The organism is Flavobacterium sp. ZT3R18 (genome assembly GCF_007097385.1).
Lineage (GTDB): Bacteria > Bacteroidota > Bacteroidia > Flavobacteriales > Flavobacteriaceae > Flavobacterium.
The window spans coordinates 1-57,671 of the sequence record NZ_VJZS01000025.1; the positions used below are offsets into that span (position 1 = coordinate 1).

Genomic DNA, 57,671 nt, shown 5'->3' on the forward strand with positions numbered 1-57,671 from the left:
GCTTACGACCATATCGCTGTTCCGTTTGAAAAAGTAGTCGATCGTGTAGAGAAAACAAGAGACAAAAGCAGAAGTTCTTTATTTCAGGTATTGTTTGTTTTAAACAATAATCCAGACGCCAAAGTTGCAGAATTCAGCGGTATTACCATTGAATCTATGCCAATGGATCATGATATTTCGAAATTTGATTTGACCATTTTTGCAGAAGACAGCCCGGAAGGAATCTCATTCTCGTTTAACTATTGCAGTGATTTGTTTAATGCTTCTACAGTGTCAGGCTTGAGATCACATTATGAGAATTTGTTGGATACTATTTTAGTAAACAGCGATTCATCAATAGGAAACCTGGCCATGCTTAGCGCAGAAGAGGAAGAAATATTAATCGTAGATTATAATGCGGTTGGTTACGCCTTATCAGGTGAAGGAACTGTATTATCACTGTTTGAAGAACAAGTTTCCAAAACTCCTGATGCCATTGCCTATGTATATAATGATAGCCGTATGACGTACAAAGAGCTTGATGAAGCTTCTACGAAATTGGCGTATTATTATCAACAGACTTATGGTTTGGAACAGAATGATTTAATTGGTATCATGATGGATACTTCAAACTGGTCGTTCCTTGGTGTTTTATCCATCTTAAAATCAGGAGCAGGTTATGTTCCAATTGATCCAGCTTTGCCAAAAGAGCGTCAGTTATACATGCTCGAAGAGGCAAAAGTAAAAGGTTTGCTTATAGAATCCAGCAGTTTATTTGATGTAATTGAATTTTCGGTTCCGGTGTTTTCTATCGATATTCAGTATGCAGATATAGAAGCAATTCCGGAAAGCGTGAGCTTTTCATCATTGGCGACACCGGAAACAACAGCTTATGTGGTGTATACTTCGGGAACAACAGGTCAGCCAAAAGGAGTTCAGATCAGCCATAAAAACCTGGTTGATTATTATCAGGGATTGGAAGCCAGAATTGCTATTAGCAATAATAAAAGTTTTGGATTAATGTCTTCGCTTTCAGCAGATTTAGGAAATACCGTATTATATGGTTCTTTATTGAGTGGCGGAACTTTACATTTATTCAGCAAAGAAACCTTAATGGACGGGGTTAAATTACAATCGTATTTTAAATCTCATCAAATAGATTGTATCAAAATTGTGCCGAGTCACTGGCAGGCTTTACGTGTTGATAGTGAATTGTTATTGCCAATCCGTACCATAATATTTGGAGGTGATGTATTGCCAATCTCGTTTGTAAAAGATATTGCGGCTCAAGATGCCAATGTAGAAATCGTGAACCATTACGGTCCTACCGAGAGTACGATTGGGAAGCTATTACATCAGGTAGATCCTAATTTTGATTGTGTGAGGATCCCCGTTGGAAGATTGTTTTCAGACAGTGAAGCCTTTATTGTAAGCAGCGATATGTCGTTATGCCCAATCGGAGTTTCGGGAGAATTATTATTGGGAGGTTCAGGAATTTCAAAAGGATATTTAAACCGTGAGGATTTAACTCAGGAAAAGTTTATTGCTAATCCATTTGCAAATAGCAAGAGTTCAACCTTATATAGAACGGGAGATTTAGTACGCAGAAACTCCCTTGGAGAAATCGAATTTCTGGGACGTGTAGACGATCAGGTTAAAATACGCGGTTATCGTGTAGAACTAAAAGAAATCAGCCGAGTAATACAAGGTTATGAGGGTATTGTACAAATTGAAGTTTTGTTCAAAGAAGACTCAACAGGCATCAAAAGATTAGTGAGTTATCTGGTTGTAGAAGACGGCTATTCCGAGTCTGGTTTGAAATCTTACCTTTCCGGACTTGTTCCTGATTATATGGTTCCTCAGCTTTATATTGTTCTGGATCAGATGCCATTAACATCAAATGGAAAAATAGACAGAAAAGCATTGCCGGATCCTGAAATTACAAACCAGCGTACTTATGTTGCTCCGAGTACAAAAGTAGAAGAGGCATTAGTTACCATCTGGCAAAATTTACTGAATGTAGAACAAATTGGAGTTACCGATAATTTCTTTGAACTGGGAGGTGATTCTATTATTGTGATTCAGGTAGTAAGCAGAGCGAAGAAAAAAGGATATCAAATTCAGGTACAAGACCTGTTTGATTATCAAACTATTGCAGAATTAGCTGTAGCTGTAGAACAAAATAGTAAAAGACTTAATACTGCAGAACAAGGATTTTTAGAAGGCGAAGTGCCTTTATCTCCAATTCAGCATTGGTTTTTTGATCGAGGAGAAGCGCTATCATATTTCAATCAGGCAGTTCTTTTAAGTATGGACAAAGGGATCACCAAAGAGCAATTAGAAAAAACAGTAGACTTAATTGCTAAACGTCACGATGCGTTAAGATTTAGATATACAAAAGAGATCGTTCAGCAAGAAGAAGAATGGAAACAGTTTTATGGAGAATCTACCAATCTGTATCGCACGGAAACTATTGAAAAAGGAAAAGATGTTGCAGAAGCTATTACAGCAATTTGCGTAAAATACCAGGAATCTTTTGATATAGAAAAAGGAGATTTAGCGCGATTTATTCTTATTGAAACACCGGATTCTGAAGCGTATAACAGATTCTTTATGGTGGCGCATCACTTAGCGGTAGATGGTGTTTCGTGGAGATTTATCATCGATGATTTAGAAACCTTATTAGGAGAAGAAACCGTAGATGAAACGTTGTATTTAGCAAATAAAAACAATTCGTTCAGAGATTGGATCAATAAGCTGAAAAACTTTGCAGAGACCGAAGAAATAGAATCTCAATTAGAGTATTGGCAGCAAATTAATTATGATTATACGCTGCTTCCAACAGATTTTTCTGCAAATAAACCAACAAGGGAAACTAAGAAAACCTATGAAGCAATTCTGAATCAGGAGTATACAAAATATTTATTAAAAGAGGCAAACGCTGCTTATAGTACAGAAATTAATGATTTGATGTTAAGTGCACTACAAATGACTTTTGAAGATGTTTTTGATACACAACGATTAGCATTGGGTTTTGAAGGGCATGGAAGAGAAAATATATTCACAGACATTGATCTTGCCGGTACTACAGGATGGTTTACCAATAAATATCCTGTGATCTTATCAAGAAACGGTGCAAAGACTGAAGGCGATAGTATTAAATCTGTAAAAGAAGCATTACGTAAAATCCCGACTAAGGGAATGGGATATGGATGCTTACGTTATTTACACTCCTCAAAAGAAATACGCAATTCATTAAAAGATTGCGGATGGGATGTGGTCTTTAATTATTTAGGACAGATAGATAATGTATTGAACAAAAATGCCATTTTTTCATCAGCGCCGGAAAATTCAGGAGATCACATAAGTCCAACTTCATTATTAGAAGAAAAGTTTATTGTAAAAGCAATTATTGTCAACAATGAACTTAGAATTTCCTGGGATTATTCGGAAGAGCGATATCGTCCGGAAACAGTCAAAAAGCTGGCGAATAAATTCATAGAAAATTTAACTCAACTTGTAGAACACTGTATTAATAAAGAAGAAAGAGAAGTAACTCCTTCAGATTTTGGATTAAGTGATGCATTAGATTTTAAAGAATTTGACGCCTTATTTGAAACAGAAAATTCTCAGGATGAAAGTGTACTGAGATTTTAAAATACGCTTTTTCGATAGTGTAACTAACCCTTAAACCTATTATTTACTTAATATAATAACATATGAAATTACCAGTGTCTTATCACCAGCAAAGGATGTGGTTTATAGATCATTTTGAAAGAGATTACCTCTATGAAGGAGGGCCTGTTTATCACAATATACCATTGAGTTTAACGATAGAAAAAGAGGTGAGTACCGAGGAGATTTATCGTGCCTTTACACAATTGATCAACCGTCATGATATCCTGAGAACCAAAATAATCAGAGAAGGAGATCAGATTTTTCAATTGATCACAAGTCCTGATGATGCCGAAATAAAAGAACTGCTTAATGAAAGCTCTGATCTTAAAGAAAATCAGGAAGAACTTCGTAAAGTATCTTTTGATTTTGAAAACGAATTACTGGTAAAAGCTTTTTTTGAACGTCTGGACAATTATACCAGAATACTATTTGTATTTCATCACGCTATTGTAGATCGATACAGTCTTAACATTCTGGAGGAAGATTTTCTAAGTTTTATAGCGCATCCGGAACAATCATTAGGATTTACAATGCAATATAAAGATTTTTCAGAATGGGAACAGACCGTTGATCCTTATGAAACGGAGTTATTGGTTAACTATTGGAGAAAAAAGCTGGACAACATACAAGTATTATATGTTCCTACAGATTCAGAAAGAATACCGGTTCATGTTTATGAAGCCGCAACGAGCGCTTTTTCTTTTAGCAAAGACAGTTTGCAATCTTTTGTCGCGATTAATGGCACTACATCACAAATTGTCACTTTAGCAGCTTATAAAATGGCTTTGGCTAAATTTTCAGGACTTTCTGATATTGTAATAGGAACACTTATGAATATGCGTAGTGATCTTACAGAGTCAACCGTTGGCGCGATAGAAAACTTAGTGGTCTTACAATCTGTTCTCGAAGAAAATACAACACTTTCTGATGCTTGCCTGGTGGTATCTAAAACCTGGGAAACAGCTTATAATAATAAGGAAATTCCTTTTGATAAACTGGTTGTCGAAATCAATCCTAAAAAGGATATGAGCAGAACAGCATTGTTTGATGTTTTATATCTGTACGATAAATATGATGCTGTTACAGAAGAGCAAGATGAGCCTTTTAGCTATAAAAATCAAGGATTAGGAAAATACGACCTCAACCTTTTGGTACAGGAAAGAGAAACCACATTCGATTTTATACTCACCTATAATAACCTCTATTTTAAACCTGAAACCATAACCACTTTTTTAGAAAGTATAGAGGATATTCTCAAAACGGCTACAGAACATGAAGATACATTAAGAGGTATCGCCGTATTCTAATTCCAAATTACAGAGCGCATAGCATTAGTACATATTAACATTAAGGAGTGATTACACTACTACCAGAAAATATATTTTAAAATCATGGAAAAATTCATAAAAAATCTAAAAAGTCTTGGATTTCAACTTAAAATTAATGGGCAGGATTTAATCTTATTAGGAAAAGAAGGAAAACTTACTCCTTCTGACATTAAGACCATTACAGATCGTCCTGACTTAACTTCTTTTATTAAAGAAAATAAAGCAGATATTATTACCTATTTAAAGAAAGAAGATTTTAAACTAGACAGAAAAAATATTTCTTCTATGTACGGTTTAAGTCCAGTGCAGGAAGGGATCTTGTTTCATAGTACTTATTTATATAATACAGAATCAAAAGAAAATACAACATACCATACTCAGTTTGACGTTAGTTTTTCTTCTAAGCTGGATGTGCCAATGTTTAAAAAAGCCTGGCAACATGTTATAAATAATCATACTATACTTAGAACCGGATTTATCTATGATAAAGTAAATATTCCTATTCAATTTGTAAATAAAGAAGTAGAAGTTCCATTGCGATTTATTGATTTGACAAACAGTACAGATCAGGAAAAAGAAACAACATTCAAAACACTTAAAGACGAAGACAGATTTGAAGATTTCAGTTTTACAAATCCGCCATTAATGCGCATCACTATTGTTAAGTTTGGTGAAGATGCTTTTAAAATGATCTGGACAAAACACCACGTATTATGGGATGGCTGGTCCGGACAGGTAATTATTCAGGAAGTGATAAGAGCGTATACTAATTTAATGTACGGTAACACGCTTGATGCACAAGAAGAAGACAAATATGAAGATTTTATCAATTATATTAAATCTATAGATGCTTTTGAAGAAAAAGCATTCTGGCAATCCTATATGCAGGATTTTAGTGAGCCTTCATTATTGCCTTTCTGTAAAGCAGCGCATGAGCGTAATAAAGGAAAAGGAAAATACGAACGTATTACTATTGATTTTGATGCACAATACACACAAAAAATTAGTGATTTTTCTAAATCCAATCACGTTACGCCAAATACATTAACACAAGCAATATGGGCTATTTTATTGGCAAAATATACAGGTTTTAAAGATATTGTATACGGTGTAACGGTTTCCGGACGCCCATCAGAATTAAATTATGACAGCAAAGTAGGATTATATATTAATACGATTCCTTTAAGAGCTAAAATAGACAACAGCCAAACAATTTCGGATTTTTTAGCGATGCTTCAAAAAACATCTGTAGCGGCACGAAATTTCCAACATACATCTCTTAGTAAAATCCAGCAATGGAATGAAATTAAAGGAGATTGTTTTGACTCTTTGCTATCGTTTACAAACTACCCATCTAAAAGCAGTGATAGCAATCAAAAACCTGTTTTAGAAATAGAGAGTGTTAATGTAAAAGAAAACAATAACTATTTACTTTCTATCCAGCCGATGTTAAAAGATAAACTTGTTATAGATTTTACTTTTAATAGTTCTATTATGGATGCTGCATTTGTTCAAATGATTATAGAACATTTTAGAACAGCAATATATGAGATTGTAGACGAGAAATTTACGACTATAGGCGATTTCAAAATGCTTGGCTCAGATGAAATTATAGCGCTTACAAAAACATACAATTCTTCTGAAGTTGCGTATCCGGCAGATAAAAATATTGTTGATATTTTTGAAGAGAAAGTATTAAAAACTCCAAACGCAATTGCATTGTCTATTGATGGAGAAGAAATGACTTATGAGCTTTTAAATAAAAAAGCAAACCAATTATCGGGATATTTAAAAGACCAGGGCGTAGGTCCGGAAAGCATGGTGGGAATGTGTATCAACCGTTCTTTCGAAATGATTATCGGAATACTTGGAATCTTAAAAGCAGGAGGCGCTTATGTTCCTGTAGACCCGGAATATCCTGCTGATCGTATTAATTTTATTCTTAATGACATCGATTCAAAAATCGTATTGGTTAGTACAAAAAGCAGTAAAGTAATAAAACTGGAAGATCATATTCAACAAGTAAATTTAGATCAGGCAGATACATTTTCTAATTATCCTACGACAAACTTAGAATTAGATTTACCACTTTCAAATCTGGCGTATGTAATCTATACTTCAGGAACTACAGGAGTTCCTAAAGGAGTAATGATCGAACATGGCAATGTGGTTAGACTTTTCTTTACAGAACAACCTTTGTTTGATTTTAGTGAAAAAGATGTATGGTGTTTATTCCATTCGTATTCTTTTGATTTTTCGGTTTGGGAAATTTTTGGAGCATTGTTATACGGAGGTAAACTTGTAATTGTTCCGGAACTTGTAGCAAAAGATACCAAAGCTTTTGCAGAATTATTAGCACAACAAAAAGTGACCGTTCTGAATCAGACACCTTCTGCATTTAATGCATTACAGGAAGAAGTTACAGATAAAAAGCAACATTTGGATGTGCGCTATGTAATATTTGGTGGTGAAGCACTTACGCCCGGAGTCCTTAAACCATGGGCAGCTCAATATCCGGATTGTGCTCTAATCAACATGTACGGAATTACAGAAACAACGGTACATGTAACGTTTAAAAAGATAGGTGCCCGCGAAATCAGTCTTAATATTAGTGATATCGGAAGACCTATTCCAACAATGAGTTGCTATATACTGGATGAAAATTTTGATTTGGTACCTATGGGAGTTACCGGAGAGTTATTTGTTTCCGGTGCCGGAGTTGCAAGAGGATATTTAAATCGTCCGGAACTTTCGAAAGAGCGTTTTCTGATCAATCCATTTAATACTCAAGAACGTCTTTATAAAACCGGAGATGTTGCAAAAAGACTTTCAACCGGAGATATTGAGTATTTAGGAAGAAATGATAAACAAATCAAAATCAGAGGATTTAGAATTGAACTTGGAGAAGTTGAGGCTGCTTTAAATATATGTCCATACGCAAATCAGGCGACTGTAATTGTACACGAAGATCAATTTTATACCAAAGAATTGGTAGCATATGTAGTTCTTAAAGACGATTATACGCTAGATAATTTTAAAGAATACCTGGCAGAAAGTCTGCCTCAGTATATGGTGCCAACGATATGTATTGCGCTGGATCAAATGCCGCTTACTTCTAATGGGAAAATAAACAAAAAAGCCTTACCAAAAGTAGCAACGCAAGGAACAGATTCTACCGGATACGTAGCTCCTCGTAATTCTAACGAAGAACAATTAGTAACGATCTGGAAAGAAATTCTGGACAGGGAACGTATCGGGGTTTTAGATAACTTTTTTGAATATGGCGGACACAGTCTTAAACTTACCAGATTAATTACCAGATATCATAAAGAATATGGAGTAAAATTAGAGTTAAGAGATTTGTTTATTAATAAAACAATTGAAGAGCATTGTACTTTATTATTTGATGCTGCTGCCGAAACTAAAATAGAAAAAATAGAGCCTGTTGCGAAACAAGAAAATTACGCACTTTCAAGCGGACAATATCGTATGTGGATTTTAAGTCAGTCTGAAGAAAGTAATATTTCATACAATATGCCTGCGCATTTGGTTTTAGAAGGATATGATATTCCGCTTTTAAAGAAAGCTATTGATGCCGTTATCGACCGTCATGAAACACTAAGAACCGTATTTAAAGAAGGACAAAATTCTGAAATAAGACAATGGATTCGTACACCTTCAGAAATCGATTTTAAAATTCAGGAACTGGATTTTAGAACAGAAGAAAACGTCGAGAATGCAGTAGCAAATTATATGGCAAAAGATGCTTTACAGCCATTTCAGCTTGATAAAGGACCGTTATTACGAATTTCATTATTACAAATTTCAGATAGTAAATATATCTTCTATTATAATATGCATCATATTATTGGAGACGGTGTTTCGAAAAATATCTTAAAACAAGATGTTTTAGCTTTCTATAATGCTTACAAAAACAATAGTGTTCCTTCACTTCCGGTTTTAGCGATTCAATACAAAGATTTTGCTGCGTGGCAAAAAGAGCAATTAGACAATAATGCTTTTGATCATCATAAACAATATTGGCTGCAAACCTTATCAGGAGACAGAGCTTTATTAGACTTACCTAGTCAGAAATTGAGACCAAAAGTAAAGACAAGCAATGGTCAGACTTTAAGAACATTGATTTCGGATACAGAAACTAGCAAACTTGCAGCGTATTGCAAAGCAAATAAAGGAACCTTATTTACAGGCGTATTAACGGTTTGGAATATTTTATTTCACAGATATACCAACCAAAAAGATATTCTGATAGGATCTCCAATTGCCGGAAGAGATCATGTGGATCTGGAAAGCCAAATTGGACTTTATTTTAATAATATGGTGATCCGTAATCAAATGAATTCTGAAGAGAATTTTGATCAGACTTTTGAAAAAGTAAGAGATGGTATGTATGAAAACACAAAACATCAAATGTATCCATTCGACAACTTACTGGATGACTTAAAGATAAAAGGTGATACTAGCCGTAATCCTCTTTATGATGTGATGCTTTCCTACCATAATACAGGAGAAAATAACAGCAAATTACAATTTACCCAGGAAGAGACAGATCAAATTGTAGTTCAGGATGAAAGAGGAGCGAAACTGGATATGCTTATCAATTTTAAAGAGATTGGAAACTATTTATACTTTGATATTAACTACAATACAGATATATATAATGACACGTGTATTAAAGGTTTGATGCATAATTTTAAAAATCTGTTATCACAGTTATTAGGCAATAGTCAGGAAAAAATTGGTGATATCGATTTCCAAAAAGAGACCAAACAAAACTTACGAAATCTGAATGTCAACAAATTTAAACTGGTAAAAAAATAAAAGTACTCCAGACATTTTATTGCATTTAAAATATTTCTAACAACAGTTATAAAGCTGTATTTAAAAAATAAGATTATGATAAATAGCATACAAAAATTAAAAGGAATTAAAGCTCAAAAAGTAACAGAAGCTGCAAGTGTAGAATATTCGTTACTGCCTGACAATGCCATATTTCCTCTAGTAATTAAACCTGCAACAGTAGGAATGCAATTGAATGATTGGATTACTGAAAACAGACCGGTTTTTGAAGAAAAAGTGAATAAATATGGTGCTATACTTTTTAGAGGATTTCATATTAATACGGTTGAAAAATTTGAAAACTTCACGACTTTATACGCAGATACACCACTTGAATATAACCTGAGATCATCGCCTCGATATGCCGTTGGTAAAAATGTATATCATACTACGACTTATCCTAAAGAATACCATATTGAGATGCATAGCGAAAGTTCTTATGCGCCTGTTCATCCCAACAATATTGTTTTTTGCTGCATAGATCCGGCAGACAAACAAGGCGAAACTCCAATTGCAGATAATAAAATCGTACTAGAATCCTTAAGCGAAAAAACAAGAAACAAGTTTTTTGAAAAAGGTGTTAAATACGTGAGAAACCTAAACGAAGCTTATGGTTTATCCTGGAAAGAAGTTTTCCAGACAGAAGATAAAAAAGAGGTAGAAGCAACCTGCGACCAACAAGGAATTTCGTATGAGTGGAAAAGCGACACCAACTTAGTATTAACATGGAATAAAAAAGCCATCTGGGAGCATCCGGCAACGGGAGATGAAATTTGGTTTAATCACGCCTACTTTTTTAACAAATATGCATTAGAGGCTTCCTTTTTTGACATGGTAAAATCAGAAGATGAACTTCCAAATAATACTTTTTATGGAGATGGCAGCGAGATTTCTAAACAGGAAATAGAAGAAATAAGAGCCGCATATAAAAAAGCAACTGTTTTATTTCCATGGGAAAAAGGAGATGTATTATTCTTAGACAATATGCGAATTTCTCACGGAAGAAGTCCTTATGAAGGAAGCCGACAAATCATAGCATCATTGTTTTAATAACAATCTATACAATTCAAAACGAGAGAGCTGTTCAGCCGATGTTCGAATAGTTAAAACCAAATTAATCAGATACTAACATAATGGAAAAAGAAGTCATAAATAACGTTGAAGCATATCAACTTTCTATCAATCAAATGAACTTATGGAGTGTGGCCAGAAATAACATGCAGGATTATTACAATCAGGTTGTTATTGAACTGGGAAATGATGTAACAACAGAAAAGTTACAACGTGGACTGGCACAGGTAATAAGCAAAAATGAAACATTATTGTTCAAAATGAACATAGCGTCAAATGCGGTTTTTCCAGTTCAGACAGTATCTGAAATTTCAGCAACAACAATAGTTGAGCGAACTGTTCAAACACTGGATCAAACTACTATTTCGGCAATAGCTCAGGAATCTTTAGGATACGATTATGATCCTTTAAACAATGATGCTATACGTTTTTGTTTGCTTAGAGATTTAAACGGAAATCAAGTTTTGGCAGTACGTTTATTTTCGCTTTGGGCAGACAGTTACAGCACTGCATTTTTCTGTAATGAATTATCAAAAGCTATAAGTGATGAAACTTCATACGAAAAAGAAGAGAGAGAAGTAGTAGAATATCAGGATTTTTCGGCCTGGCAACAACAATTGTTTAGCGAGCCGGAAGAAGAAGGAGTTAATTTCTGGAAAAATTATACAAGAGATTTAACCAAAGATATTGTGCCATTTAAACATAAAACAAATGATGTTTTTGCACCTCAAAGAAAACCGGTTTGCATAATTGAAGGCGATGCTTATAACCAATTAAAAGCAAAATCTATTCAGGAAGGTTCTTCGGCAGAGCATGTAGTTTTATCTCAATTTGCAACTTATTTGTCACGATTTGAAGCTGATTCTTTTACACTTGGATATCTTCCGTACAACAGATATTATAAAGAATTAGAAAACACATTTGGTTTAGTGTCAAAAACGCTTCCTGTTCATGTCAAAGAATTATCAGCATTACCAGAAAAAGAAGCCGGTGCATTTTTTAAGAAATCGGTAGAAGAAATCGGAATGTGGTCTGACTATTTTTATGTAAACAGAATTCATGATAAAGAAGTAAGCGATGCAACGATCTTTAAATATGTGTTTGAGTTTTTAGAAGTAAATAAAAATACTTCATCTACTGATTTAAAAATTAGAGATGTTTATAGTGTTACAGATGTTTTTGAACTTAAGCTAAGCGCGGTTGATTATGGAGATAAACTGGTGTTGGATTTATATTATGATTCAGCTTCTTATTCTGATGCCGTAACAACCCTAATAGTAGCTCAGCTTAAAGCGACGTTTACAAATCAGAATACTATTTTGGTAGGTCAGGATATTATTGATGCTTCAAATAACACCGTAAAATTCTATGAACTTTTTAATTCCGTTACAGCAATTTTTGAGCAACAAGTATTATTACAAGCAAATAATACAGCTTTATATTACAATGATTTATCGATCTCGTATAAAGAATTAAAGGAAAAATCAAATCAATTTGCACATTATTTAATTCATGAATGTGGAATTAAAAAAGGAAATCCTGTAGCTGTTTTACTGGATCGTTCACCAGATTTTGTCATTAGTGTTTTAGGAATTCTTAAAGCTGGAGCCTACTATATCCCAATGGATACTGCTTATCCAAAAGATCGCATACAATTCATTCTGGAAGATGCTGCTTGTACTATTTTAGTAAGTACTACAGATGAAGAATTTTTGAATGTAACCATTCTTAATCCTTCAAAAGAAGAGATATTTCAATCGGATGCTGACACTTTAAAGTTTGCTGAAATAGATCGTGAAGATATCGCGTATTGTATTTATACCTCAGGATCTACAGGAAACCCTAAAGGATGTTTGATTACTCATGCTAATCTTTTAAACTACATTCAATGGTCTAATGCGTATTATTTTGGTGATGCCGAAACAGGAAATTGGGCATTAATTACTTCTATTTCTTTTGATCTTACCATAACTTCTCTTTTTACAAGTTTAACAAGAGGTAAAAAATTATGGATTGGTTCTGATGCAAAAGCAATCAATGAATTACTTACGGAGAGTTTTACAAACCCTGAAATTGATACCGTAAAATTAACACCGTCGCACCTTTCTTTATTGAAAGAACTGAATATCGAAAAAACAAACATCAAAATTATTATTGTTGGAGGCGAACAGCTTACTCAAAATCAATTGCAAAATGTGTGGAATATTGATTCTAATATCCGCATAATTAATGAATACGGACCAACAGAAACAACCGTAGGATGTATTGTTCAGGAAATGACTGCAGCGCAATCTGAAGTACGTATTGGTAAACCTATTGCAAATACAGTAATAACGATTGTAGATTCTCAGGGAAATCCTTGCGATATCGGAATGTATGGTGAAATTATAATTTCAGGCGCCGGAGTTGCAAAAGGATATTTAAATCGTCCTGAACTTAATAATGAACGATTTGTTACCACAAAAAATGGCCCATCTTATAAAACCGGAGATATTGCAAGATGGATGGACAATGGAGAAATAATCTACAAACAAAGAAGAGACGATCAGGTTAAAATAAGAGGTTACAGAATAGAATTAAGTGAAATCGAACAACAACTTCTTCTTCACAATAACATTAATCAGGCCGTTGCGATAGTTGATGCCAGAAACGAGGATAAAAAAGAGCTTATTGCGTATATCGTATGTTCTCAAAAAGAAGACGTAAAAGATATCAAGAAATACCTGGCGCATAAACTGCCGGAATACATGATACCTTCTGTTATTATAGCAGTCGATACAATTCCGTTAACGGTAAATGGGAAAGTTGATAAAAACTATTTACTTACGTTAAATACAGGAACATTATCACGCGTTGCATATGTTGCTCCTGCAGATGATTTTGAAAAACAAATTGCCGCAATTTGGGAAGAAGTTCTGCAAATAGAAAACATTGGAACACAGGAAGATTTTCTGGAATTAGGAGGTCATAGTTTAAAAGCAATACAGTTGATTAATCAATATCATAAAATTTTTGATGTAAAATTAGGATTGAAAGAAGTATTTGCCAATACGACCATAAAAGCGCATGCCACTTTGATTAAAAATTCAGAAGTAACGAAACATACTTCCATACAAAAAATTGCCAATTCAGCAGATTATCCAGCTTCTGCAGGACAACGCAGATTATGGGTTTTAAGCGAAATTACAGGAAATACTGCCATATACAATATGCCTTCTCAACTAACCTTGAAAGGCACGTATGATGTAGCGTATTTTTCAAAAGCAATAGAAGCTACTTTGGACAGACATGAAGCTTTACGAACCACTTTTAAAGTAAATAAGGAGGGAGAAGTAAGACAGGTTGTAAAAACAACAGAAGAATTGGGCTTCACCGTAGATTATATCGATTACAGATCTGATCTGCATCAGGACACGAATGTAGATTTGTATATAAAAGAAGATGCCTATGCACCATTTGATTTAACTAACGGACCATTGGTAAGAGCCAGCATATTACAGCTTTCAGATGATGAATATGTATTTTATTACAATATACATCATATTATTTCTGATGGCTGGTCGATGGATGTTCTCGCGAAAGATGTATTTGCTTTTTACGAGCAATATTCAGAAGGAAAACAAAACGAATTGACAACATTAAAAATTCAATATAGAGATTATGCTGCATGGCAACAAAATCAACTGCAGCAAGAACAAAATAACAGCCATAAAGACTATTGGTTAAAAAGTTTAGCAGGGGAACTTCCTACTTTAGATTTACCGTATCAAAAAGCAAGACCTCCCATTAAAACTTATGCTGGTAATAATCTTAAAACCTATATTTCACCAGATCTTACTAATCGTCTTAGAAAATATGGGCAAAATCAGGGAGGAAGTTTATTTATAGGATTGTTAGCTGTCTGGAATGTTTTATTTCATAAATACACGGCTGGGAAGGATGTAATAATAGGAACACCTGTTGCCGGGAGAGATCATGCTGATTTAAACGATCAGATCGGATTTTATATCAATATGCTCCCGTTAAGAAATACGATAGATGTAGAAGAAAGTTTTGAATCTTTTTATAATACCGTAAAAGAGAAGACAATCCAGTCCTACGAACATCAAATGTATCCTTTTGATTCTTTGGTAGACGATCTTGATATACGAAACGATACTAGCAAAAGTGCCATATTTGATGTTATGCTGGTGTTGCAAAACATAAGAGATGCTGTCGAAAGTACAAATCTTAATCCAGGCGCTTTTACTACCATAGAAGATAAAGGGTATAAAGTTGCTAAGTTCGATATGGATATTGCTTTTCAGGAACAGGGAGATTATCTGTCGTTTAATATTACTTACAATACCGATATCTATGCACAAGAATCAGTATGTCGTATCATAAAACACTACAAGCAATTACTGGAAATAATTTTAGAAAATCCAGATAAAAAAATAAAAGATATAGCGTATATCCCTAAGGCAGAAATAGAGGAACTTATTTTCGATTTTAATGACACTGCAATTTCATATCCTACGGATAAAACATTAATTGATTTATTTGTTTCTCAAGTAATGAAAACTCCTGAAAATAAAGCATTATTCTTTAAAGATCTAAACTATACCTATCAGGAACTGGATACTCTTTCGAGTCAATTTGCTAATTGCCTGAGAGTAGATTTCAAGGTAGCTAAAGGAGATTTTATAGGCGTTCAATTAGAAAGAGATGCTGCAGTAATTATAGCTGTTTTAGGAATTATGAAAGCTGGTGCTGTATATATTCCAATAGATACCGCCTTTCCGGAATCTCGTAAATCCTATATTTATGAAGACACCAAAATTAAATTACTCATTACAGATCAATGTACTGTAACTGTTCAGGATGATTACAATGGAGTTGTATTGGATATTGTGAATGATTTTAAAGCGGCAAATTATAAAGAAGCATTAGAAGATGTAAATCTAACGCCAAATGATTTAGCTTATATCATATATACTTCTGGTTCGACGGGAAATCCAAAAGGGGTTAAAATTGGACATCAATCGTTGCTAAATTTTCTGTGCAGTATTCAAGAAAAACCAGGAGTTAGTGCAAATGATGTATTATTTTCAGTTACAACTTATTCTTTTGATATTTCAATTTTAGAGTTTTTTGTACCGCTATTATCAGGAGCTGCTTTATATATGGTAAGTAAAGATGTTTTATCAGATCCTAATTTAATTATTAAAAAAATAGAAGAGATACAACCTACTATAATTCAGGCTACTCCTAGTTTTTATCAAATGTTGTTTAACGCCGATTGGAAGGGCAATAAAGGACTAAAAGTACTTTGTGGAGGGGATTTACTAAGTGAATCATTAGCAGAAAAATTAATCAGCAATAATTTAGAAGTTTGGAACATGTATGGACCAACAGAAACTACTATTTGGTCTAGTATAAAAAAAATAGAACATCCAAGAGAAGCATCCAACGTAGGAAAGCCGATAAATAATACACAGTTTTATATTCTGGATGATTTCTTAAGCCTTAAACCAATAGGCATACCTGGAGCCCTTTATATTTCAGGCGATGGATTGTCAAAAGGATATTTAAACAGATCAGAACTTACAGCACAAAAATTTATAGAACATCCTTATAAAAAAGGGGAACTTCTTTACGAAACAGGTGACTTCGGAAAATGGCTCCCTGATGGCAGTATTGAATTTCTGGGCAGAAAAGATGACCAGGTAAAAATTTCCGGATATCGAATAGAACTTGGGGAAATAGGGCAAGCCTTGATGTCACATGATCAAATTAATGAAGCGGTTGTAGTTGTAGATATAGATGAGTTTAATGTTAAAAGCTTAAAAGCTTATATCATTATAACAGATTCATTGTCGTTAGAGCAGTTAAGAGCATTTCTTAAAAATAGAATACCGTATTACAGTATTCCTTCAGAGTTTATAGCTTTAAAACAATTACCGATTACCATAAACGGAAAAATTGATAAAAAGAAGTTAGCAAATGCATTAGGAATTAAGATCATCAGTGAAAAGGAATACGTAGCGCCGGAAACTCAAAAAGAAAAAGTAATCATACAGATTATAGCAAATGAGTTAAGGAGAGAAGCAAGTACAATAAGTATACTCGATAATTTCTTTGATATGGGAGCAAACTCAATAAAAATTTTTAAAATATTGAATGAAATCAATAAAGAATTAGGCGTAGATGTCAGGATAGTTTCCCTATTCGAAAACCCGAACGTTGAGGAGTTTGTTCAATATTTAAACACAGTTGAATCTTCGGGGGAAAATAATATAGAAGAACTAGAAGATATCTCTGAGGCACTAGATGAATTTATAAACTTAATTTAAAATATATAATACAATTACGATGGAAAATAATAATAGAAAAAAAGATATTGCTATTGTTGGAATTTCAGGTAGGTATCCTAAATCAGCTACCATTAATGAATTCTGGGAACATTTAAAAAATGGTAAAGAACTAGTTCATTTTTATACTGATGAGGAATTAAAAGCCGTAGGGATGAGCGAACAAGAGCTGGCAAACCCGGATCTAATAAAAGCACAAGCCTTTCTGGAAGATCCTAATAGTTTTGATTATTCTTTTTTTGGATATACCAAACAAGAAGCCATGTCTATGGATCCTCAAATTCGCATGATGCACGAACAAGTTTGGCTTGGTCTGGAAGATGCCGGATATAACCCAAAAACATATAAAGACAAAATTGGATTGTACTTATCTGCATCGGATAATTTGAATTGGAGAGCTTATACCATGATTTCAAATAATGCTAATGTAAATTCATTTTATCTAAATCAAATCTCTAACGAAAATTTTATAAGTACACTCATCTCTTATAACCTAAACTTGAGAGGTCCTAGTTATTATGTAGATACAGCTTGTTCAAGTTCATTAGTAGCTGTTCATCAGGCTTGCCGTTCCTTATTGATGAGAGAATGTTCGATAGCAGTTGCAGGTGGCGTAAGAGTCTATTCTAAACCATACAAAGGACATTTATATCAGGAAGGAATGACAAATTCTAAAGATGGTCATTGTAAAGCTTTTGATGAAGATTCGTCTGGAATTGTATCAGGAGAAGGAGCGGGAGTAGTGGTTTTAAAAAGATTTGAAGATGCTATAAAAGATAATGATCAAATTTATGCGGTAATTCGATCATCGGTTGTTAATAATGACGGAAACAGAAAAGTAGGTTATACAGCGCCAAGTATAAACGGGCAATATGAGTGCATCAGACAAGCACATCAAATTGCAGATGTAACCCCTGAATCTATCACGTATATAGAAGCGCATGGTACAGGAACAAAATTAGGAGATTCTATAGAAGTAGAAGCACTTAATAAATCTTTTGGGTATAATACAAATCATCATTGTGCTATAGGTTCTGTAAAAACAAATATAGGACATCTTGATGTAGCAGCTGGGATTACAGGATTTATCAAGACAACATTAGCATTAAAAAATAAAATGCTTCCACCGTCCTTACATTTTAAAAACCCAAATCCGGAAATCAATTTTAAATCCGGTCCTTTCAAAGTGCAAACAGAATTGTCAAATTGGAATTCGGTTAATAATCAACCTTTAAGAGCAGGTGTAAGTAGTTTTGGAATTGGCGGAAATAATGCTCACGTAGTGTTAGAAGAAGCTCCGATAAAAAATAAAACGACAGAAGATAATACCTATAAACTACTGCGTTTTTCTGCACAATCTGTAGGATCATTAAATGCTTATCAGGAAAAACTAGTTTCATTTCTTGAAAAAAATGAAAGCGATAGTTTCCGTGACATGACATATACGCTTCAGGCAGGTAGAAATCAATTTAAGTACAATAGATTTTTAGTGAGTAATTCTAAAGAAAACGCATTAGAAATTTTAAAAGATCCTTTAAGTACCACTTTATATTCGGCAAAACTGGATCAAAAGCGAAAAATAGTCTTTATGTGCACTGGTTCTGGCGCACAGTATTTTAACATGGGAAGAGATCTTTATGATACTGAGCTGTATTTTAAACAACTTATGGACGAAGGATTCTCGATCATTAAAGAATTGACTGGGATTGATGTTTCAAAAATCTTGTATAAAGAAAATACAGATCAGGAAAAAGGTTTTGATATCAATAAAAATGAGTTTACCCAACCCATTGTATTTGTCTTTGAATATGCTTTAGCGAAATTAATGATGCATTGGGGTATTCATCCAGATAAATTGATCGGGCATAGTACAGGAGAATATGTTGCTGCATGTTTAAGTGACGTTTTTTCGTTTGAAACAGGAGTAAGGTTAGTTGCTAAACGTGCTTTATTAATGAATAAGTCTCGCAAAGGAAGCATGTTGAGCGTTTCTCTTTCTGAAGAAAAAATAAAAGCATATTTAAATGATAACGTCGCTTTAGCAGTAGTTAATTCTCCGGAGTCTTGTGTATTATCAGGAACAGAAGAGGCGATAGAGTCGCTTATGGAAATATTTGAAACAGAAGAAATTTTACACTCAAAATTAAAAATTTCATTGGGAGGACATTCTTTTTTAATGGATTCAGTTTTGGAAGAATTCAGACAAGAATTAGAAAATGTTGAATTCTCTGCATTAAAAATTCCTTTTGTATCAAACCTAACCGGACAATTAATAACTGTTGACGAAGCAAAATCATCACAATACTGGATAGATCATTTACGCCATACCGTACGATTTTCTGATGGTTTAACGACCTTATTAAAAGAACCCAACAGCATTTTTATAGAGGTAGGTCCCGGAAATACATTAACGACTTTGTTCCAGCAACAAAATCACAATCCGGCCGCTAATAATACAGCTATAAACCTGATCAGACATCCAAAACAGGAAATTAATGATCAGGAACATCTTCTGATAAAAATGGGAGAATTATGGATTAATGGTCTGGATATCGATTGGGAAACGTATTATGGAGCACAAAAACCGCATCGTGTTTCTATGCCGGGTTATGTATTTAATAAAACAAAACTTCCTGTAAAAGTAAATCCTTTTGAACTCTTGAATCTTTCAGGAGCAGAAAAAATCGCCACAGTAACACCTTTTGCTTTAGAGCACTTTGATGATAATGAAGCATTTCAGGAAGATCTGGATAAAAATGTTGTGTCCTTTGTTAATTATGTAACGCCAACAAATGAAACGGAAGAAAAACTGGTCGAAATGTGGAAAATCTTTTTTAGTAAAGATGAGGTTGGAATTTTAGATGATTTTTTTGCTCTGGGAGGCAATTCCTTAAAAGGAGTTACGATGCTTAAATTGATTCAGAAAACATTTGATACAGACATAAAAATTAAAGATTTCTATCAAAAATCTACGATAAAGGACCTGGCTTCCGAGATCGATATGAGATTAAAATTTGTTGTAAATCTGGAAGAAGAAAGTAGTTATAAATCAGTAATGACGATCTAGAAAGGATCGTCTTCTTTTTCTTTATCCTCAAAGCGACAAAAAATAACAACACAATTTATTAATTATAGACAAGCTATTATATAAACCAAAAACGAAATACAATGGTCAATTTATTAAATGAAATCTACGAGAATAATATTACGATAACACTGGATGGTACAGATCTTAAACTTGGTTTTAGAGATGAGGTAATAGATGAGGCACTTATTACAAGAATAAAAGAAAATAAGCAAGAAATTGTTTCATACCTAACTAAGTATTTATCTTCAGTTAGTTATAATAATATACCTAAAGTTGAGACTCAAAAGAGTTATGAAGTATCCTCAAGTCAACTTAGAATGTTATCCTCACTATTTGTAGAGACAGATGAGAAAGGATTCAATTATGCGGTACCTAATTCTATTCGCATAAAACAAGATATTAATGTTGTAAATTTTAAACGTGCTGTATATAGTACCATAGAGAGACATGAGTCATTGCGTACTGTTTTTAAAATCAATGAAGAAGGGCAAATAAGACAATATATTTTAGAAAAAGAAGATTTAGATTTTACAATAGATTTTTTTGACCTTAGAACTTTAGATAAAAGAGAAGAACAGGTAAAAGCTATTACCAGAGATGATGTAGAAAAACCATTTGATATAGGCCGGGGACCATTAATTAGAATAAGTTTATTTCAGGTAAAGGATAGTGAATTTATTTTTTACTGCAATATCCATCACGTAATAAGCGATTCCTGGTCTCTTGATATATTATTCAAAGACATTTTTGCATTTTACTCTTCTTTTGAATCGGGTGTTCCGGTCGAACTTCCAGAACTAAATATTCAATATAAAGATTATGCAGCCTGGCAAAATGAGCAACTTTCTAAGGGACTTTTTAAAAGCGAGGAAGCCTATTTTAAAGATACATTTTCAGGAGAATTACCTGTACTTAATTTTACAAATAACAAGAAGAGACCAGCTATCAGAACGTTTAATGGATTTGCACTTAAATCCTATCTTTCTAAAGAGACTACTGCGCTCTTTAAGAATTTTTGTTCCGAGAAAAAAGGAAGTCTTTTTATGGGATTACTAGCTGTCTGGAATGTACTCCTTTATAAGTATACCAATAGTACCGATATTATTATTGGTACTCCAATTGGTGGGCGTGATCACGCAGATTTAAAGGATCAAATAGGGTGTTATATCAACTCATTGCCATTACGAAATCAACTCAATCCTGAAGAAACATTCAATACATTTTTTGATACTGTAAAAGAAAACACGTTATCTGCCTTAGATTGTCAGTTTTATCCTTTTGATCATTTATTAAAATTGATCAATTATAACAAAGACATGTCAAGGTCTCCTTTGTTTGATGTTATGCTCCTACTGCAAAATGCGATATACGATATCCAACAATCTAATGTAGATGAAACTCAAATAGAAGATATAAAACTATTGGGGGAAAACTCAGCATTAGCAGATTTAGATATCAACTTTATCGAAGAAGGAGATTATTTATGCTGTCATTTAGTATACAATACAGACGTTTTTGAATCCGAGTATGTGATAGGGTTATTAACACATTTTAAACAATTAATTGAAAAAATTGTTTTGCAGCCTAATACTCCTATTCAGGAAATTGATTATTTGTCTGTAAAAGAAAAAGAAGAGTTAGTATTGGATTTTAATAATATAACATTTCCATATTCTCCAGAAGAAACATTATTATCCTTGTTTGAAAAACAAGTAAAGCAAAATCCGAATAAAATTGGTCTTTTTGCTGGTAATAAAGAATTTACTTATGCAGCGTTAGATGTGGCTTCAAGTGACTTGGCTCGTTATATAAATAAACAGTATCAAATTAAAAAAGGGAAACTTATAGGGATACAATTAGAACGTAATGAGTGGAATATTATATCCATACTTGCGATTTTAAAATTGGGATGCGCTTATGTTCCTATTGCTGCTGAGATGCCTAATCAGATAAAGGAACATATTATTGCTGATACTCAGTTAGAATTGCTGATCACAACAACGTCTTATATGTTTGATCTTGAGTTTTATACCGGAGCACTAATGGCAGTAGATATTGTTTTTGATGCCAGTAACTGTGATGCGGTAACAACTGTTGTTACTCCTAGTGATTTAGCCTATGTTATTTATACTTCCGGATCAACAGGTCTTCCTAAAGGAGTTATGATAGAACACAGTCAGATTGTAAATACAATCCTTACTCAAATTGATTACTTTAAATTAGATCAAAACTGTAGAGGATTACAATTTGCTCCTTTTTCTTTTGATGTCTCTGCATGGGAGACCTTTTTGAGTCTTCTATCAGGAGGAACTCTTTACATGGCAAGCGAAGAACAACGAAAGGATGCAAATACACTGACAACCTTTATAAAAAACAACAAAATCAACATTGCTGCATTGACGCCTTCGTATCTTGCCCTGGTAGATATTGACGATTTAAAAACAGTAGAGATATTAATTACTGGTGGAGAAGTGCCGGACTATGAAATTATAAAACCATACTTTAAATATGGTACTTATTATAATACATACGGGCCAACTGAGGCTAGTGTTTGTTGTACTATTTTTAAGATGCCGGAAGACAATACACTGGCGTATCGCAATATTCCTATTGGGAAACCAATATCAAATGCCAAAATTTATATTCTGGATAAACATCACAATCTGGTTCCAACAGGCGTGGTAGGAGAAATATGTATAGGAGGTAAAGGAGTTGCCAGAGGATATCTGAACAGAGAAGAATTAACCAATCAAAAGTTTATTAAAAACCCATTTGAAGCAAATGGGAGATTATACAAAACAGGAGATTTAGGAAAATGGACTACGGAGGGTAATATTATTTATGAAGGACGTAATGATGAACAAGTAAAGATAAGAGGACATCGTATAGAATTAAGTGCTATTGAACATCAATTATTGTCTAATGAAAAAATAGACGAAGCTGTAGTGACTGCACAAAATGACGAGAAAGGAAATAAAGAGCTTGTTGCCTACATCGTAATGACAGCTCCGGTCAGTATAGAAGAACTAAGATCTTTTTTATCAAAAATTATTCCTGACTATATGATCCCGACAAGTTTTATCTTTTTAGATAAAATACCGTTGAACGTAAATGGTAAAGTAGATAAAAAAGCACTCGTAAAAACAGTTGGTGTAGAATTGTATAGTGAAGTACAATATGTAGCACCAGTCACCACCGAAGAAAAAATTCTTGTTGAGTTTTGCGAACGGGTTTTGGATAAAAAGAACATCGGTATAAAAGACAATTTCTTTAGTTTGGGAGGAGAATCCATAAAAGCAATAATGTTAATTTCAAGATTAAAACAAAAAGGATTATCACTAAAAGTAGATCATATTCTTAGAAATCCAATATTAGAAGATCTTGCTAAATTAATTACTGTAAATACGAGAAATATTGATCAGTCAGAAGTTACGGGTGAAATTCTACTAACACCGATTCAACATTATTTCTTTGCTACTTCGGCCATAAAAGAAAAACATCATTATAATCAGTCTGTCCTTCTAAAAGCAAAGGAATCAATTAATTCTGTAAATCTAATAAAGGCACTGAAACAGGTTATCAATCATCATGATGCCCTGCGTACTCAGTTTGAAAAAGAAAATGGAGTTTGGAAACAGCGTAATCTTATCAATGATGCTTTTAATTTTGATATTGAATTATATGATTTACGAGACGAGGATGATGCGCTTTCTGCCATGAAAACGATAAGTGAGGAGTTTCAGTCCAGTTTTAATCTGGAAAAAGGAAGGCTTATAAAAGCTGTTGTTTTTAAATTAAAGGACGGTGATAGACTGGCTTTATTCGTGCATCATTTGATCATTGACGGAGTATCATGGCGCATATTTTTACAGGACTTGTCTGAAGCATACGCACACAATCAAAGAGGAGAACAACATCAGTTACCACTAAAAACAGATTCTTATCAATATTGGGCTAAAGGGCTGCATCAATATGCCTCTAGTCTGGAATTAGAGAAGGAGAAATTGTTTTGGGAGCAAGTTTGCTCATCAGTTGTCGCGCCAATTCCAATAGATTTTAATAATAATAATGATAAGGTACATTATCACGATCAGAAAGTTACCCTTGTACTGGATAAAGAATATACCAATAAATTGCAAACTCAGATTTCGAAACAGTATAACATTGAGATTAATGAGGCTTTGCTTACTGGTTTAGGTCTTGCATTAGAGGAAGTTCTTGAGGTAAAAAAATCTGTTCTTACAATGGAAGGTCATGGTAGAGAGGAAATCTTACCTGCGATGGATGTAAGTAGAACTATTGGCTGGTTTACTTCGACTTTTCCTTTTGTTTTAGAAGTCTCATCATCAGATAGTATAGAGAACATTCTTAGAATTAAAAAAGATTTGAATAAAATCCCTCAAAAAGGAATTGGATATGGAATTCTTAATTTTTTAGATGAAAAATCAAACCTGGAAAAGGAGACCTGTATTGAGTTTAACTATTTAGGAGATTTTGGTAGTAAAGTAGGGGCAAATGAAACCTCACCTTTTGATTTTTCAACAGAATCTATCGGTTCTTCTTTTAGTAAAGAAAATGGCACTGATGCGAAGCTAAGTATAAACGGGATGATTTCATCAGAACAATTAAAGATGACCATTTCATATTCTTCTAAGGTTTTTAAGGAAGAAACAATTAGAGATCTTGTAAAAGCCTACCAAAGAAAACTGGAGCAAACGATTGATGACCTGATCAAATCAGAAAAAGAACTGAAAACAACAACAATAGCTGAGCCTCAAAATGGTACACAAAAACAATTGCAGGTTCAAAATGATTGGTTAGATCTATCAGAGAATCAGAAAAGAATTCTGCAATTTCCACAATCACATGGAAGGTTTGGCCCAATTGTTATTTCAGATTTTTCCAAGGACACATTTGAGGGTACGTTCAGAGAATTTTTAGGACTTTTCCCTTTTCTAAATGTGAAATTCAAAAAAGATACCGATACCGTTATTTCCCAAAAATATGTATCCAATCAGGAGGTAAATTTAGAGATAAGGATTGTTGATGATTACAACGAAACCAAAAGAGAGAAAATAGAGGGAGAACTAAATGAATTTTTTACAAATCCGTATGACCTATTTGATAATAGTAATATGATCAGGTTATTTTTAATAGCCGATACTACAGATAAAGCCTATCTTTTTGTAGGCATCCATCATTCTGTTACAGATATGTACACAAATTTGATTGTACAGCAAAACCTGCTAAATTTTTATATCAATAAACCGATAGAAAATAATTACAAATCGAACTATGAATTTATAGCATGGCAGAAAGAATTTCTAAAATCAGAAATTGCCAGGGAACAACGTGAATACTGGACGGAATATTTGAAAGGTTTTAGCATTACAAAGCAAAATCAGGTTCAGTACAATTTTATTGAATGTGTGACGCAAAAGATTGCTATTAAAGGAGAAGATTTCCAAAAACTGAAGCAAAAAGCAGATAAGCTAAACCTGCCAATTACGGGAGTATTTATTGCAGCGCATCAGAAGTTGTTAAGAGAAGTAAAGAAAAATGATAAGTATTTACAATTAACAATTGTCAATGGGCGAGAAGAAGTTTCTAAAGAAATTGAAGTTAATAAGATTCTGGGAGTACTTAATAATTATTTACCCTTGGGGGTTTTAGATCCTTCAGCTTATCAATCTCATAAAGATTTTATTCTAGCTGCATATACTGATTATCTTCAGTCCCGCCTTTATCAGACCATTCCTTATGAGATAATTAGAAAAGATTATAAAGAAATGACAGCAATTGATATAGAAGGAGCAATAGGAGGAACATTTAACTATCAGGTTCCTACCTATAATAAGACTATAGAAGATTCCATTTCTGGAGAAGCAATCGTCACGTCTTATAGTACAAATAGTTTCAATACGGGTTTTGACCTGACGTGTTTAGTTTATGAAAATGGAATTCTGTTAGATTTGATGTATCCTGCAAGCTATGACGAAACTACACAAAAACCGTTTGATTTGGATTTCTTCATTAAATTTTGCTTGTACCCTCTCTTAGATTAAATCTTTTGGCAACAGCTCAATTTGATTAATAAGATTATCCTTTTGTCGTAATAGAGATTTAGAGACCCCTATGTTTAACAATAAAATGTTTGCGCTCTTCAGATGTCTAGAGGATATGTTTTATCCAAATTCAAAGTAAAATTATCAAAACTTAAATAATTAATTATAAAATAATAATATCATGGAAATACAAAATAACGATTTAGTATACATTAAAAGAAATTTAGCTATAGAACCTTTAGTAGATAACTGGTATGCCTGGCCTCACTTGATATCCCCTGCTACAGCTGCAATGAATATTAAAGATCGACATTTGAAAATTATGTCGTCTTATGTTCAAAATCCTATGATTCATGCTGCAGCTGTAAAAACACCTAAAATGTTAGGAGGACCTTTTATAGATTATGACGGAAAAAGAGTAGATGAAATTCAAGGACTTATTGACAATACCAAAGAGCAGTGTGCTGATCTTTTGGCCTTAAGAGAAGATGTATTCGCTCTTAACGATATTCTTAAAAAAGAAGCTAAGGGATATGCTCTTACCGAATTATACAACAAAGTGCCAGAGAGTTTACAGGGGCTTGTAGAATTGGTATACGACATCAATAATAATCCCTCTTTTCGCTTTTTCGAATCCTTATTATATGAAACAGAGTTTTACAAGGAATCCCTTCAAAGTTTCAATTTGTTTTTAGTACATGACGATGATTCGAGATCATTTGTACTGAGTACACCAAAACTGCCTGGAGGGGATATTTTACGAGTAAACCTACCACTCAAAAGTGAAAAAATTGATCAGCTTTTTGAAATGGAAGATCATCCTAAAACATTTGGGGAAATCGCAAAAATATTTGATGTAGAACCGGAAGATATTCCTTTGTTTAAATCTTTTTTCACAAAAGAAAAGTCTAAAAAATATGAACGATATACAGGAGACGGTGTTCTTACAAGGTATTTTGGACATGCCTGTATTCTTACCGAAACAAAAAACACGACAATATTGGCAGACCCTTTAGTGAGTTACGGTTATGAGTCTGATATATCGCGATATTCCTATGACGATTTACCGGAATCTATCGATTATGTATTGGTAACGCATAATCATCAGGATCATATTCTTTTTGAAACTTTATTGCGCCTAAGACGCAAGATTAAAAACATCATTGTTCCAAAAAGCAATGGCGGTTTCCTGCAGGATCCAAATCTGAAACTAATGTTTGAAAGAATCGGATTCAAAAATATTATAGAATTGGGAGAGATGGAAACCATTCATTTTGAAGATTGTTCGATTACAGGATTACCATTTGTTGGAGAACATTGTGACCTGGATGTAAGAAGTAAATTATGTCACCATGTAGCCTACAAAGACGGATTAAAAGTATTGTTTGCAGCAGATTCTTGTAATGTATCACCAAAGTTATACGAGCGTATTCATAAGGTAATGGGAGATATAAATGTTATTTTCTTAGGAATGGAATGTGAAGGAGCACCGTTATCCTGGTTATACGGACCATTAATGCCGGAAACTTTAGCTAGAGATAAAGATGAATCTAGACGATTGGCCGGATGTAATTTTGAACAGGCTAAAGCACTAATAGACGTTTTTAAACCTAGCGAAGTCTTTGTTTATGCTATGGGAATGGAACCTTGGTTAAAATACATAAGTTCCATCAAATATACAGATGAGTCTATTCCGATTGTAGAGTCAAATAAATTATTAGCATACTGTCTTGCCAATAATATATCGCCGGAAAGACTTTTTGGGGAAAAAATTGTTGAATATAAAAATGACCTTGTTCTAAGATAAAGGGTTACTAATCCAGGCATTATTATAAAAGCTTTAATGTCAAAAAAAAATGTTAATAATTAATTAAGATATCATGATAAAATCAACATTCATATATGCATTAGTATTGTTATGTATGTCTACCATATCAGCCCAGTCCTTGACTCAAATATCAGGAACACTTTCTGCAGAGGATCCAAACGAAAAATTAGCATACGCTTCTGTTATTGTAAAACAGGATACACTGATTGTAGAAACTGTGATCACTAATGATAAGGGTGAGTTTAAGATTGAAGGCATCAAAGTAGGGAAGTATACGGTTGAATTTCAATTTTTAGGTTTTGAGGGTTCTACTATCTCATTAACTGTAGAGGGTTCTAAATCAAATATTAATCTTGGAACCATTCAGTTAAAATCTGATGTAACTTCTCTTGAAGAAGTTGTTGTTACATCAGAAACATCTCAAATGTCATTAAAACTAGATAAAAAAGTTTTTGATGTAGGGAAGGATCTAATCTCTAAGGGAGGATCTGCAACGCAAGTGCTAGATAATGTTCCCGCTGTCAGGGTCGATCCTTCCGGTAGTGTAAGTCTGAGAGGCAATAGTAATGTGCTCATTCTTATTAATGGAAGAAAATCGGGACTATCATCGATTCAAGGATTAGAGCAGATTCCTGCAGAATCGATAAAATCGGTAGAAGTGATTACAAATCCTTCATCACGATATGATGCAGCAGGGTCTGCCGGAATTATAAATATTGTTCTTAAAAAGAACACAAAAGAAGACCTAAGTGGTAGTATGACCTTGGTGGCAGGAATTCCCGCTGATTATAGGGTACTGGGAAGTCTTAATTATAAAAAAGGAAAATTTAATTTGTTTTCCAATTTTGGGGTTCGTTATACTGATTACGTAGGACTTAATACAAGAGATCAAGTAAGTACATCAAATGGAAATGATCTTTTTTTAAATCAACGAGAAGATCAGGACAGACATGATGATGGACGACTAGTACATTTGGGATTGGATTATTTTATAAATGATAATAATACAATTACAGCCGCATTTTATAGAAATGGTACAAAAGATTTAGATAAGAATACCTTGAATTATAAATTCTCAGGGGAAAATATTCAAGATTCACACATTCAAACAATAGGGGAATCAGAAGAGAATAGAAGTTATAATCAATTGGAGTTCAATTATACCAAAACGTTCAAAAAACCGGATAGAAAATTTACAGTAGACTTCCAGTATGATTTTTGGAACAGTACAAAAGATTTTAACATCCAAAGAAGAACCCTTGTTCCCGATACGGCAGATCTGTCCGTTATAAACACACTATCAAACCGGGCAAGTGATGATATCGTACTACAATCTGATTATGTAACTCCCTTAAGTGAGACCGCCAATTTTGAAACAGGGGTTAAGCTTGAAAACAGGGTAGTATCTACAGAATTTGCCGCAGATGAAGAAATTGACGGAACAGTTACGACAATAGACGGTTTTAACAATCGGTTGGATTATAAAGAACAAATCCTGGGAGCCTATGTTCAATATGGCAATAAGATAAATAAATTCAGTTATTTATTAGGACTGCGAACAGAGTATACCCATATTGAGATCAAAGACCAGAATGCAGGGGGTGTTTTAACAGACAGTACATATACAAGATTGTTTCCATCTGTAAATTTAAGTTATCCCTTGTCAGAAAAAACGACTACTCAGTTAAATTATAGCCAGCGAATCAATAGACCTAATTTAGACCAGTTAAATCCTTTCCCGGAACTCCAGGATTTTAACTCACTTATTTTTGGAAACATTAACCTGCTACCTTCTTTGACAAATGCTTTAGAATTGGGTATTTTAAGTAAAGTAAAAGGATTAGTACTTAATCCTTCGGTATACTATTCAAAAACTACAAATAATTTTCAATATTTTACAACACAAAATGATGATGGTATTTTTGAAACTGTCATAGTAAATCTTGATGAAGAAGCACGATTTGGTCTGGAAGTCTCGGCTCAGTACGCCCCCGTAAAATGGTTGTCTCTTAATGCGGAGGTTAATGCTTATAGCTTTAGTCAGAAAGGAAGTGTAGGAACAACTAATCTGGATTATTCTAATGAGACTTGGACCGCAACATTATTAAGTCAGATTAAGTTCCCTAAAGATTTTACGTTTCAAAGTAAATTTGAATACCAAGCGCCAGTGAGTGATGCCCAAACAAGAACTAAATCATTTTATTATTTGAATATGGCTTTAGGGAAATCATTATTTAAGAATAATGGAACAATAACGCTGGGGGTAAGTAATATTTTTAATACTCGAAAAATAAGGGAAACAATTATTGGTGATGATTTTGTAGTAAACCAGATGACTAATTTTAATGCAGCTCGTTGGAACCTTAATTTTAACTATAGGTTTAATAAGGGAAAAAATAGAAAAGAACATCAAAGTAATAGAAAATAATACTATCATCTATGCTACATCTTAAGAAAGAAGTTATGTACTCAAATCAAAAAACACAGATATTTTTATTGCATTTTGCAGGAGGAAGTTGTTACTCTTTTGATTTTCTAAGGCATGATATTCAAAATAATTTTGAATATCATGCCTTAGAACTTCCTGGAAGAGGAAAACGAAATCTCGAAAGACACCTTTTTAAAAAGACAGATGCTGTTCTGGATTACGTTTTCCAAATTAAAAAATTAAGAAATAATGACCGACCTTATATCATCTTCGGTCATAGTATGGGGGCGACATTAGGACTGTCGGTTGCGAAAAAAATGGAAGAGCATTCAGATCCGCCAAGCCTGTTAATTGTTTCCGGTAATCCGGGGCCGGGCGCTTCCTATAACGACAAAGTAAGACACACCTTAAGCGATCCTGAATTTAAAAAAGAATTGAGATCTTTAGGAGGTGTGCCCGAAGAAGTCCTCGAAGACCAGGACCTATATAATTATTTCAGTCCCATCATGAGAGCCGATTTTGAAATCTTAGAAAAAAACAAATTTTCTGAAGTAGGTCTTGTAATTGAAACTCCAATTTTTGCCGTAATGGGAGATCAGGAAGAAACTGTCGTAGACATTGAAAACTGGAAACTATATACCAGCGGAAAATTTGACTATCAGATATTGCCTGGAAATCATTTCTTTATTCACAGTCAGGTAAAAACATTAGCAAAAATTATCAACGAATGCGCTGCCTATTCATTAGTCAGCATGTAGCATAAGGTAGTAGCGATAAAATAGGTATGTACTTATAGTTTTTTTGTTAGAAAATACAAGGGTCTTATTATGCTTTCGCAAAAGCGATTACCCCACCGGAAACTAAATCAGGTAAATAGATACCCCTGCGTCGTGGGGCTGGGGACTATTTATAATTTTATTAAAAAATCAGACATGGAAAATAATATATCAAAAATTACCGACTCTAAACTTATTCCTACAAGACCCTTAATTGGATATTCTTTACTGGCCATAGTTTCAGGATTGTCAGGGTTTGCATTTATAACAATTATTAATAAAATTATAAGCAATTCTATTACTTCTACCGAAACAGTATCGATGCAAAACTATCTATATCTATTTGTAGGAACTATTGTTATCTTTTTTATTTCACGCAGGTGGCTGGCAGGTGGTATTATTAAGTTATCTCAAAAAATATATTGGGACATTAGAAAAGACATAATAAAGCTTATTCTTAAAGCACCTTACAGAAAGCTTCAGGAATATAAAGAAGAAGTTTTTGCCACATTAACAACAGATGTAAATAATATTACGAATGCATCATTAATGATAATTACATTTTTTTCTTCGATTATTTTGATACTGGCCTGTTTAGTATATATGGCTTTTTTGTCTTTAAAGTTATTCGCGGTTAGTATTGTGGTCATAGCGCTGGGAGTAGTTATCTATGCAGTCAGATCTAAGACCAGTAACAGGCAAATAAAAGAAGTAAGAGAATTAGAAAAAACATTCATAGGAATTTTTAACAGCATTCTTAACGGAGCAAAAGAAATTAATATCAACGCCGATAAAGGAACTCAAATCTATGACCGGAAAGTAATGAAAGTGGCTACGACCGGAGGAGACAAATATGTAACGGCACTTTTAAAATACCTCAATAGTGAGATTATAAGCCAGTTATTATTCTATAGTCTCATTACCTTTATTCTGGTGTTTGCAGGACCGGTATTTCAAACCCCAACGGCAATTAAAGTAAGTTTTATATTTGTTTTACTGTACCTGATGGGACCCATTGTAAGTGTAATGACAATCATTCCGGTGATGACAAGGGCATTAGTATCTCTTAACAAAATGGAGAAACTTAAAAGTGATCTTACAGCACTTGAAAAGATGCAGGAGGTTGATAATAAAGGGCAGTACAAAGATTTTTCAGATTTAAAAATACGCAACTATGCCTTTTCTTTTGGCGAAAATCAATTTTCAGTAGGGCCAATTAATTTTGACATTAAAAGGAATGAGATTGTTTTTGTATATGGAGGTAACGGAGAAGGGAAAACCACATTTATTAACACCATTTTAAACCTCTACAATCTGGATAACGGAGAAGCTTATATAGACGGAGAATTAGTTCCGCTAAAAGAACTGGAGAAAATAAAAAACCTTTTTGCTCCTGTTTTTAGTGACTTTTATTTGTTTGATGAGTTCTACGGAATAACAAATGTTGATTATGATAAAATAAATAAATATTTGAAATTGTTTGAGTTAGAGGGGAAAGTACACATAAAAGACGGGTATTTTTCAACAACCGACTTGTCTACAGGGCAGCGTAAACGAATCGCTTTAATCAATACACTTTTAGAAGACAGGCCTATTATTGTACTTGATGAGTGGGCTGCAGATCAGGATCCGCACTTCAGACATAAATTTTACACCGAAATTATCGCTACACTAGTTCGGGATGAGGATAAAACAATCATTGCGATCACGCATGATGACAGATATTACAATACCGCAGATACTTTACTCAAAATGGAGTATGGTAAATTAGAAAAAACAAACATTTCAGAGCTTGCCGAAATCTTTTAGAACAGCTCAAAAACACTCTAATGCTTTCTTTTATTGGCCCTGCACAAGTTTCTTTTTACTCCCGGGTAAAAAGAGAGGGGCCTCATGTGTTTTGTAAAATAGAGGAATTAGAACACAGACCCGCTTAAACCTATAAATTCTATTATTTAAAGATATAATCTCAAAAAAATGAAAAGAAATAAAACAATTAAAATAGTACTTTTTGTCCTATTATCTCTGGGCTGGATATTTATCACCACTTTTAGACTGGGGCCATTTGGTTCTCTGGGCCAATTAACGACTTATAAAACAGGTTTGTTATCTGTTCCTTTACAAAGTGATGGAACACAAAAGATCCATAGTGGTCAAAAATTAGATATCTATGTAGATAATGTTGGAATTCCACATATCTATAGTGCTACAAAAAATGCGGCAGCTTACGGTCTGGGGTATATGCACGCAAAAGACAGGTATTTCCAGATGGAGATGATTTCAAGAATTGTACAGGGAAGATTGTCAGAGTTTTTATGGTCCGGAACCCTAAAATCGGATAAGTTCTGGAAGCCGTATGAGTTTGAGAAAAAATCGGAAGAGATACTGCAAACCTATAAAAAAGAAAACCCGGAATTTTATGCCTACTTGCAATCGTATTCCGACGGAGTAAATGCTTATTTAGAAAAAAATGAGAACACAGATCCCTTGTATAAAGCTTTAGGAACGGCACCAAGAAAATGGAAAACAGAGTATTCTTTGTTATTTACGTGGTACATGAGCTATACATTGACCTATTTTGATCATCATATCGATCAACAGGAAATTTTTGAAAAATTACCGGGACAGGAGATAACTTATTTTTATCCTTTACAGCCGGAAGGAATAAATACTATTTTACCCTCTAATTCAATACCCTCCAGTGTAAATGTATCCCATTTAGGAGTACATTCTTCAGAGACAGCTTCATTAGAAACCGCTCAAAAAGAACCGTCATTATTTGATTTAGGAGCTAAATTAATGACAAATCATAAATTCTATCAGGGTATAGGAAGTAACAACTGGGTCGTAAACAACACTAAAACAAAGAGCAAAAAGAATATTCTGGCAAATGATCCTCACTTGTATCTGACACTTCCGGAAGCTTTTTATGAAGCTCACATTGTAACAGGTGCTTTCAAAACCTATGGTTTTACAATACCTGGTGTTCCTGTAGTCGTAAGTGGTCATAATGATAAAATTTCATGGGGAATTACCAATGGAGAATGGGATTTGGTTGACAGATACAAACTTCGGGTAAAAAATGACAGCCTGTACCTTTATGAAGGAAAATGGATTCCTTTTCAGGTTAAAAACTATACCATCAAAGTAAAAGGAAAACCGGATTATATAGAGAAGTACAGAAGCACAGTACAAGGTAAAGTTATAAAAGAGGAGAACGGTCAGTATTATGCACAGCATTGGTATGTTGCAGAAAAAAGCAACTCCGTAAAAGCCATGTATGAAGTCATGAAAAGCCAAAATTGGAATGGCTTTTCAACAGCATTAAAAGACTATAGTTATCCCCCGCAAAACTTTGCCTACAGTGATGTAGAGAATAATATTGGAATTGTATGCGCGGGCGAATTGCCAGCAAGAAGTACTGACTATATAGGTCAGGTATTAGACGGTACTAAAAAGTATATTCCGGCGAAGCCTTTAGATGCTTTTTGGTCTGCTTTTAATCCAGATAAAGGATTCTTGTTTTCGGCGAACCAGCAGCCTATTCAGAACAATGTTTACTTCGGTGCTCATGGTTCAAAAGACGATTACAGAGCAAAACGTATCTATTCTGTATTGGAAAAAAAGAAAGACTGGTCAGTCCCGGAAATTCAGAAAATGCAAAGTGATGTCATTGATATTTCTTTGAACGATTTTAAAACATTAGTAAATAACTATCCGGTAAAAGAGAAATATAATGGCATTGTAAAAGAACTAAAAAACTGGGATGGAAATATGAGCGGTGACGGAAATCAGGCATTGGTTTTCGAAATGTTGCGAAAAGTCTCCATAAAACAAGCAAAGCAATTTGCAAAGACCAGACTACAGGTAAAACAAGAGCCTTCGTTACAGAACTTCTTAAAGTATTTAAATGATAAAAATTACGCCATTCCAGGTGGTGATAACAAGCAAAAAATCGTAGACGCCATTTTTGAAAAAACACTGGATACCTTAACGCAAAGTTATGGAGATCAATGGAAAAAAGTTACCTACAAAAACATGTCTAAATTTAATATAAACAACATCCTGTTCATACCCGGACTGGGAGAGAAAATCGATAATATTGGGGGTAACATCAATACCATTAATATCAATACAGAAAAGTTTCATCCGGTCTTTCGCGCGGTATATGAAGTAAAAGATGGAAACATACAGGCACATACAATTCTGGCCGGAGGTCAGAGTGGTTTGATAAACTCAATACATTATAAAGATCAAATTGAATTCTGGAGAAAAGGGCAGTACAAAAAAAGCCAATTTGTTAAGAATCCTGCTAAACTGGAAAAAATTATTAACACTATAAAATTTAACTAATGAAAAACATACTAAATTACTTGCCTTATATAGTTGTCTTACTAGCACAATTTTTAATAAACAACTATACCATAATACTGCTAATTACAATTTTAACAGGCTTTATCGCTGCTTTTAAAATAGAACATAAAAGAGTTTTTTTAAAATGTTTTATAATTGGATTTGTAGTATTTACCATCGTATTTCTGATCTACGAATCACGCGTAGCGTATGTCAAAGACCTTTTTGTTAATCTTGGGTTATCCGGTCTTTTCATATACGTACTTTTCCCATTGTTTAATGCTTTAAACACTGCAATTCTCTTCTTTTTTGGGTATAAAATTGGTACGCTGGTTTTAGAAAGAAAACTTGCAAGAGCCAGCCAAATATAGGCTCTCGAAGGAACTTGTAAAATTTAGGCAGCCCACCCGAATAGTTGCATGAAGAGAACCGCAACGTCGGGCAGTTTTTTATTTATGATTACAATCCTATAGATGCTGGTCGTCTCTTTCTAAAAACGACGATCACATACAGGAGCGTGAGCTTTGAGAGCTGACAGGCTTTGCCCGGAGAGACGAAGCCATTCTCTTATTCTTTAAAAATACTATCGATAACGTAAAAACGCTAAAAAGATGAAAGATCGTAAGCCAAAATGCAACTGTGCTAAAAATGGAGTAGTGTGTGCACTTAAATTAAGTTTAATCAAACAAGGAGTGCCTGTATCTGACACTGCTGTAAAAAATAAGGCAGTTTGTCCTTTAAAGGCAGCGGTATTTAGTAATGCTTCTTAAATAGCGATAAAGGATTTCTGAAAAATGAAATTCAAAGTAAATAAATCAGCCATGACCTGTTTTTACAGGTTTAAGAAGAGCTTCATTTATTTATATCAGAACCGTAGATATTCCATGGGAATATGAAACAGTCAAAAAAGTTTTGCCGGGACACTAAATAATCAATCATGGCATAATAAATAATACTGAGAACATTATTCAATAATACTAATGGTATCATTGAAATCAAAAAATATAAAAACATTGGTAAAGTTTAATGCAAAATATATGATGAAAAATCTCATTATAAATTTTTTATACACATTAACAGGATTATGCAAAATTCGATACATAACTTAGCCTTTAGTGATTTTAAATCTGTTCCTAAAATAGATTTAAAAGAAGATGAATATCATTTATTTCAGTATTCAAGTGATAGTGATCTCGATCAGGGTATTTTAAAATACTACCTGGAATTTTTGCCTCAAAAATTTAAGCAGGAAGTGCTTAAATACAGAAGGTGGGATGACAGATACAATTGTTTGTTTGGAAAATTAATGGTATGCATGGGATCTTATATGTTGGGAAACAATTCATTTGAATTTGAGAAAATGGTTAAGGACAATTATGGGAAGCCATACCTGCTTGGCAGCAACTTTAATTTTAATATTTCCCATAGTGGTAATACTGTTGTATGTGTTTTTAGCAAACAGGAAATTGGTGTTGACATTGAAGAGATCATTGAGATAGATTATTCTTTGTTTGAAAATGTTTTCTCCTCCCAGGAATTTGCAGAAATCAATCGCGACGGACTAGATAAATTTTACGAATTCTGGACTAAGAAAGAATCTGTCATCAAAGCGATAGGGAAAGGAATGTCGATTCCGCTTACAGAGATCGAAATCAATAAAGGGTACACAACTTATGGTGATGATACCTGGTACACAAAGAGTTTTAAAATAGATAACAAGTACTGCTCGATTACCACAAAGTGCGATCAGATACAAGCCCGGGAAACGCAGATCCTATTTTAGCAGTTTACAAACAGAAATCACCTTCTGCGGACTTTGAAAACAGCTGATTGTATGCACCGCAGAAGGCCTTACCGGATTGAACAATTCCTACAACAAGAGAATAACTAAAAATAAAAACCGAACAAATTAAATTATGGAAAAATTATTACTTGAACTTGAAAATGAGACGATTTTAAAAGATTTATACGATATAGAAGAATGTCCGCCATTGGGGCACACCCCTGCTTTAATGTATGCTTATGTCATACGACCGGAAAATCATGGAGCTCCGGATAAGGCGTTTCAGCAGGAAATTATTGCAACCCCTAAACTGGGATTTAATGAAGTATTGGTTAAAGTGATGGCTGCAGGAGTAAATTACAATGGTCTTTGGGCCGGACTAGGAGAACCGGCTTCGCCTACTGCATTTCATGGCAAAGATTTCCACATAGCAGGAAGTGATGCGTCCGGTATAATATGGGAGGTCGGGGAAGGATTAAAAAATAATCCGGAATTTAAGTTTAAAATTGGTGATGAGGTCATTGTCCACTGTGGTCAAACCTGTGGAATATGCCAGGAGTGCAACGGTGGTAACCCTATGCTTTGTGAATCACAAAAAATATGGGGATATGAAACTCCGTACGGTTCCTTTGCCCAGTATACGAAAGTTCGCGCACAACAGCTACTTCAAAAGCCAAAACATTTAACATGGGCAGAGGCAGGAGGATATATGTTAACCTATGCTACAGTCTGGAGAATGCTTTACGGATTTGTCCCTAACGATTTAAAGCCCGGAACCAATGTATTGGTATGGGGAGGAAGCGGTGGTCTGGGAGCGACCGCTATTCAGTTAATTAAATTGGCAGGCGGAAATGCCGTTGCTGTTACTTCGAGTGATGAGCGGGGAGAAAAATGTCTGGAACTTGGTGCAATTGGTTATATTAACAGAAAAAAGTTCAATTGCTGGGGGGCTTTGCCGGATATTAGCAATAAAGAAGGATACAAAGAATATCTCAAAGAAGTTAGAAAATTTGGAAGCGCAATTTGGGACATATTAGGTAAAAAAGTCAATCCTGATATTGTTCTTGACCATATTGGATCTCAGACTTTTCCTGTAAGCACTTATGTGGTCAAATCAGGTGGTATGGTTGTTTTCTGCGGTGCGACATCAGGATTTAATATGTCATTTGATGCTTCATTTGTCTGGATGCGGCAAAAAAGAATTCAGGGATCTCATTTTTCATCATTATCAGAATTGTATCAGGCCAACCAACTTGTTTTGCAGAAAAAGTTTCATCCCGTTATATCTCAGGAATTTATTTGGGATGAATTACCCCTGGCACATCAGAAAATGTTGGATAATAGTATTGAATATGGAAATGTTGTCATCAATTTAGCTTAATAATAAAAAATAATACCGGCATCTTACCCGTACAGAAAACCAAACCTCATGAAGATTATGCTATTATGAGTGCAGGTGAGTTTAAAAAATGTTTACTGGAAACCGAACCTGATACAGTAACAGCTTTTATTACTGAACCAATGGTTGCTGCAGCGTTAGGAGCTGTTGTTCCATCCAAGGGCTATTTTGAAGAAATTCGTAGAGTATGTGATCAATATGGGGTTTTGTTTATTGCAGATGAAATTCTCACAAGCTTTGGCAGGTTGGGTGCTAATTTCGGAATGGAGAGGTTCAATGTAGTACCGGATATTATCGCTACAGGAAAAGGGATTAGCGGAGGATATTAGCCCTTTCAGCAGTAATCGCACATGAAAAAGTTAGCGATAGAATTTGAAAAAGGAAAAGCTCCATTTCTTGGTGGGCACTCATTTGCCTGTAACCCAGTTGGCGCTGCCATTGGTAATTTAATAATTGATTATATTAAAGAGAATAAAATTGTTGAAAATAGCTTAAAAATGGAAGATGTCTTTTTAGATAAATTAAAACGCCTTCATAGACATGAAATTGTTGGAAATACAAGGGGAATGGGACTTTATCTAGGAGTAGAGTTTGTTTCAGATAAAGAAACGAAATTACCATTCGCGAAGGAATTCAATATAAGTAAAAAATTGTATGAGCATTCTAATAAGAAAACGCAAGGAAGTAAGATTTTTTTTGAATTGGATCAATTAAACAAGACTTAAAGTTTTTAGCCAATAATAATGAGAGTTGGTCAGTCTTCCGAAAAAAATGATTAATTAAATAATAAGAGGCTGCTAAATGAGAATAAATAAAGAAGTAAAATCAAAAAGATTAAAAACAATTGCACAAGAAAGTCAGTTAAAAGAGGTTGAGAGAAGACTTTCAGCTCTAGAAGAGAAATGGATTTTAGACGAAATCAGTAAAACAAGTTTTGAAAAATGGAATTTAGAGTACAATGAAAGAATATTTAAACTGGTAAATTCAATAGGAGAATTGAACTATATTGTAGATAAAGTAATTGATATTCTTGAGCAAAAATTAGATTTACTGATTGATATAAAACATATATTTAATCAAGGAACTTTATTGCAGAAAAGGAACTGGTAAAGATGTTATTTGATAACAATTTATAGTATCGTAATGTTTTTTTTTTAACCACATCTATAATAAAACCATTAAAGCATAATTTAGAAAAGATGAAAAACTAGAAAACAATCTATGATATAGACTATAAATTATGTTTTGTAGGATTTGATCTAATATTTTATGTAGAAAGTGTTCGACAGTCACGGCCACTACTATAGTTTTTTTGGATTTTAAACTATTGACTGTCAGTTATTTGTATTTGTGTAAAAAAATGGAATTTAGTGATTGAACTCCTTGTGAAGTCTTGATTTTACTGGGTTTTTACATAAAAAAACCCGAAAATCAACGATTTTCGGGTTTCGTGGAATCGCCGGGAATCGAACCCGGGTCCAAACAAGCAACTAAAGAGCTTTCTACACGCTTATTCTCTGAATGGATTTTCGTCTCGGAGTTAGGTCAGAAACAACCTCTCTTTGCTTATCTTCTTTAGTTTCAATACCCACGCGAAGCGTATGAATATCTAGGTTTAAATTTACGATTCATCTTTATCGACCGCTATAAACCAAAGCTTTCGAGATGAATCCTGCTTTCCTACCTGGTAGGACGAGGCTAATCTTACTATAATTCAGATTATGCAGCAAGAGCGTAGTTTCCTTCGCCGTGTAAAATGTTTGAGACCTTTTATTTACGAGAATTGTCCCAGTTCTCGACGTGCTTACTTTTCAATTCGACTTGCTGTCAAAACCAGTCGACCCCATTTTTATTTTAGATTTATGATATTAGATTTTAGAATCCAATATTATAAATAGAATGTTTTGCAAAGATAGGTTAATTTAAATCAATATCAATGCCAATATCAATATCAATGGCAAATCAAAAAATCTAAATTCTAAATTCTGAAATCTGCTATCTGGCATCTTTATTCGTCTGCTACTTTAAACGGATAGTCACCAAACAATACCGATAGCTTTCGAATGGCATAAGTACTTCGGGTAAATTTATTAGACAAGGCAATTATAGTGACATTCTCATCTTTCAAAGGGATATAGGAAGAAGTAAAACCATGCCACCAACCGTTATGAAAATAGAAATTTTTACCATTTTCCCAATTAATCATGCGAATACCTAATCCGTAATTTTTAGTTCCTTTTCGTTCGTTACTGTATCCTGTATAGACTTGGGCCAATAATTCGGGTTCCAAAAACGATGGAGAATTTCTGGCTCTGTCAAATTTTAATAAATCTCTGGGAGTAGAATAAATGTTCTTGTCACCATAAATTTTATCCAGATAATCAATACCAATTTCCACTTTATTTCCTTTATAGGATGGAGCCACATTCTTTTTATCTTTATCAAAATCAAGGACAAAAGTGTTTTTCATGCCCAGTGGTTTAAAAATGATTTGATCCATAGCTTCTCTATAAGACAGTTTTGTGACTTTTTCGATAATCAAAGCAAGCATGGCATAATTGGTATTGCAGTAAGCAAATCGGGTTCCTGTTTTTTGCTCTAAAGCAATGTTTTTGGTACCCATTATGGTCAAAATGTCTTGATTGGTTAGCGTGTTATGTCTATCCCAAACACTTTTGTCCCGATCTGTAAAATATGCATAACTGCGCATGCCACTCCTGTGACTGAGTAACATTCTTACAGTAACATCTGGATAAGGAAACTCTTTTAGAAAATCAGTTACTTTTTGATCCAAGTCAATTCTTTTGGCATTGACTAATTTCAAGACAGCGGTTGCGGTAAGAACTTTACTAACCGATGCAATATGAATAGGAGTGGTACTTGTTATAGGTGTTTTATCTCTAAAGTTGGCGTACCCTTCGTATTTTTCATAGATAATTTGACCGTTTTGTGCGACCAGAAAACCTCCGTTCATACTGTTATTAGGCCAGTTTTTGTTATAAAAAGAATCTATTTTTTTTTGTTTTTCGGCTATGTAAGAAGCGGTAAGTTTTGGCGTTTCATTGGTCAAAGGTTTCATCTTAGGTAATATACCTTTTGGAAGGTCAGCATCTTTGATTTCAGGTTTTGAAATGTCTTTGGTTTCATTTCTACAGGAACTGGCTACAACAATTACGAGCAGTAAATGTAGTATATTTGCTTTTTTTATAAAATTCATTTTTGTGGTACTTAGAGAGCAAATATATAGAATCGAATGGATTTGTTTTTGTTTTTTTTTAATTTTAAGACTCTTTTGTAAAAGTCAATTAATGGTTTTAATGATACTTAACTAATTAGTACTATTTTATGTATATTCAACAACTATTTTTTTATAAAAAAAGCAAAAACAAAAATTAATTGTTATATTTGTAACAAATATCATGTGTTAAGTTATATTTTTATAAATTTAAAATAATAAAAATGAAGTTTGGAATCATAAAAGAACGGAAAAATCCACCAGATAGAAGAGTCGTTTTCTCTCCTAATGAATTGGCAAAAATAAAGCAGTTGTATCATGACTGTACTGTAAAAGTAGAAAGTTCTGACATTCGTATTTTTACCGATGTTCAATACCAAAGTATGGGAATTGATGTTGCCAATGATGTAAGTGATTGTGATGTGTTGTTTGGCGTAAAAGAAGTTCCTGTCGAAAATTTGATACCAAATAAGGCGTATTTCTTTTTTTCACATACCATAAAAAAACAACCATACAACAAAAAGTTGCTACTAGCCATCCTAGAAAAAAACATCGATTTGTATGATCATGAAACCATTGTCGATGCTCATAATCGACGTTTAATTGGTTTTGGTCGTTATGCAGGTATTGTGGGAACCTATAATGCTTTTAGAGCTTTTGGAATAAAATTCGAATTGTTCAAAATGCCAAAAGCAGAAACCCTTTCGGGAAAAGAGGCGCTGATAACGCATTTGAAAAGATTGGTTCTGCCTCCGTTAAAGATTGTAGTTTCTGGAACCGGAAAAGTTGGCAATGGTGCCAAAGAAATTCTGGATGCCATGAAAATCAAAGAAGTCTCAGTTGAGAATTATTTGACCAAGACCTATACGCAACCCGTGTACACCCAGATCGATGTTTTGGATTATAACAAAAGGTTAGATGGACAAGTGCTGGACTTTACTGATTTTTATCACAATCCAAAAGAATATATTTCTGATTTTGAGAGATTCACCAAAGTTTCGGATATGTTTATTACGGGGCATTTTCATGCCAATGAATCTCCCGCGATTTTAACACGTGAAATGCTTCAGGCCAATGATTGTATGATAAAAGTGGTTGCCGATGTCTCTTGTGATGTCAATGGTCCTATTGCTTGTACTTTACGATCATCAACCATTGCAGAACCTTTGTATGGCTATTTACCTAGCGAAAATAAAGAAGTAGATGTCTTTCATCCTGCCGCAATTGTGGTTATGGCGGTAGATAATTTGCCATGTGAATTACCTAAAGATGCCAGTGAAGGGTTTGGAGAAATGTTTTCGGAATATGTTATCCCAGCTTTTTTTAACGGAGACAAAGATGGCATTCTGAAACGAGCCAAAATGACCGAAAACGGGAAACTTACCGTGCGTTTCAGTTATTTACAAGATTATGTAGATGGGAAATAAAGGAAAATAAAATTCAAAATAGAAAACCTGCAAATTAACGATTTGCAGGTTTTTCAGTTATAGTACTAAGCAATGATTTTGTTTATTGAATAGTATTGTAGAGTTCCTCGTTCCTCTGGATGACAATTTTGTGGGGAACTTTGCGGTATAATTCTAAAATCTATATTCTCTTCTCTATATTCTCTATTCTAAAATCTGCAATCTAAAATCTGCCATCTGCCATCTAAACCATATCCTCAGGTTTTACCCAATTGTCAAAATCTTCGGGAGTTACATACCCTAATCGAACGGCTTCTTCTTTGAGTGTTGTTCCGTTTTTGTGGGCGGTTTGAGCAATTTCAGCCGATTTATAATATCCAATTTTGGTGTTCAAAGCGGTAACCAACATTAGCGAATTGTCAACCAATTCTTTGATGCGTTTGTAATTAGGTTCTATCCCTTGTGCACAATGTTCATCAAAGGATCGGCAAGCATCGCCTAACAACTGAGCCGATTGCAGGAAGTTGGCTGCCATCATGGGTTTAAAAACATTCAATTCATAATGACCTTGCATCCCACCAATGGTAATGGCGACATCATTTCCCATAACTTGAGCACAAACCATAGTGAGCGCCTCACATTGTGTGGGGTTTACTTTTCCCGGCATGATAGAAGAGCCCGGTTCGTTCTCAGGAATCAAGAGTTCTCCAATTCCAGATCGGGGACCAGAAGCTAACATCCGAATATCATTTGCAATTTTATGCAAAGAAACAGCCAATTGTTTGAGCGCAGCATGCGTTTCGACTATAGCATCGTGTGCCGCCAGAGCTTCAAATTTGTTTGGGGCAGTTACAAAAGGATGCCCTGTAAATTGAGCAATATATTCAGCTACTTTTACATCATATCCTTTCGGGGCATTTAAGCCTGTTCCCACTGCAGTTCCTCCCAAAGCGATTTCGGATAGATGTGCCAATGTGTTGGTAACGGCTTTCAAACCATAATTCAATTGCGCCGCATAACCCGAAATTTCCTGACCTAATGTTAGAGGTGTGGCATCCATCAAATGGGTACGACCAATTTTGACCACTGTAGCAAATTCGGTTGCTTTTGCTTGAAGCGTATCTCTTAATTTTTCGACACTGGGAATGGTGTTTTCGACGACGACCTTATAAGCAGCAATATGCATGGCCGTTGGAAAAGTATCATTGGAAGATTGCGATTTGTTGACGTCGTCATTGGCTTTGATAAAGGGATCGCCTTCTCCTATAGTGTACCCTTTCAAAACCTGAGCACGATTGGCAATAACTTCATTGACGTTCATATTGCTTTGAGTTCCGGAACCTGTTTGCCAAATCACAAGCGGAAATTGATCCTTGAGTTCTCCCGCAAGTATCTCATCACATACCTGCGCGATGGCATCTCGTTTGTCAATAGACAGAACACCCAAATCACAGTTGGTATAGGCCGCCCCTTTTTTGAGATATGCAAAACCTTCTATAATGGCGGAGGGCATAGATGAAGGAGGGCCAATTTTAAAATTGTTTCGAGAACGTTCAGTTTGTGCTCCCCAGTATTTATCTGAGGGAACAGGAACTTCTCCCATAGTGTCTTTTTCGATTCTAAATTTCATGTTTTGAATGTGATTAGGCTTTAGAATAATTAGTTTGATTTTTATTGAACCTAATATCAGTGTCCCTCTTCCTTCTTAACACTTTTTGTTAATGATAAAATTTTTTCACTTTGGCCACAATTTGATTGGTGGTCATGCTCTCTGCCGATTCGACCATCTTTAGTTTGCTGGCATCAAATGATTTATCGGTATTTATTTTTTGTTCTAATTTTATTTTTGCTTCAGCTGGCCCAAAAATATAAAGCTCATCAGCTAATTTGATATGAGACAGAATATTTTTGAGGAAATGATTGGTTTCATTTTTTCTTCGTTCTTCAAATTTGTTTTCATTATTGCTATGATGACTACCGCTAAAGGTTCCTTTGTTCCCTTCTTTTTCATGGTATATTTTATTTTCTAAATCAGATTCGATTTCAGAAATTCTTTCTTTTCCACCATCAAGAGTAACAATAATAGCTTTTGATGAATCAATCCAGATGCCAGTTTGTCTTTTCATGTCTTTATTTTTTAAATTAACTTAAGTTGAATCGTTATGTGAGGTTGACTTTTTTTTATATGAAGGCAATGTTAGAGTTAAAATTGAATTAGAAATAGTGCTATTGGTAATAAATCTATCTTTTTGAGAATTAAAAAACATTCTGATAAATTAAATAAGTAATGCTTTTTAAGGTAAAGAATTGAGATTCATAAAATTACAAAATACTAATGAATTGGAATCAAGAATTCAGCTTTGTTTTGGTTTTAAATTGCAGATTATAAGTTTGTTAGGAAAAGTAGTGATAAATGATTTGAGATTAAATTTTTAGTTGAATTCTTTATTTAGGAAGAGAAGTTTTTTTTTAAGTAAAAAAAAAGGTATTGATTGCTCAATACCTTTTTAATAGAATAGTTTAGTTAGGATTACTTTTTTGTAAAATCTCCAGAATTAACAATCACTAATTTCTTTGGGTCAAAATATTTAACCAAAGCTGCATTTATCTTTTGAATATCTAAGTTTTTAACTTTATTTTCAAAATCTTCATAGTCTTTGAATGTTTTGCCTAAATCCATATTTTCTCTTAGTTCACGAACTAAAAATTCATCGGTTCCAAGCATGGTTTGTCTAGTTTGCAACCAAGATTTCAAAGAACTATCAAATTCTTCTTTGGTAAATCCTTTGCTGATTGCTTTTTGAATTTCTTCATTAAGAGCAGCAACTAATTTTTCTTTCATAGTTGGGTTGTAAAATGCATAAAGCCCCCAATCTGTTGTGGGATCTATGGCATTTGCCTGTAAGTAAGAACCGGCACCATAGCTTAAACCTTCGGTTTCACGCAAACGTTGTGGTATTCTGGAGGATAAGAATGCACCACCACCCAATAGCTCGTTGGCCATTTCTACAGCAGGATAATCCGGATTTTTTTCTCCAATATTCAAATTGATTTTACCTAGCAAAACCGCATTGGTTTTATCATTAATTTGAATGGTTTTATCTCCTGATTTTATATCAAAATACTGGGTTGGAATTCTTTTGTAAGCTGTTTTTGATTTCCAATTGTCAAAAGTACTGTTTAAGAATTTTATAATAACGGGTTTGTCAATTCCACCTACAAAGGATGAGATGCTATTTGAACCTCCATAAAAAGTGGTATAATAATTCTTAACATCTTCAAGAGTAATCTTGTTCAAAGTCGCTAAACTCTCCTCCGTTGTTTCAGAGTAATACGGATGTGTTTTTGGATATATTGAAGTCAGTTTTGTTAATTCCTCACTGGCAACTGCCTGTGGTTCGTTTCTGTTGGCTTCCAGTCCGCTTTTGGTCTCCAGTTTTAACTTCTCAAATTCGGCAGCATCAAAAGAAGGATTTCTTAAAATGTCCTGTACCAAGTTTAAGGCATTGCTTAAATTAGGTTTGTCGGTGCTAATTCTCACGAACAAACCATCTACAGATCCAGACAAACTTAAGTTAATTTTGTATTGATCGAGTTGGTCGTTGATGTCTTTTTTGCTTCGGGTTTTAGTGCCTAATTTCAACATGCTTGCCGTTAGATTAGCAATCAGTGATTTTTGACTTAATGATTTCTCATCTCCCATTCTCAATACTAATCGAGCTTCAATTTTATTTCCTTTGGCTGGTTTTTCTAGTAAGGCATATTTTCCTCCAGAGGCTAATTTTCCTTCTTCAGTCGATTTTATAATATTAGCCACAGAGGTTTCAAAGGTAGTGGTATTGGCTTCCATAGCTTTTCCTTTATATCCTTTTACCAGTGCAGCAATGTCTTTAGTGTCGCTTACTTTGGTTCTTTCGCTGGTGGTTTCAGGGATAAAACGCCCCCAAGTTCTATTGCTTGGCAAGTAGTATTTTTTGGCAGCATTTTGAATATCTGCAACTGTCAAGGCTTCGACATTATCTCGGTCAATAAAAAACAAACGCCAATCGCCAGCTCCAATGTACTCGGTCATGGCTACAGATAAGTTAATGGTTTTGTTATAGGTATTTTCAAATTGTTTCAGTAATTCGTTTTTGGCACGTTTAAGGTCATCGGCTGTAAATGTCATTTGAGGAACCGCATTCATGGCATCCAGAAACTCTTTTTGTACCGTATTAATGTCTTTATCTTTGGGGATTTCACAGGCAAAATAACTAACACCTGGATCTTTTAAGGTACCAGTATATCCATAAACAGTTGTAGATAATTTGGTTTCTACTAATTTTTTATACAATACTCCCGAAGGATTGTTGGTCAATATTGAAACTAAGGCATTATTGGCAGCAAATTCTTTGTCCGAAAAACTAGGGGTATGATACGCCATACCAACATATTGGATATCACCATTTCTTTTGAGCTCTACAAAACGTTCTCCGTCTTGAGCGGGTTCTACGGTATAAGTTTGTTCGATCTCCGTTTTTGATTTTGGAATTGGAGCAAAGTACTCTTTTATCCAAGAAAGTGTTTTCTTTTCATCAAATTTTCCTCCTATAATAAGAGTAGCATTATTGGGTTGGTAATATTTTTGATAAAATATTTTAAGACGACTTGCGGGAACTTGCTCAATATCTTCTTTACTACCAATGGTTGATTTTCCGTAGTTATGCCATAAATAGGCGGTAGAAAGTATGCGTTCACTTAATACTGATGCTGTATTATTTTCGCCTATTTCAAACTCATTTCGAACCACACTAAATTCAGTATCCAAATCAGATTGAAGTATAGCCGATGTTACCATTCTATCGGATTCCATTTCAAGCGCCCATTTTAGATTTTCTTCCGTTGCGGGTAAAATTTCATAATAATTGGTACGGTCATAATAAGTGGTTCCATTGGCTTGAGCACCTTTATCTGCAATGGTTTTCTTGATGTCAGTAAATTTAGAGGAACGTTTAAAGAGCATGTGTTCCAGTAAATGTGCCATTCCAGATTCGCCATACCCTTCATGACGGGAACCTACTCCATATACAATATTGACAATCACATTAGATTGTGCTGCATCGGGGATTAATAAAACTTTCATCCCATTGGCTAGGCTATATTCTTTTATTCCTTCAACCGAAGTAACAAAAGCAGCCTCTTGTGCATAAGAATTAGTTACCAATGTAGTAACTAACGAGATCGCTAAAATCATTTTTTTCATTCAAATATCTTTTTGTAAGTTAATATTGTAAAAGTATATTTTTTTTTTAAAGTATTTAATTTTATTAGCAATAATATTACATTTTAGAAGTAGTTTAGTATTTATAATTGTTTCGGTTATTTTTTTAAATTTATAGAATGTTTTTACAAAAAAAAAGTAGAATAGTATTACCATTTGTATCTCGATGATAATTTTTTTTAAATATGGAAAGTAAGAAGCAAGCGATAGAATTTGCCAAGAATTATTTAAGAGGGGAAGATATTTCAAATTCTATTCATTTTGAGGATTTGTATTCAAAATTGATTCAATATGAGCAATTTGGGTATGCCACAGAGATTTTATTGGAAAAAATAACAGAAAATGAGGCAGATGGTGTTGAAATAAAACTTTCCAATTATCAAGATTTGGCAGAGAATATATACAAAGACACCACATTATCTTCTTATTTTAAGTTCGAAAAAGCAATAAACGTTCTCAAGTCTTTTTGTGACTTAGAAAACAGCAAAAACTGTAAAACGCTAAGTCTGGCGGGAGAAGTATATAAACATAAATGGAAATTTGACCATCAGTTTCATAATTTATTGCAATCAAGAGCCTATTACAAAAAAGGATACTTGATTTGGAAAAGCAAATCGCATAAATCTATTCATGCCGAAACCGACTGCATCAATACCGCAGTAAATTATGCACATCTCAATGAGTTAATCGTTATAGAAAATTTAGAACGACTCTCTGAAACTTCCGAAATTACCATTGAAACCATAAAAAGATTTGAAATTGCCCAAGACACTAGAAGAGAAATTATTCATGCCTATGTAGATGACGCTGGTATGGGTAACCCTTTATTTAGAACCGAAATTGAAGCCAAAGAAAAATTATATCCCGCATTGGCCGAAGCTTTTTTTGGTCTTAGAAAATACAAAGAAGCACTTTATTTTATTACGTTGCATACAGCAGACAAAAAGGAGAATTGGCAAATTAAATCGTTTAGTAAACAAATTTATAATCTGTCGTATTATCAAAGAATAGAAAAAAATCAACTAGCCACAAACATTGATCCATTTCAGGAAAAGGAAATTATAGAGGAAGATCTAAACCGTTGTTTAATGGCTTTAAATCTTCGATCGGATGAAAAAAACGGTACAGTGCATTCCAAACAAAAAAAGCAAAGTAAAGTAGGATTGGGGTTATCGGGAGGTGGTTTTAGGGCGGCTTTATTTCATATTGGTGTTTTGGCAGCATTGGCAGATAAAGGAAAATTAAAAGATATTGAGGTAATTTCCTGTGTCTCGGGAGGTTCTATAATCGGTGCTTTTTATTATCTAAAAATCAAACAATTGTTTGAAAATAAGGCTGATAAGGACATTGTTGATGGAGATTATATTAAACTGGTAAAAGAAATTGAAAAAGAATTTTTAGAAGCGGTTCAAAAGAACATTAGAATGCGTTTGTTGACTAGTTTTTCTAAAAATATAGAAATGTGGAAAGGAGATTCCTATTCTCGTTCTAATAGGTTAGGGGAATTGTACGAACAGTATTTTTATAAGCCGCTTATCGCTAAAGATTTGAAGTTAAAGAATAAGGATTCGATACACATGAGTGATTTACTGATTAGCCCTTTTGATGATAATCAATTTGATTTTAGCAATGATAATTGGAAGAGAACCAACAAAGTACCACAGCTAATTCTAAATGCAACATCAGTAAACACAGGACATAACTGGCAGTTTACAGCCTCTTGGATGGGGGAGCCACCCACTTATATTTCGGACGATTTTGATGTAAAGCCCCGTTTAAGAAGGATGTATTATGAGAATGCACCCGACGGATATAAAAAATTTAGCTTAGGCTGTGCCGTTGCAGCCTCTTCTTGCGTTCCTGTTCTATTCGAACCCTTGGTTTTAAAAGGATTGTATAAGAATTTTGATTTAGAATTAATAGATGGAGGTGTGCATGACAATCAAGGGATTGCGTCTATACTGGAGCAGGAATGCAATGAAATTATTATAAGTGACGGAAGTGCCCAAATGCCAGACAATGCAAAGAATACAGCCAATGTAGTGTCTTTGTTTTTTAGAGTAGACACCATTTTGCAAGAACGCTTGCGAGAGATTCAGTTGCTGGATTTAAAAGCGCGTAAATACACTTCTATTGTCAATAAACTAATTATTGTTCATTTAAAGAATGGATTGTCTCAACTCCCGATTAGTTGGGTAAATTGTACTGATGTCAACAGAAGTCTTTTGTATGATAAAGAAATTGAGGATGAAAATTCACTTTTGAAATACGGGGTAATGACGAAAATTCAAAAAGGACTTAGCGAAGTGAGAACCGATTTGGATTCCTTCAATGACATAGAGGCGTATGCTTTAATGTATAGCGGATACCAGCAAGTGATGCACGATCATAGCGGAAGTAATTTAAAAAAAACAAATTGGAAATTCTTAAAAGTGGCTGACAGTTGTACGCTTCCCGCAAAAGAAAAGCAACTCGTTACCCAATTAAAAGTAAGTAGTTTTGTGCCTTTTAAAATCATTAAACTATCAAAAGCATTCAATTATATGGTGTCTGGTAGTGTAGGCGTGCTTTTTTTATATATATTGTATGTATTGATTGTAAAATGGAATAGTCAAAGTCCGACATGGCACTTTAGCCTATCTTATAATTTTATCAAAATAACATTTCTTGTTTTTTTGCTGTTATTTTTATCTAAATTTATTGCCAAAGTAATCAATATCGAAAGTGTCATAAAGAGAAAAGTAACTTTGTTTTTTGTGCTAACCTTTGGTTGGTTGTTTTCTCAAATGCATATTTGTCTTATAAATCCTTTGTATAATAAATTGGGGAAAATAAAATAACAAATCAAGAAAATGAATTCTGAGTCAATTAGTTCTATAGAAAGCATGCTCCTCGTTCATACCGGTGCAGAGTATTTTTCGCGCTTGGAACGTATTATTTCTGGTTCTAAAGTAGAAATTCATATTCAGATGTATCTTTTTGAGCTAGATGAAACAGGTAGTAGAATTATAACGTTACTAAAGCAAGCTGCATTACGCAATGTTAAAATATATATTGTATTGGATGGTTTTGGCTCATTTTCATTTCCTTCAAAAACAATAAATGAATTAAAACAAATTGGGATTAATTTTCGTTTTTTTTCGCCCATGTTTTCAGCAAATTCCTTTTATCTGGGAAGGAGATTGCATAATAAAGTAATCGTTTCTGATGCTAATACGGTACTGATTGGAGGTATTAACATTGCCAATAAATACAGGGGATCCGAAACAGAATTACCGTGGTTGGATTTTGCTGTTGAGTTGAATGGAAAAATAGCGGAGCCATTACAGGACTTTTGCAGATCCATTTATTTTAAAAAGGAAAGAAAAAAAATACCAAGGGCTATGGTTCCCAAAATAGGATCCGTAGGCTTACTTCAAAACGATTGGTTAAAAAGGAAAAACGAAATTACAGAAGCATATATAAAATCGATCCGGAATGCCGAAAAAGAAATAATTATAGTAGGAAGCTATTTTTTGCCGGGGAGAAAAATAATTCAGGCTTTGAAAATAGCATCCAAAAATAAAATACAAATAAAATTAGTTTTATCGGGAATATCAGATGTTCCAATGGCTAGGCGGGCTACTTGTTATTTATATGCTAAACTTTTTCGATACAATATGGAATTATATGAATGGAATCAATCTGTTTTACACGGAAAAGCTATGGTAATAGATGGCAAATGGACTACTATCGGTTCTTTTAATCTAAATAACTTGAGCTCTTACGCAAGCATCGAGATGAACGTAGAAATTTATTCGGAATCATTTTCTAAAGGATTCCAATTGCAACTCGATAATATTATTTCGCAATGCCAAAAAATAACTCCCGAAACACTTAAATTAAAGTATAGTTTATCTTCAAAACTGATTAATTGGTCTTCGTATCGAATGACAAGAATAATAGAAATTATCGTTACCTATTTGCCATATCATAGGTTCAATAATTAGTTAAAGTAGTAGTGAAAATTATTATTTCGGATTAGTAACTTAATGATAATGGGTAATAACTTAAGCTTTTTATTCGAAATAACATCCTACAATAAAACACTCTGACCGCCTTTTAGTATAAAAAAATGACTAAATTTGAGTGTGCAATTGCCATATTCTCAGTTGTTGTAATGTTTTAGAATTCAAAATAGCCTTACTTAAATGAACTTATATTTCTTATATGGTTAAAAAAGTGATTAAATGTTTTGACTTTTTTTACTCATAATAGGTATTCACACCATAATCCAAATTAGATAAACAAAGTAAAATGGCATTTATAGATTATTACAAAGTATTAGAAGTTGATAAAAGCGCATCGGAGGCCGATATCAAAAAAGCGTACCGAAAATTGGCACGTAAATACCATCCTGATTTAAATCCTAACGACAAAGAAGCCGAAAGAAAATTCAAAGAACTCAATGAAGCCAATGAGGTATTGAGCAATGTTGAGAATCGTAAAAAATACGACCAATATGGCGAAAACTGGCAACAGGGAGAGGAATACGAAAAAGCAAGACAACAGCAGCAGCAACAATACCAACGTGGAGGACAACAAGAAGGTTTTGGCGGTTTCAGCGGTGGCGGAGACTATTCTGATTTTTTTGAATCCATGTTTGGTGGAGGTGCTCAAAGAGGAAGGGGGCGAAGTACCGCTTTTAAGGGACAAGATTTGAATGCCGAATTGCATCTGGATCTAAAAGACGTCTATACCGCACACAAACGCACCTTAACAATAAATGGTAAAAACATTCGATTGACCATCCCTGCAGGTGTAGAGAACGGTCAAATCATAAAAATAAAGGGGCAAGGAGGAGAAGGAGCTAATGGTGGACCCAAAGGAGATTTGTATCTTACCTTTAGCATAGCAAATCACACTAATTTTAAACTCGATAAACACAATCTCTATTCAACCGTGGATATAGATTTATATACAGCCATTCTAGGAGGAGAAATAACAGCCAATACCTTTGACGGAAAAGTAAAACTAATCGTTAAAGCAGGAACCCAAAATGATACCAAAGTAAAACTTAAAGGAAAAGGCTTTCCAGTCTATAAAAAAGAAGGAGAATTTGGGGATTTGTACATTTTATATCAAATTGGGATACCCACAAACCTAACCGAAAAAGAAAAAGAATTATTTGCAGAACTATCTAAGTTTAGAACGATATGAAATCGACATGTTATAGGCAACCCTAACAGACGACACTGCCGACAATAAACTAACAATAAACAGAACGAAATTTTGAAATATATTACAAGGACAGTTTGGATTTTATCGGTTGTGAGTTTGCTGACAGACACAGCAAGTGAGATGCTGTATCCTATTATGCCCATTTACTTAAAGACAATCGGTTTTTCAATTGTACTTATTGGAATACTTGAAGGTGTAGCAGAAGCAACAGCAGGATTGAGCAAAGGTTATTTCGGTAAACTGTCGGACATTTCTGGCAGAAGAGTTCCTTTTGTGCAAATTGGCTATGCTTTCAGTACAATTTCCAAACCAATGATGGCAATTTTTACTTTTCCAATTTGGATATTTTTTGCACGGACAATAGACCGCTTTGGTAAAGGTATTCGGACAGGTGCAAGGGATGCAATTCTTTCAGACGAAGCAACACCACAAACAAAAGGAAAAGTTTTTGGCTTCCATCGTTCAATGGACACATTAGGTGCTGTCATTGGTCCTTCATTGGCTTTACTCTATTTATATTATTATCCACAAGACTATAAAACACTTTTTTTTATTGCCTTCATTCCAGGACTTTTTGCTGTTTTATCGTCTTTTTTCCTAAAAGACAAAAAAGTTATTGACCAAAGAACAAAAGTAAAAACGCCATTTTTTTCATTTTTAAAATATTGGAGTGTAAGTCCGACTGAATATAGAAAAGTAGTATTCGGACTTTTATTATTTACGCTGTTTAACAGTTCAGATATTTTTCTTTTACTACAAGCAAAACAATCGGGACTTGACGACACAATGGTTATTGGTGTTTATATTTTTTACAATCTTATTTATGCTTTATTTGCTTTTCCTATTGGCTATCTTGCTGATAAAATAGGGCTGAAAACAATTTTTATTATTGGTCTTATATTATTTACAATTGTATATTTCGGAATGGCTATAAACACTAACCTTTATTTTTTCTTCGGACTATTTTTTCTTTATGGTATTTATGCCTCAATGACAGAGGGAATTTCAAAAGCGTGGATTTCAAATATTACCGATAAAAAAGACACAGCAACGGCAATAGGAACATTTTCAGGACTACAAAGCATTTGCACAATGTTTGCAAGTTCATTAACAGGACTTATTTGGTTTCAGTTCGGTGCGACAACAGCATTTGTAACAACAGCAACTGTAACTTTAATTGTAATAGTTTACTTTTTAACCATTCCAAAACCGACAAATGACACAATTCAATCATAATGACACAAAAGGGCAGCCTATAACCGCCGTTTGGCAATATGGCGGGTTTAGGCTTAATTTAAAGATGGTTTTGTACTTGTAAAATTAGTATTTAATCGAAAGTTTAGGCTTCCTTAATCCGCCACATCTCCAAGCGGACAAACGATTCCAACACACAAAAAGTAGTAAGGCGTTTGCCTTGTAGCGATACCATGTTCCATTAAAAAAAAACAAATATTATCGTCATATGAATACCGAAAACCTGATTCTTTTGAAAAACCTTTGCTCAAACTATCAAGTTGAGCTTTCTTTCTTTACCCATCTCAGCGAGATAGGTTTGATAGAAATTGAAATTATAGAACAATCACCGTATATTCGAGAAAGCCAAATAAAGGATATTGAGCGAATGATCCGAATGCATCATGAATTGGAAGTAAATCCAGAAGGAATTGATGTAGTCTTTAATCTTTTGCAAAAAATAGACCGTTTAGAAAAAGATTTAATTACAGCAAAAAACAGGCTTAAACTGTATGAGAGCTAAAAAAAATACTAAATTTTATAATAAACAGCATTTTCGACTTGTATACCGTTTAAACAAAAAATAAAAAATACTCCCGAAGCTTCGGGATCAAAAGATTTACCATATAAGGAATCTAAGAAAATACAAGGTATTGCTTTTTACATCCTAGCTTAAATGACCTTATATTTCTTATATGGTTAAAATTTAATGCTGTTTATTTTAGAAGACAGCAAAAATAAACTCGATTCATTTTGTGACCGCTAATGGAAGTTAAATCAATATAATATGCGTATATTTGAGTACAATTCGTATTAAAAATTAATTCATAAACTTCATGAATAGTGTTTTTAAAATTATAGAATCATTCAAAGCTTTCCTTCTTGAAATTGGCGAACTGTCTTATTTTGCGGGGCGTTTTTTTAAAGAAGTTTTCAAACCGCCATTAGAATTCAAAGAATTTCTTAGACAATGTTATAATATGGGTAACCGCTCTTTACTGCTTGTTGGGGTTACCGGTTTTATTATAGGATTGGTTTTTACCTTGCAATCCAGACCTACATTACAACAATTTGGTGCCGTTTCCTGGATACCGGCTATGGTAAGTGTTTCTATTATTCGAGAAATTGGACCAATAATTACGGCCTTAATTTGTGCCGGACGCATTGGTTCTGGAATTGGAGCCGAATTGGGCTCTATGCGTGTCACTGAGCAAATAGACGCTATGGAAGTTTCTGGAACAAATCCTTTCAAATATTTAGTGGTTACGCGGATACTAGCCACTACTTTGATGCTTCCTGTATTAGTTTTCTTTGGAGATGCGGTAGCGCTCTTAGGATCTTTGATAGTCGAAAATTTAAAAGGAAATGTATCGTCTCTATTATACTTTACACAGGTTTTTAATCATTTAGAGTTTTTTGATGTTATTCCATCGACCATCAAAACATTCTTTTTTGGGTTTGCCATCGGGTTGGTAGGGTGCTTCAAAGGATACAATTGTAAAAAGGGAACTGCTGGAGTTGGACTGGCAGCAAATTCTGCGGTTGTTTTTTCTTCGATGTTGCTTTTTATAATTGACTTTATAGCTGTTTTTATTGCAAATATTTTTTACGATGTTTAAATAATATGGACTCAACTTCAGAAAATAAAAAATCGATAGTCATCATCAAAGACTTGAAAAAAAGCTATGGGGATAATTGCGTTTTGGATGGTTTTAACATGGAATTGAATGAAGGAGAGAATTTGGTCATTATGGGTAAATCAGGATCAGGCAAATCAGTGATGATAAAATGCCTTATCGGATTAGAAGAACCAGACAGCGGGAGTATAGAGGTCATGGGGAAAAATATTGGTAAACTGTCCCGAGAAGCACTAGACGAACTTAGAACCGAAGTGGGTTTCCTTTTTCAGGGAAGTGCACTTTATGATTCGATGTCGGTTCGAGAAAACCTAGAATTTCCTTTGCGACGGCACACCAAAAAATTTGGAATTATAAAAGACACTAGGCCGCTTGTCATGGAAGCGCTAGAAAATGTTGGTTTGGCCCATACTATCGATCTAATGCCCAACGAACTTTCGGGAGGAATGAAACGTAGAATTGCATTGGCAAGAACTTTAATTCTGATGCCAAAAATTATTCTCTATGATGAGCCCACAACCGGACTGGATCCTATAACCTCAAAAGAAATTTTAATGCTGATGATGTCTATTCAAAAAAAATACAATACTTCATCCCTAATTATAACCCATGATGTAGATTGTGCCAGAATGATTTCAAACCGCATGATTTTATTAATAGATGGTGTAAATTATGCCGAAGGAACCTTTGA

The 57,671-nt window shown here is 34.0% G+C and carries 29 protein-coding genes, 1 other RNA gene and 1 pseudogene (1 of these 31 running past the window's edge); 26 read left to right on the forward strand and 5 right to left on the reverse strand.

The genetic code is table 11. The features are described 5' to 3' along the window. The 18 genes and pseudogenes from FNW52_RS18255 to FNW52_RS18340 all read left to right on the forward strand — a co-directional run. Positions 1–3,636: non-ribosomal peptide synthetase (locus FNW52_RS18255; protein ID WP_143378926.1), on the forward strand; the 3,636-nt coding region annotated here is incomplete at its 5' end. Positions 3,637–3,698: 62 nt separating this feature from the next. Then, entirely contained in the window at positions 3,699–4,964 is a 1,266-nt protein-coding gene (locus FNW52_RS18260) for a condensation domain-containing protein (protein ID WP_143378927.1), read from the forward strand. A gap of 84 nt (positions 4,965–5,048) precedes the next feature. Then, entirely contained in the window at positions 5,049–9,827 is a 4,779-nt protein-coding gene (locus FNW52_RS18265) for a non-ribosomal peptide synthetase (protein ID WP_143378928.1), read from the forward strand. A gap of 75 nt (positions 9,828–9,902) precedes the next feature. After that, positions 9,903–10,895, forward strand: a complete 993-nt coding sequence (locus FNW52_RS18270; RefSeq protein WP_143378929.1) for a TauD/TfdA family dioxygenase — start codon at positions 9,903–9,905, stop codon at positions 10,893–10,895. 83 nt (positions 10,896–10,978) lie between these two features. Beyond that, positions 10,979–17,251 carry a non-ribosomal peptide synthetase gene (locus tag FNW52_RS18275; RefSeq protein WP_143378930.1) on the forward strand — a complete coding sequence of 2,091 codons (6,273 nt, stop codon included), beginning with the start codon at positions 10,979–10,981 and terminating at the stop codon, positions 17,249–17,251. 19 nt (positions 17,252–17,270) lie between these two features. Next, the gene (locus FNW52_RS18280) at positions 17,271–20,336 is read left to right on the forward strand and encodes a type I polyketide synthase (protein ID WP_143378931.1); all 3,066 of its coding nucleotides are present in this window, start codon (positions 17,271–17,273) and stop codon (positions 20,334–20,336) included. Positions 20,337–20,437: 101 nt separating this feature from the next. After that, positions 20,438–26,422, forward strand: coding sequence for a non-ribosomal peptide synthetase (locus FNW52_RS18285; protein WP_143378932.1), 5,985 nt, complete (start codon positions 20,438–20,440; stop codon positions 26,420–26,422). A gap of 181 nt (positions 26,423–26,603) precedes the next feature. After that, positions 26,604–28,229, forward strand: coding sequence for an MBL fold metallo-hydrolase (locus tag FNW52_RS18290; protein WP_143378933.1), 1,626 nt, complete (start codon positions 26,604–26,606; stop codon positions 28,227–28,229). Positions 28,230–28,302: 73 nt separating this feature from the next. Next, positions 28,303–30,678, forward strand: a complete 2,376-nt coding sequence (locus FNW52_RS18295) for a TonB-dependent receptor domain-containing protein (protein WP_143378934.1) — start codon at positions 28,303–28,305, stop codon at positions 30,676–30,678. Positions 30,679–30,689: 11 nt separating this feature from the next. Next, positions 30,690–31,436, forward strand: coding sequence for a thioesterase II family protein (locus FNW52_RS18300; RefSeq protein WP_255515648.1), 747 nt, complete (start codon positions 30,690–30,692; stop codon positions 31,434–31,436). A gap of 174 nt (positions 31,437–31,610) precedes the next feature. After that, on the forward strand, positions 31,611–33,263 hold the full coding sequence (locus tag FNW52_RS18305) for a cyclic peptide export ABC transporter (RefSeq protein ID WP_185966035.1): 1,653 nt from the start codon (positions 31,611–31,613) through the stop codon (positions 33,261–33,263). A 168-nt stretch (positions 33,264–33,431) separates the two neighbouring features. Then, the gene (locus FNW52_RS18310) at positions 33,432–35,807 is read left to right on the forward strand and encodes a penicillin acylase family protein (protein ID WP_143378936.1); all 2,376 of its coding nucleotides are present in this window, start codon (positions 33,432–33,434) and stop codon (positions 35,805–35,807) included. Next, positions 35,807–36,178, forward strand: coding sequence for a hypothetical protein (locus tag FNW52_RS18315; RefSeq protein WP_143378937.1), 372 nt, complete (start codon positions 35,807–35,809; stop codon positions 36,176–36,178). Before FNW52_RS18310 ends, FNW52_RS18315 begins: the two co-directional genes overlap by 1 nt. A 240-nt stretch (positions 36,179–36,418) precedes the next feature. Further along, entirely contained in the window at positions 36,419–36,577 is a 159-nt protein-coding gene (locus FNW52_RS20915; protein WP_185966036.1) for a hypothetical protein, read from the forward strand. A gap of 314 nt (positions 36,578–36,891) precedes the next feature. Next, complete coding sequence (locus tag FNW52_RS18320; protein ID WP_143378938.1) at positions 36,892–37,590, forward strand: 4'-phosphopantetheinyl transferase superfamily protein; 699 nt, start codon at positions 36,892–36,894, stop codon at positions 37,588–37,590. Between the two features lie 133 nt (positions 37,591–37,723). After that, positions 37,724–38,971, forward strand: a complete 1,248-nt coding sequence (gene ccrA, locus FNW52_RS18325; protein ID WP_143378939.1) for a crotonyl-CoA carboxylase/reductase — start codon at positions 37,724–37,726, stop codon at positions 38,969–38,971. A 20-nt stretch (positions 38,972–38,991) separates the two neighbouring features. Next, positions 38,992–39,714 (forward strand): annotated as a pseudogene (locus FNW52_RS21205) (aminotransferase class III-fold pyridoxal phosphate-dependent enzyme). 76 nt (positions 39,715–39,790) lie between these two features. Next, entirely contained in the window at positions 39,791–40,099 is a 309-nt protein-coding gene (locus tag FNW52_RS18340; protein WP_143378942.1) for a hypothetical protein, read from the forward strand. Positions 40,100–40,437: 338 nt separating this feature from the next. Here the strand turns inward: FNW52_RS18340 and ssrA are convergent. Together ssrA and FNW52_RS18350 are read right to left on the reverse strand one after the other, a co-directional pair. After that, positions 40,438–40,834, reverse strand: a transfer-messenger RNA (tmRNA) gene (ssrA, locus tag FNW52_RS18345). Positions 40,835–40,997: 163 nt separating this feature from the next. Beyond that, on the reverse strand, positions 40,998–42,206 hold the full coding sequence (locus FNW52_RS18350; protein ID WP_143378943.1) for a serine hydrolase: 1,209 nt from the start codon (positions 42,204–42,206) through the stop codon (positions 40,998–41,000). Between the two features lie 242 nt (positions 42,207–42,448). Between FNW52_RS18350 and FNW52_RS18355 the strand changes: the two genes are divergently transcribed. Beyond that, a complete protein-coding gene (locus tag FNW52_RS18355) occupies positions 42,449–43,651 on the forward strand; it encodes an NAD(P)-dependent oxidoreductase (RefSeq protein ID WP_143378944.1) in 1,203 nt (400 codons plus the stop codon). A 223-nt stretch (positions 43,652–43,874) separates the two neighbouring features. Here the strand turns inward: FNW52_RS18355 and fumC are convergent, their stop codons facing one another. The 3 genes from fumC to FNW52_RS18370 all read right to left on the reverse strand — a co-directional run bounded on the left by fumC (position 43,875) and on the right by FNW52_RS18370 (position 48,872). After that, positions 43,875–45,260 (reverse strand): class II fumarate hydratase, encoded by a 1,386-nt coding sequence (gene fumC / locus FNW52_RS18360; RefSeq protein ID WP_143378945.1) that lies wholly within the window; start codon positions 45,258–45,260, stop codon positions 43,875–43,877. An 88-nt stretch (positions 45,261–45,348) separates the two neighbouring features. Then, complete coding sequence (locus FNW52_RS18365) at positions 45,349–45,756, reverse strand: hypothetical protein (protein ID WP_143378946.1); 408 nt, start codon at positions 45,754–45,756, stop codon at positions 45,349–45,351. Between the two features lie 404 nt (positions 45,757–46,160). Continuing rightward, positions 46,161–48,872, reverse strand: coding sequence for a pitrilysin family protein (locus FNW52_RS18370; RefSeq protein ID WP_143378947.1), 2,712 nt, complete (start codon positions 48,870–48,872; stop codon positions 46,161–46,163). Between the two features lie 203 nt (positions 48,873–49,075). Here FNW52_RS18370 and FNW52_RS18375 point away from each other — a divergent pair, with 203 nt between their 5' ends. From FNW52_RS18375 to FNW52_RS18405, 7 genes are all read left to right on the forward strand, one after another. Continuing rightward, positions 49,076–51,730, forward strand: coding sequence for a patatin-like phospholipase family protein (locus FNW52_RS18375; protein ID WP_143378948.1), 2,655 nt, complete (start codon positions 49,076–49,078; stop codon positions 51,728–51,730). Positions 51,731–51,742: 12 nt separating this feature from the next. Then, a complete protein-coding gene (locus FNW52_RS18380) occupies positions 51,743–52,879 on the forward strand; it encodes a phosphatidylserine/phosphatidylglycerophosphate/cardiolipin synthase family protein (RefSeq protein ID WP_143378949.1) in 1,137 nt (378 codons plus the stop codon). A 307-nt stretch (positions 52,880–53,186) separates the two neighbouring features. Then, entirely contained in the window at positions 53,187–54,089 is a 903-nt protein-coding gene (locus tag FNW52_RS18385) for a DnaJ C-terminal domain-containing protein (RefSeq protein ID WP_143378950.1), read from the forward strand. 72 nt (positions 54,090–54,161) lie between these two features. Further along, positions 54,162–55,346, forward strand: a complete 1,185-nt coding sequence (locus FNW52_RS18390) for an MFS transporter (RefSeq protein ID WP_143378951.1) — start codon at positions 54,162–54,164, stop codon at positions 55,344–55,346. Between the two features lie 226 nt (positions 55,347–55,572). Then, positions 55,573–55,866: a chaperone modulator CbpM gene (locus FNW52_RS18395; protein ID WP_143378952.1), complete on the forward strand. Its 294-nt coding sequence runs from the start codon at positions 55,573–55,575 to the stop codon at positions 55,864–55,866. A 313-nt stretch (positions 55,867–56,179) separates the two neighbouring features. After that, positions 56,180–56,962, forward strand: coding sequence for an ABC transporter permease (locus FNW52_RS18400; RefSeq protein ID WP_143378953.1), 783 nt, complete (start codon positions 56,180–56,182; stop codon positions 56,960–56,962). 5 nt (positions 56,963–56,967) lie between these two features. Further along, on the forward strand, positions 56,968–57,671 hold the 5' portion of the coding sequence (locus tag FNW52_RS18405; protein ID WP_143378954.1) for an ABC transporter ATP-binding protein. The gene runs 49 nt beyond the window's last position; the window shows 704 of its 753 coding nt (coding positions 1–704); it begins with the start codon at positions 56,968–56,970; the stop codon falls past the right edge of the window.

Excerpts from the sequence above, each read along its gene's own strand:
- FNW52_RS18260 (WP_143378927.1), top strand. The coding sequence starts at position 3,699 with ATGAAATTACCAGTGTCTTATCACCAGCAAAGGATGTGGTTTATAGAT.
- FNW52_RS18265 (WP_143378928.1), top strand. The coding sequence starts at position 5,049 with ATGGAAAAATTCATAAAAAATCTAAAAAGTCTTGGATTTCAACTTAAA.
- FNW52_RS18270 (WP_143378929.1), top strand. The coding sequence starts at position 9,903 with ATGATAAATAGCATACAAAAATTAAAAGGAATTAAAGCTCAAAAAGTA.
- FNW52_RS18275 (WP_143378930.1), top strand. The coding sequence starts at position 10,979 with ATGGAAAAAGAAGTCATAAATAACGTTGAAGCATATCAACTTTCTATC.
- FNW52_RS18280 (WP_143378931.1), top strand. The coding sequence starts at position 17,271 with ATGGAAAATAATAATAGAAAAAAAGATATTGCTATTGTTGGAATTTCA.
- FNW52_RS18285 (WP_143378932.1), top strand. The coding sequence starts at position 20,438 with ATGGTCAATTTATTAAATGAAATCTACGAGAATAATATTACGATAACA.
- FNW52_RS18290 (WP_143378933.1), top strand. The coding sequence starts at position 26,604 with ATGGAAATACAAAATAACGATTTAGTATACATTAAAAGAAATTTAGCT.
- FNW52_RS18295 (WP_143378934.1), top strand. The coding sequence starts at position 28,303 with ATGATAAAATCAACATTCATATATGCATTAGTATTGTTATGTATGTCT.
- FNW52_RS18300 (WP_255515648.1), top strand. The coding sequence starts at position 30,690 with ATGCTACATCTTAAGAAAGAAGTTATGTACTCAAATCAAAAAACACAG.
- FNW52_RS18305 (WP_185966035.1), top strand. The coding sequence starts at position 31,611 with ATGGAAAATAATATATCAAAAATTACCGACTCTAAACTTATTCCTACA.
- FNW52_RS18310 (WP_143378936.1), top strand. The coding sequence starts at position 33,432 with ATGAAAAGAAATAAAACAATTAAAATAGTACTTTTTGTCCTATTATCT.
- FNW52_RS18315 (WP_143378937.1), top strand. The coding sequence starts at position 35,807 with ATGAAAAACATACTAAATTACTTGCCTTATATAGTTGTCTTACTAGCA.
- FNW52_RS20915 (WP_185966036.1), top strand. The coding sequence starts at position 36,419 with ATGAAAGATCGTAAGCCAAAATGCAACTGTGCTAAAAATGGAGTAGTG.
- FNW52_RS18320 (WP_143378938.1), top strand. The coding sequence starts at position 36,892 with ATGCAAAATTCGATACATAACTTAGCCTTTAGTGATTTTAAATCTGTT.
- ccrA (WP_143378939.1), top strand. The coding sequence starts at position 37,724 with ATGGAAAAATTATTACTTGAACTTGAAAATGAGACGATTTTAAAAGAT.
- FNW52_RS18340 (WP_143378942.1), top strand. The coding sequence starts at position 39,791 with ATGAGAATAAATAAAGAAGTAAAATCAAAAAGATTAAAAACAATTGCA.
- FNW52_RS18350 (WP_143378943.1), bottom strand. The coding sequence starts at position 42,206 with ATGAATTTTATAAAAAAAGCAAATATACTACATTTACTGCTCGTAATT.
- FNW52_RS18355 (WP_143378944.1), top strand. The coding sequence starts at position 42,449 with ATGAAGTTTGGAATCATAAAAGAACGGAAAAATCCACCAGATAGAAGA.
- fumC (WP_143378945.1), bottom strand. The coding sequence starts at position 45,260 with ATGAAATTTAGAATCGAAAAAGACACTATGGGAGAAGTTCCTGTTCCC.
- FNW52_RS18365 (WP_143378946.1), bottom strand. The coding sequence starts at position 45,756 with ATGAAAAGACAAACTGGCATCTGGATTGATTCATCAAAAGCTATTATT.
- FNW52_RS18370 (WP_143378947.1), bottom strand. The coding sequence starts at position 48,872 with ATGAAAAAAATGATTTTAGCGATCTCGTTAGTTACTACATTGGTAACT.
- FNW52_RS18375 (WP_143378948.1), top strand. The coding sequence starts at position 49,076 with ATGGAAAGTAAGAAGCAAGCGATAGAATTTGCCAAGAATTATTTAAGA.
- FNW52_RS18380 (WP_143378949.1), top strand. The coding sequence starts at position 51,743 with ATGAATTCTGAGTCAATTAGTTCTATAGAAAGCATGCTCCTCGTTCAT.
- FNW52_RS18385 (WP_143378950.1), top strand. The coding sequence starts at position 53,187 with ATGGCATTTATAGATTATTACAAAGTATTAGAAGTTGATAAAAGCGCA.
- FNW52_RS18395 (WP_143378952.1), top strand. The coding sequence starts at position 55,573 with ATGAATACCGAAAACCTGATTCTTTTGAAAAACCTTTGCTCAAACTAT.
- FNW52_RS18400 (WP_143378953.1), top strand. The coding sequence starts at position 56,180 with ATGAATAGTGTTTTTAAAATTATAGAATCATTCAAAGCTTTCCTTCTT.